General features: G+C 44.2%; 47 protein-coding genes (1 of these 47 only partly in view). 12 read left to right on the top strand and 35 right to left on the bottom strand.

All coding sequences use genetic code 11. The features are described 5' to 3' along the window. The first annotated feature begins 328 nt into the window (after window positions 1–328). Together M0P91_RS09560 and M0P91_RS09555 are read left to right on the top strand one after the other, a co-directional pair. Window positions 329–613 (top strand): hypothetical protein, encoded by a 285-nt coding sequence (locus M0P91_RS09560; RefSeq protein ID WP_295066614.1) that lies wholly within the window; start codon window positions 329–331, stop codon window positions 611–613. A 13-nt stretch (window positions 614–626) separates the two neighbouring features. Continuing rightward, window positions 627–1,235, top strand: a complete 609-nt coding sequence (locus tag M0P91_RS09555; RefSeq protein WP_295066612.1) for a hypothetical protein — start codon at window positions 627–629, stop codon at window positions 1,233–1,235. 146 nt (window positions 1,236–1,381) lie between these two features. On the opposite strand, the gene mtnA is transcribed toward M0P91_RS09555, so the two are convergent. From mtnA to M0P91_RS09535, 4 genes are all read right to left on the bottom strand, one after another. Beyond that, window positions 1,382–2,458 (bottom strand): S-methyl-5-thioribose-1-phosphate isomerase, encoded by a 1,077-nt coding sequence (gene mtnA, locus M0P91_RS09550; RefSeq protein ID WP_295066610.1) that lies wholly within the window; start codon window positions 2,456–2,458, stop codon window positions 1,382–1,384. After that, the gene (gene mtnK, locus M0P91_RS09545; protein ID WP_295066608.1) at window positions 2,455–3,672 is read right to left on the bottom strand and encodes an S-methyl-5-thioribose kinase; all 1,218 of its coding nucleotides are present in this window, start codon (window positions 3,670–3,672) and stop codon (window positions 2,455–2,457) included. Before mtnK ends, mtnA begins: the two co-directional genes overlap by 4 nt. A 10-nt stretch (window positions 3,673–3,682) precedes the next feature. Beyond that, window positions 3,683–5,638 (bottom strand): bifunctional aldolase/short-chain dehydrogenase, encoded by a 1,956-nt coding sequence (locus M0P91_RS09540; protein ID WP_295066606.1) that lies wholly within the window; start codon window positions 5,636–5,638, stop codon window positions 3,683–3,685. A gap of 81 nt (window positions 5,639–5,719) precedes the next feature. Then, window positions 5,720–6,121 carry a hypothetical protein gene (locus M0P91_RS09535; protein WP_295066604.1) on the bottom strand — a complete coding sequence of 134 codons (402 nt, stop codon included), beginning with the start codon at window positions 6,119–6,121 and terminating at the stop codon, window positions 5,720–5,722. Between the two features lie 115 nt (window positions 6,122–6,236). On the opposite strand from M0P91_RS09535, the gene M0P91_RS09530 reads away from it, so the two are divergent. Genes M0P91_RS09530 through M0P91_RS09520 form a run of 3 tightly spaced genes read left to right on the top strand, consistent with a single transcriptional unit; the run spans window position 6,237 to window position 8,904 of the window. After that, window positions 6,237–7,259 (top strand): glycosyltransferase family 9 protein, encoded by a 1,023-nt coding sequence (locus tag M0P91_RS09530; protein WP_295066602.1) that lies wholly within the window; start codon window positions 6,237–6,239, stop codon window positions 7,257–7,259. A 35-nt stretch (window positions 7,260–7,294) separates the two neighbouring features. Then, window positions 7,295–8,053: a nucleotidyltransferase family protein gene (locus M0P91_RS09525; RefSeq protein ID WP_295066600.1), complete on the top strand. Its 759-nt coding sequence runs from the start codon at window positions 7,295–7,297 to the stop codon at window positions 8,051–8,053. Beyond that, window positions 8,050–8,904 carry a glycosyltransferase gene (locus M0P91_RS09520; RefSeq protein WP_295066598.1) on the top strand — a complete coding sequence of 285 codons (855 nt, stop codon included), beginning with the start codon at window positions 8,050–8,052 and terminating at the stop codon, window positions 8,902–8,904. Before M0P91_RS09525 ends, M0P91_RS09520 begins: the two co-directional genes overlap by 4 nt. On the opposite strand, the gene M0P91_RS09515 is transcribed toward M0P91_RS09520, so the two are convergent. The 21 genes from M0P91_RS09515 to M0P91_RS09420 all read right to left on the bottom strand — a co-directional run bounded on the left by M0P91_RS09515 (window position 8,901) and on the right by M0P91_RS09420 (window position 28,030). Next, a complete protein-coding gene (locus M0P91_RS09515) occupies window positions 8,901–9,803 on the bottom strand; it encodes a hypothetical protein (RefSeq protein WP_295066596.1) in 903 nt (300 codons plus the stop codon). The two genes, M0P91_RS09520 and M0P91_RS09515, sit on opposite strands and share 4 nt — an antisense overlap. Before the next feature lie 3 nt (window positions 9,804–9,806). Continuing rightward, the gene (gene rfbH / locus M0P91_RS09510; protein ID WP_295066594.1) at window positions 9,807–11,138 is read right to left on the bottom strand and encodes a lipopolysaccharide biosynthesis protein RfbH; all 1,332 of its coding nucleotides are present in this window, start codon (window positions 11,136–11,138) and stop codon (window positions 9,807–9,809) included. After that, a complete protein-coding gene (locus M0P91_RS09505) occupies window positions 11,135–12,070 on the bottom strand; it encodes an NAD(P)-dependent oxidoreductase (RefSeq protein ID WP_295066592.1) in 936 nt (311 codons plus the stop codon). The genes rfbH and M0P91_RS09505 overlap by 4 nt, the downstream gene beginning before the upstream one ends. Next, window positions 12,067–13,080, bottom strand: coding sequence for a PDDEXK nuclease domain-containing protein (locus M0P91_RS09500; RefSeq protein ID WP_295066590.1), 1,014 nt, complete (start codon window positions 13,078–13,080; stop codon window positions 12,067–12,069). The genes M0P91_RS09505 and M0P91_RS09500 overlap by 4 nt, the downstream gene beginning before the upstream one ends. Next, window positions 13,077–13,199, bottom strand: coding sequence for an NAD-dependent epimerase/dehydratase family protein (locus M0P91_RS09495; protein WP_295066588.1), 123 nt, complete (start codon window positions 13,197–13,199; stop codon window positions 13,077–13,079). The genes M0P91_RS09500 and M0P91_RS09495 overlap by 4 nt, the downstream gene beginning before the upstream one ends. After that, on the bottom strand, window positions 13,196–13,576 hold the full coding sequence (locus M0P91_RS15170) for a GtrA family protein (RefSeq protein WP_366934076.1): 381 nt from the start codon (window positions 13,574–13,576) through the stop codon (window positions 13,196–13,198). Before M0P91_RS15170 ends, M0P91_RS09495 begins: the two co-directional genes overlap by 4 nt. Beyond that, window positions 13,566–14,540, bottom strand: a complete 975-nt coding sequence (locus M0P91_RS09490) for a glycosyltransferase family 2 protein (RefSeq protein WP_295066586.1) — start codon at window positions 14,538–14,540, stop codon at window positions 13,566–13,568. The genes M0P91_RS15170 and M0P91_RS09490 overlap by 11 nt, the downstream gene beginning before the upstream one ends. Window positions 14,541–14,550: 10 nt before the next feature. Continuing rightward, window positions 14,551–15,636, bottom strand: coding sequence for an FAD-dependent oxidoreductase (locus M0P91_RS09485; RefSeq protein WP_295066584.1), 1,086 nt, complete (start codon window positions 15,634–15,636; stop codon window positions 14,551–14,553). Beyond that, a complete protein-coding gene (locus tag M0P91_RS09480; protein WP_295066582.1) occupies window positions 15,633–16,340 on the bottom strand; it encodes an SDR family oxidoreductase in 708 nt (235 codons plus the stop codon). Before M0P91_RS09480 ends, M0P91_RS09485 begins: the two co-directional genes overlap by 4 nt. A 22-nt stretch (window positions 16,341–16,362) precedes the next feature. Continuing rightward, window positions 16,363–17,688 (bottom strand): hypothetical protein, encoded by a 1,326-nt coding sequence (locus tag M0P91_RS09475; RefSeq protein WP_295066580.1) that lies wholly within the window; start codon window positions 17,686–17,688, stop codon window positions 16,363–16,365. A 53-nt stretch (window positions 17,689–17,741) separates the two neighbouring features. After that, window positions 17,742–18,527 (bottom strand): aldolase/citrate lyase family protein, encoded by a 786-nt coding sequence (locus M0P91_RS09470; RefSeq protein ID WP_295066578.1) that lies wholly within the window; start codon window positions 18,525–18,527, stop codon window positions 17,742–17,744. Next, complete coding sequence (locus M0P91_RS09465) at window positions 18,524–19,609, bottom strand: AroB-related putative sugar phosphate phospholyase (cyclizing) (protein WP_295066576.1); 1,086 nt, start codon at window positions 19,607–19,609, stop codon at window positions 18,524–18,526. The genes M0P91_RS09470 and M0P91_RS09465 overlap by 4 nt, the downstream gene beginning before the upstream one ends. Beyond that, window positions 19,606–20,274 (bottom strand): SDR family oxidoreductase, encoded by a 669-nt coding sequence (locus M0P91_RS09460; protein WP_295066574.1) that lies wholly within the window; start codon window positions 20,272–20,274, stop codon window positions 19,606–19,608. Before M0P91_RS09460 ends, M0P91_RS09465 begins: the two co-directional genes overlap by 4 nt. Continuing rightward, entirely contained in the window at window positions 20,267–22,069 is a 1,803-nt protein-coding gene (locus M0P91_RS09455) for a thiamine pyrophosphate-binding protein (RefSeq protein ID WP_295066572.1), read from the bottom strand. Before M0P91_RS09455 ends, M0P91_RS09460 begins: the two co-directional genes overlap by 8 nt. Beyond that, window positions 22,066–23,178, bottom strand: a complete 1,113-nt coding sequence (gene rfbG / locus M0P91_RS09450) for a CDP-glucose 4,6-dehydratase (protein WP_295066571.1) — start codon at window positions 23,176–23,178, stop codon at window positions 22,066–22,068. Before rfbG ends, M0P91_RS09455 begins: the two co-directional genes overlap by 4 nt. Next, window positions 23,163–23,936 (bottom strand): glucose-1-phosphate cytidylyltransferase, encoded by a 774-nt coding sequence (gene rfbF / locus M0P91_RS09445; RefSeq protein ID WP_295066570.1) that lies wholly within the window; start codon window positions 23,934–23,936, stop codon window positions 23,163–23,165. Before rfbF ends, rfbG begins: the two co-directional genes overlap by 16 nt. 87 nt (window positions 23,937–24,023) lie before the next feature. Then, window positions 24,024–24,842 (bottom strand): glycosyltransferase, encoded by an 819-nt coding sequence (locus M0P91_RS09440; RefSeq protein WP_295066568.1) that lies wholly within the window; start codon window positions 24,840–24,842, stop codon window positions 24,024–24,026. After that, on the bottom strand, window positions 24,827–25,945 hold the full coding sequence (locus tag M0P91_RS09435; protein ID WP_295066566.1) for a glycosyltransferase family 4 protein: 1,119 nt from the start codon (window positions 25,943–25,945) through the stop codon (window positions 24,827–24,829). The genes M0P91_RS09440 and M0P91_RS09435 overlap by 16 nt, the downstream gene beginning before the upstream one ends. Window positions 25,946–25,947: 2 nt before the next feature. Next, on the bottom strand, window positions 25,948–26,505 hold the full coding sequence (locus M0P91_RS09430; RefSeq protein ID WP_295066565.1) for a Uma2 family endonuclease: 558 nt from the start codon (window positions 26,503–26,505) through the stop codon (window positions 25,948–25,950). Window positions 26,506–26,533: 28 nt separating this feature from the next. Continuing rightward, a complete protein-coding gene (locus M0P91_RS09425) occupies window positions 26,534–27,292 on the bottom strand; it encodes a glycosyltransferase family 2 protein (protein WP_295066563.1) in 759 nt (252 codons plus the stop codon). Then, window positions 27,293–28,030 carry a polysaccharide deacetylase family protein gene (locus M0P91_RS09420; protein WP_295066561.1) on the bottom strand — a complete coding sequence of 246 codons (738 nt, stop codon included), beginning with the start codon at window positions 28,028–28,030 and terminating at the stop codon, window positions 27,293–27,295. A gap of 102 nt (window positions 28,031–28,132) precedes the next feature. Here M0P91_RS09420 and M0P91_RS09415 point away from each other — a divergent pair, with 102 nt between their 5' ends. From M0P91_RS09415 to M0P91_RS09400, 4 genes are read left to right on the top strand one after another with little or no spacing between them, the layout of a single operon-like run. After that, window positions 28,133–28,372 carry a hypothetical protein gene (locus tag M0P91_RS09415; RefSeq protein ID WP_295066559.1) on the top strand — a complete coding sequence of 80 codons (240 nt, stop codon included), beginning with the start codon at window positions 28,133–28,135 and terminating at the stop codon, window positions 28,370–28,372. Continuing rightward, complete coding sequence (locus tag M0P91_RS09410; RefSeq protein WP_295066557.1) at window positions 28,365–28,793, top strand: PIN domain-containing protein; 429 nt, start codon at window positions 28,365–28,367, stop codon at window positions 28,791–28,793. The genes M0P91_RS09415 and M0P91_RS09410 overlap by 8 nt, the downstream gene beginning before the upstream one ends. Then, on the top strand, window positions 28,790–29,275 hold the full coding sequence (locus tag M0P91_RS09405) for a hypothetical protein (protein WP_295066556.1): 486 nt from the start codon (window positions 28,790–28,792) through the stop codon (window positions 29,273–29,275). The genes M0P91_RS09410 and M0P91_RS09405 overlap by 4 nt, the downstream gene beginning before the upstream one ends. Window positions 29,276–29,298: 23 nt before the next feature. Continuing rightward, window positions 29,299–29,556, top strand: coding sequence for a hypothetical protein (locus M0P91_RS09400; protein ID WP_295066554.1), 258 nt, complete (start codon window positions 29,299–29,301; stop codon window positions 29,554–29,556). On the opposite strand, the gene M0P91_RS09395 is transcribed toward M0P91_RS09400, so the two are convergent. Then, on the bottom strand, window positions 29,516–30,487 hold the full coding sequence (locus M0P91_RS09395; RefSeq protein WP_295066552.1) for a glycosyltransferase family 9 protein: 972 nt from the start codon (window positions 30,485–30,487) through the stop codon (window positions 29,516–29,518). The two genes, M0P91_RS09400 and M0P91_RS09395, sit on opposite strands and share 41 nt — an antisense overlap. A 66-nt stretch (window positions 30,488–30,553) precedes the next feature. Between M0P91_RS09395 and M0P91_RS09390 the strand changes: the two genes are divergently transcribed. Together M0P91_RS09390 and waaF are read left to right on the top strand one after the other, a co-directional pair. After that, window positions 30,554–31,729, top strand: coding sequence for a glycosyl hydrolase (locus M0P91_RS09390; RefSeq protein ID WP_295066550.1), 1,176 nt, complete (start codon window positions 30,554–30,556; stop codon window positions 31,727–31,729). Continuing rightward, window positions 31,726–32,691, top strand: coding sequence for a lipopolysaccharide heptosyltransferase II (gene waaF / locus M0P91_RS09385; protein WP_295066549.1), 966 nt, complete (start codon window positions 31,726–31,728; stop codon window positions 32,689–32,691). The genes M0P91_RS09390 and waaF overlap by 4 nt, the downstream gene beginning before the upstream one ends. 14 nt (window positions 32,692–32,705) lie before the next feature. Here the strand turns inward: waaF and M0P91_RS09380 are convergent, their stop codons facing one another. From M0P91_RS09380 to rfaD, 3 genes are read right to left on the bottom strand one after another with little or no spacing between them, the layout of a single operon-like run. Continuing rightward, window positions 32,706–33,299 carry a YfaZ family outer membrane protein gene (locus M0P91_RS09380; RefSeq protein ID WP_295066548.1) on the bottom strand — a complete coding sequence of 198 codons (594 nt, stop codon included), beginning with the start codon at window positions 33,297–33,299 and terminating at the stop codon, window positions 32,706–32,708. Then, the gene (rfaE1, locus tag M0P91_RS09375; protein WP_295066546.1) at window positions 33,293–34,732 is read right to left on the bottom strand and encodes a D-glycero-beta-D-manno-heptose-7-phosphate kinase; all 1,440 of its coding nucleotides are present in this window, start codon (window positions 34,730–34,732) and stop codon (window positions 33,293–33,295) included. Before rfaE1 ends, M0P91_RS09380 begins: the two co-directional genes overlap by 7 nt. Beyond that, window positions 34,729–35,739, bottom strand: a complete 1,011-nt coding sequence (rfaD, locus tag M0P91_RS09370) for an ADP-glyceromanno-heptose 6-epimerase (RefSeq protein ID WP_295066544.1) — start codon at window positions 35,737–35,739, stop codon at window positions 34,729–34,731. Before rfaD ends, rfaE1 begins: the two co-directional genes overlap by 4 nt. Before the next feature lie 123 nt (window positions 35,740–35,862). Between rfaD and M0P91_RS09365 the strand changes: the two genes are divergently transcribed. After that, entirely contained in the window at window positions 35,863–36,159 is a 297-nt protein-coding gene (locus M0P91_RS09365) for a c-type cytochrome (protein WP_295066543.1), read from the top strand. Window positions 36,160–36,284: 125 nt separating this feature from the next. On the opposite strand, the gene ccoS is transcribed toward M0P91_RS09365, so the two are convergent. From ccoS to trpS, 6 genes are all read right to left on the bottom strand, one after another. Then, the gene (gene ccoS / locus M0P91_RS09360) at window positions 36,285–36,506 is read right to left on the bottom strand and encodes a cbb3-type cytochrome oxidase assembly protein CcoS (protein WP_295066541.1); all 222 of its coding nucleotides are present in this window, start codon (window positions 36,504–36,506) and stop codon (window positions 36,285–36,287) included. Between the two features lie 34 nt (window positions 36,507–36,540). After that, the gene (locus M0P91_RS09355; protein ID WP_295066539.1) at window positions 36,541–38,934 is read right to left on the bottom strand and encodes a heavy metal translocating P-type ATPase; all 2,394 of its coding nucleotides are present in this window, start codon (window positions 38,932–38,934) and stop codon (window positions 36,541–36,543) included. Continuing rightward, window positions 38,927–39,406, bottom strand: a complete 480-nt coding sequence (locus M0P91_RS09350; protein WP_295066538.1) for an asparaginase domain-containing protein — start codon at window positions 39,404–39,406, stop codon at window positions 38,927–38,929. The genes M0P91_RS09355 and M0P91_RS09350 overlap by 8 nt, the downstream gene beginning before the upstream one ends. Further along, window positions 39,400–39,909, bottom strand: a complete 510-nt coding sequence (gmhB, locus tag M0P91_RS09345) for a D-glycero-beta-D-manno-heptose 1,7-bisphosphate 7-phosphatase (protein ID WP_295066536.1) — start codon at window positions 39,907–39,909, stop codon at window positions 39,400–39,402. Before gmhB ends, M0P91_RS09350 begins: the two co-directional genes overlap by 7 nt. Before the next feature lie 108 nt (window positions 39,910–40,017). Then, window positions 40,018–40,605: a D-sedoheptulose 7-phosphate isomerase gene (gene gmhA / locus M0P91_RS09340; RefSeq protein ID WP_295066534.1), complete on the bottom strand. Its 588-nt coding sequence runs from the start codon at window positions 40,603–40,605 to the stop codon at window positions 40,018–40,020. Between the two features lie 10 nt (window positions 40,606–40,615). Beyond that, window positions 40,616–41,535 carry the 3' portion of a tryptophan--tRNA ligase gene (gene trpS / locus M0P91_RS09335; protein ID WP_295066533.1) on the bottom strand. The gene runs 46 nt beyond the window's last position, so only the last 920 of its 966 coding nucleotides appear in the window; the start codon falls outside the window, past its right edge; its stop codon occupies window positions 40,616–40,618.

The following is a 41,535-nucleotide window of genomic DNA, read 5'->3' as shown; positions in this document are numbered from 1 at the left end:
TATTCATAATCAAACAACCCTCGCAGCTTTTTGCTCATCCCAAACCTCTCCGTTCTCTGACATATATATCTTTATTTTATCGAATTGGTGCTTATCTGCTTTTGAGGTGGGTTTTTAGAGGTGCCCTAAAGAAAGTAAACACCATTCAGCCAAAGCCTCAGACACTACTTTAACTCAAAATATTGAACAACCTGTTTTTCAAGCTCCTAAACCATTACCGACACCATTAACATCTATACTCTCAACTACGTACACCCAAGAATCTGCAACGTGTCCTTTTACTCTTATTGCAGATAATGAAAATTACTATGTAAAACTTTGCGACAGTATGAGAGGTGACAAAACTATTGCCAAATTTTTCATCAGGGCTGGTGAGGAATTATCAGCCAAAGTTCCTCCAGGAGAGTACAAAATAAAATTCGGCTCTGGTGATGAATGGTATGGTGAAGAAGAATTATTCGGCGCATTGAGTCAATATGGAGAATCGGAAAATTTAAGTTTTACTGATAGTGGCTATTCATCATTAGGACATACAGTATCTTTTTATAAAAGGGCTGATGGCAATTTACATACAAATGACATCGGACGCGATTCCGTAGTAGAAAATAAATAAAAAGGCGAAAATAATGAAAAAAATAATCTTGGCGACAATTGCTGTATCTTCACTGTATGCTAGGTCTTATATATATGACTATAGTTGTGATAGCTTATATAGTGATTATAAAGAAAGCTATTATGATATATCTCATAGTAACTATTTTAGGTATGATACTTATTGTAAAGAACTAGGAAAGAAACTTGATAGGAGCATATTTAGTTCACCAGAAGAAGAAGCTAGAGCAAATGAAGAGTATTTAAAACATCAACAACTCACTTTAGGAATCGCATGTGAGCAAATTATAAAAAAAATTCCTGTTTATTACAAAAAAGATTATTGTGCGATTTTTGAATCAAAACAAGTAGCACAACAAGCAATACAAGCCACTGCACCAAATTTAGAACCAAAAAAGCAAATTGACCCAGCAATACAATATAAAAATACCCCTCAATTAAAATTAAGCAAGCTGCATATTTATGGTATTACGAATATTGAATACTTTAGAGACAAAAAAAATATAATAATGGTTGAGTCTTCAACGGGTAATTTCGCGCTTCCGTTAACTGAAATTGTAAATGCTGAACGAATTAACTTTACAACTGAATTATCTCAAAAGATTAATGATGTTTTACGTTAGGCTATAATTTACTGTGCCCAAATCGTGCCCAAAAATGACTATTTTTACCTAATTTTTGAAAACTGATAGAGTCACAAAAGCCCTAAAAATGGTCGTTTGTAGTTTTTTACCTTAATATAAATTGAATCCAGTATCCGGAGCCACCCTTAAATCAAATCTTCAAACAGCTCTTCTATTTTTAACAGATCCGCGTCTACAATTCCTCTTTCCGTAATAAGTCCGGTGATATAGCGGTTCGGGGTGACATCAAATCCGTAATTCAGCGCACGTGACCCCTGCGGAACTACTAGTACCTTTTCGACATTGCCATTTTCATGCAAACCGACCATATAACGGACCTCATCCTCGCTACGGGTCTCTATGGGGATATCTTTTACCCCGTCAATCACCTCAAAATCAAATGTCGACGTAGGAAAAGCGACATAAAACGGGACACTATGTGCATGAGCCGCCAACGCCTTGAGATACGTTCCGATTTTATTGGCGACATCTCCCTGCCGGCTTACCCGATCAGCCCCTACAAATACAATATCAACCATTCCGTGCTGCATCAAATGCCCGCCCGTATTGTCGGCAATGATCGTATGCTCTACTCCGTCTTGTCCCAGTTCCCACGCTGTCAGGTTTGCCCCTTGATTTCTCGGACGTGTTTCATCCACCCAGACGTGCAGATCTATCCCTCTTCGTTTCGCCTCATAGATCGGTGCCAATGCCGTTCCCATATCAATCACAGCAAGCCATCCGGCATTGCAATGGGTGAGAATATTCACCTTTCGGTTCTCCCGCTTGGCGATCGCTTCAATGAGATCGGCTCCCAAACGCGCAATTTCGAGGCTTTTTTCAGCTTCGTCATTATTGAGTGCGATCGCTTCTTCTTTGGCTTTGACTACCAGATCGCCGCTTGCATTGCGTAACCGCTCCACCATCAGTTCAACCGCCCATTGAAGATTGACCGCCGTAGGACGGGCATCTTTGAGCGCTTGTACTTTTGCATTGAACTCACTGTCTAGTATTTTGGTCTGACGCACCGCCAGATAAACGCCAAATGCCGCGACGGATCCTATAACACCCGCTCCGCGTACCGTCATATCGGCAATGGCCAACGTAGCATCTTCACACGTTTTCAACACTTTGGTCGTCTCGACGTGCGGCAGCAGGGTTTGATCGATCACTTCAAGATCACCCTCTTCATTAAGCCACAGTGCTTTATAGATACCGTTCATTCGCTCTCCTGTTTAATCATTCCGATCAATTCTTTTACATTTCCGATTTTTTCATACTCTTTGACAAAACGCTTTGCGATAGCCAGTGATTTTTTCTCTACCCGTGCACGTGCATCGGGATCGTCGATCCCCGTAATATCCTCAACCCCGGCAATCCCAAATAGGCGGCGGGCCATCTTCGCACCGGCAAATCCAACTGACTGGCGGAATATCATCTCCATAAACTGCTTTTGAAAAGAAGCCAATACCGCTTCATCGGCATACCCATGCGCTATCAAGGCGCTCTCATCCGTACGGTTCCAGTGGTCAAGAAACTTGGCTTCAAATTTAACAAAAATTGCTTCCACCGTCTCCAACAGCCATTGCTGATAATCACTGTCCCTAGTCCGCTCAAAATGGGAAACATACGATTGGAGCAAATTGGCGATGAGCGCTCCGATATCAAATCCGAACGGGCCGAAAAAAGCGAATTCGGGATCGATCACATACGTCTCATCCTTATTTAGCATTATCGATCCGGTATGAAGGTCACCGTGAAGCAATGCATCGCTTTGATTCATAAAAAGATATTTGAGTTTCAGCATCTGCACTTTGAATTCGGTGTCGTTTTGGAGTTCTTTTTGCACTGAAACCATTTTCGGATTGATGTTGTTGGAATCATGCTCCATATACGGGAAAGTAAAAATAAAATCTTCGCTAATTTTGCACAATTGCGTATTGGTGTTAAACCGGTCCATCAAGGCGCGTTTGGATTCGCTGCTCAGATAAAGCGATGAACTTTTCAAGAGGGAGGCCGCCAAAAAATCAGTAATCTGCTCGGCAAATTTTGGGTATCTGATCCCCTCCATCAGCCCGCGACGCATAATGATATGATTTTCTAAAAAGCGCAACGCCACCACGCTCATTTCTTCGTTGGCATGATAAATCGTCGGGATAAAAGAAGGGGCAATTTCGCGAAAATAGCTCAGGGCCCGTATCTCATAATTCATCCGCTCGCGCGAAAGGGGCCACCCTTCGCCGGCAATGCGAAGATACGGTACGGCTTGTTTGAGGATGATTTTGCTTTTGGAAGACTCGACAATATAGACGTAGTTTAGATTGCCGTCGCCTACCTCTTGGATACTCAATTCTCCCTCCCCCAAAATGGCCATCAACTCCGGGGTATCTTGGATATAGCCTCTCACTTTATCGTTATCTAAAATGGTGTACTCCATCTCCTGATCCCTAAATGATACGGTCGCTGCCGCCGTCAATCGCCACCTGTGCACCCGTTACGGCACCAAACAGTTCGCTCGCCATCGCAACGGCCAAATCGGCGACGTCACGCGACGTGATCTCTGCTTGAAGGAGATTGCGCGTTTTATATTCCTGTACACTCATTCCATAATGGTGAGCACGTTTTTCGAGCAGTTCCTGGGTCCATAGCCCCGTATCAAATACCGCGTCGGGATGAAGCATATTGACACGGATTTTCGGTGCCAGTTCCAGTGCGGCGATACGGGCCAGCTGCGCCACTCCGCTTTTTGCCACCGAATAAGCACTTGCCCCTTTTCCCGGTGCCGGAACGTTTTTGGAAACGATAAAAACGATCGCCGGATTAATCCCCTCTTTGAGAAACGGAATTACTTTCGTGGTCATCACCTGCTGTGCGGTCAGATTGATTGCCATGCTTTTTAACCACGTCTGAGAATCAATCTCTTCAATATTGGCATTCTCCGGGAAATATCCCGCATTATTGACCAAAACGTCAATCCCTCCGAAAGTAAAGACCCCCTCAGCAATGGCCCGATCGATCTGATCGGCATCGGTCAGGTCACATTTAATCCCTAAAATGGCACTGCTTTTAAACATCGTTGCGATATCCGGATTGATATCGAGTGCGATAACTGCGGCTCCGGCATCGGCAAACGCCAAAGCGCACGCTTTTCCGATGCCGCTGGCCGCTCCGGTGACCAGCGCCACTCTCCCTTGAAACGGCGGCTTAGAACTGCTTTTTTTCAATTTTGCCTGTTCCAGCTCCCAATACTCCATCTTGAATATCTCATTTTCAGGGAGGGCAATATACTGTTTAATCGATTCTGCGGTCAGAATCGACTCCATCGTATGCTCTTTGATATCGCTGATAATCCCGACCTCTTTAGCACTACTGCCGAAAGAGAGGCTCCCGACATCTCTCCAGACACCCCACATAGGAGCAGGATTCAGCATCGTCAATGTACCGTCGTTGTGGCGATTAAAATAAGCTTTATACTCTGCCGCATACGACTCGATATCTTCAGGGGTAGAGATCACCGCACCGTTCTTTTTGGTACGTATAACATGATCGGGAGTCAACGGTCCCGTCGTAGAAATACGTTCTACCTCTTTGTGCCCCATAAATGCGCGGCTGAGTTCCCCGCGATCCAATCGGGCTACCATCGGATTTCCGCTGACTTTTGAGAGTTTTGAGCGTATCTGAGCCATCTGAAGGGGGGTAACGGCACTGCTTGGCTTTGGCTGCAACGGCTGCTTGCGGGTTGCGTTAAACTCCTCCGCAATCGTGACCAGTTTAATCATCTTTTCATAGCTTTTTTTGGCCGAATCATCAAAACTGAAGACACCGTGATGCATCAGAATAAGACCGTCAATTTGAGAGAGATCCCTCCCTTCGATCGCACGGGCAATCTCTTGTGAGAGGATAAAGCCCGGCATGACGTACGGGACGATAATGATACTCTCCCCGTACAGTTCTTTGATAAGGGCTTCACTGCCCGGCGTATTGGTCAGGGCAACTACCGCATCGGCATGGGTATGATCGACGTATTTAAACGGCAAAATCGCATGCAAAATCGCTTCGATCGAAGGGGTCGGAGCTCCCGGATCAATCATCGCGGAACGCTGATAGCTTACCATATCGGTATCGCTGAGCGTCTCAAGCGCCGCCAGTTTTAAAAGCACCTCCATCTTTACCGGGGCAAATCCGGGGGCTTCGATGGTGGCCAGATCCCAGCCGCTCCCTTTGACGTAGAGTATCTCTTCGGCTTCGCCGAATATATTGATCACCGTTGATTTGACCGAGGTATTCCCGCCGCCGTGGAGTACAAGGTCACTGCTTTTTCCCAAAAGACGGGACGAATAGACTCTCAACTCTAAATCACTCTCAAAAGCTTTTGCTTCCGCGTCATTCCATAAACTTATCATGCACAAACCCCGATAATAATAATGGATCAATTCTATCCATTTCCCTCTTCGAAAACACTCAAGGAGTCAAAAATAAAGGGGCTACTGCCCGATCTTATTGGTCTCCTCATCGTAGTGATCGCATTTGAGCAGTTTCATCCCTTTCACCGTCCGGACAATCGTCTCAATCGCAACCGGATTATAAAGACGCCGAATTGTATGGCGCTTTACGCAATCTTCGCATCGGCTGATAACGCAATGGATCGCATCGCTGACCACCAGGATCGGCTGGCCGGGATCAATGCCGAGGAGATGATGGAATAAAACTTCGCCGTTTTCAATCCCGTGATCGATGATTACGACATCGTATTCCCCTTTGTTAAAGGCGATAAAAACCTCTCCCACACTCGAAGCCGAATCCACACTGCATTCCGATTCCTCTTCCAGCAACATTTTCCGTGTTTGAAGCTGAAAACCGATTCGATCAATAATTAATATTTTCATGCCAAAAGTATTGCGTAACAATCGTTAAAGTTCTTTAAACCAGTCTATAATTTGTTTCTACTATAATTGTGACGATTAATTCAAGCATTATCAGAGCAGTGAAAAAAGGGTGTGGATGGCTATTCTAACGGATGTAAAGCGTGCGCTAATCTTGCGGTGCGGCGCATTGGGAGATCTGGTGTACGCAACCGGCGTTATTGACGCATTGCGACAAGAATACGGAGAGGATATCGTAATCGATTTCATCACGACTCCCGGTACTGCTAAACTTTTCGAATATGACACCCGCATCCATCAGGTATTCCACCTCCGGCACAAAAAATTCCCCATTTGGCTCAGTCCTCAAAAACGTGCCATCATCCGCCATTCGCAGCAACATCCGTATGACCTGTTGATTTCACTCGAATTCGGAAAACAGTTTAAAAGCCTGATCAACGCCATTCACGCAACCCAAAAAACCGGGATGGGGATTACAGAAACCGCCGAACCGGTTTCTGCAATCAACCGCGCCGAAGCGACCAAGCTCTATTACCGTGATGTGATTGATCCCGCCCGTTTGTCCGCAGCGCAGCCTCACCTCATCGGCGTTTCAAAAAGCGATTTGAATCGCAAAATCCAACTTCCCGACAATGCGATCGTCATCGCCCCCAGCAACTCCCATAACCAAAAAAAGGGGCTCAACTACCGGGCATGGCCCTCCGGACACTGGCGTTCACTCATGGCGGCACTCGCTCAGCAGACTCCGCTCATCCTTGTCGGAGCACGCGGAGAAGAGTCGTTTTTCGATGCATTGAAGCCCTATCCCGCTACCCTCATCGATATGGTGGGACAGCTCTCGATTCCCGAACTGATTACCACCGTCCAAAAGAGCAAAGCCCTGATCTGTACCGATTCGGCGACCGGACATATCGGTGCGGCAGTCGGCACCCCGACCTTTGTCCTGATGGGGCCGAATAATCCCCTCACCGACAGTCCGTATCAGAGCAAAACCAATGCCGTCTATCCCATCTCGCTGCATCTTCCCTGCTCACCGTGCTACAAAACGGAAACGATGAAACGGTGCACCGACAATATCTGTATGGGGAACATCACCCCCGAAGCCGTTTTGGCATCGTTAAAATCAGCGAAGATTGTATAAAATTCTTCAAATATGCTTTTTAGGAAAAATGATTAATGAGATTGTCAGAGTTTGAGCATCGCTCCATTTTAAGTGCCTTTCGTCAAATTTTCAAGACTGGCAATATCTATCTCTTTGGAAGCCGTGTTGACGATCAGAAGAAGGGGGGCGATATTGATCTCTATATCGAGACCGAAAACTCTGATCATTTATCTGAAAAAAAGATTCAGTTTTTACTTCTCCTCGAATCGCTAATCGGTGAACAAAAAATTGACGTTGTCTTTCATCGAGATAGCACACGTCCCATAGAGCAAGAAGCTAAAAATAAAGGAATACAGTTGAATACGGATACTTTGATCATCGAAAAATATCTAAACGAGTGTGAAAAACATATTTTACGAATAGAGCAAGCCTATAAGAGCATCAAAGAATTTTCACCCATCAGCGCCACTGCTTATCCAAATTTGAGCGAATCACAAGTTCAAGCAATAGATCAATATCTCTTTCGATTTGCGAAGCTTCAAGATACGATGGGGGACAAATTGTTTCGACTTATTTTGTCTCAATACGAAGAAAATACCCAAAATCTTTCCTTTATCGACACTCTAAATAAACTCGAAAAATTTGGATTATTGCCCAGTACAAAAGAATGGTTGATGTTGCGAAAAATTCGTAATGAAATATCCCACCAATATGACGACGAACCAGAAGAAATGAGTCAAGCCATCAATAGTATTCTGAATCAAAAAACGATTATTATTGAAATATACAATCATTTAAAAAACCATTATATGAACCAAAAGGCTTCCTTATGACATCAACCAAGGCCAAGGTATCGTCTTATCCTAAAACCACTATCATTATCTCCGTTTATAAAGATACCGAAGCACTTGGATTTATATTAGACAGTCTGAAAAACCAAACCTTGCTTCCCGATGAGATCATCGTCTCCGAAGACGGTAATTCGCAGGAGATGGACGATTTTATCGCAACGCAGAAAAACCGCTTTCCCCATCTGCTCCATCTGACGCAAGCCGATGAGGGGTGGCGCAAGAATAGGGCAATGAACAATGCGATCAAAGCCGCGCGTCACGAATACCTCGTTTTCATCGACGGAGACTGTGTCCCCTACACCACCTTTATCCAGGCCCATGTCGAAAATGCCCGAAAAAAGATCGTCCTGTGCGGCAAGCGGTTTGAACTGGGTCCGACCTTCACCGACAAAGTGAAACGCCATGAGCTCAAACTGGCCGATATCGAAAAAAACTTTCTCCGGTATCTCCCCTCCATGGTCAAAGACGACGCAAGGCATCCCGAAGATGGCCTCTACTTCAAATCGCACAAGCTGATCAGCCGTTTGATCCACAGACGCTACGTCCGGCACATTATCGGGTGCAACTGGTCATGCTACAAAGAGGATTTTTTGACTATCAACGGATTTGACGAGACCTACCGTCTTCCTGCCGAGGGGGAAGATGTCGATCCGAGCTGGCGTTTTCGGGGAATGGGGATCGAGCTCAAATCGTGCCGGAACAATGCGAACATCATCCATTTGTACCATCCTAAACGGTTCAGTGCGATCGAAGGGGATGTCAACAAAGCGATTATGGAAAAACACCGTGCTGAAAATGCTTTTGTCTGTAAAAATGGAATTGTCAAAATCTAATTTTCGATCTCCCAGTACTCTTTGCACTTTTGGACAAACCGCTCTACCGATTCGTCCGATTCTCTCTCCTGTTTTTCCAATCGCTCCAGAAGCAAAGGACGCGTCTCAATCGCATACGCACGATCCCCAAACCCGTAGGCAATCCCGTAACGGTTCTCTTCATTCGGCTGCCACTCCTCCTTGCTCACCCCCGTTTCGGGGATAACGATGGGGATACAGCCGCACATCGCGGCATAAACGGTATACATGGTATAGGTATCGTAAAAGAGGCAATATTCAACCGCATTAAAGACCTTTGCCATCTCTTCATGCGATAATCCGTCGATCAGGATGGAATCGGCCGTATCGTGGAGCATCGTTCGCTTATACCCTTTTCGAAGCAGATAGCAGCTCCCCTCCCTTTCCCCCGTATTGGTCACCCGATATACGGCGGAGCGTTGGGAAACGATATGCAAAAGGTTCTCCGGAAACGGGTTATAGCAATGATCATCAAATGCCCGATCGTAAAAGAAGAACAGATCGTCAGCACCGAACTCGATTTTCCCGCCGTTGTTGAAACCCGGTTTATGCAAAAGCCACCGAACCGTATGCCGCGCGTTCAGAGGGTTGCCGAGGACAACTTCGGGATAGACGACGGTTCCCCCCTTCAGATCGTCAGCGGAGGTATCCGGCGTATCGAGAAGGGGATTTTTTTGATATCCGTATTTGAGTGTTTTACGGAAATAGCGGATAAAGCGGTAGAGTGTTTTGAACAGATTTTTCCTATCAAAAACGGGCTTATGGATCGGCCAAAGAGAGGCTGCATACCCCAGTTTGTTCAGCCTGTCGCACAGCTGGTGAAGAACGACCGTCCCGCCGGCGTTATCATCGTATCCCGGTGCGACAATAATGAATTTCATACTTCAGACGGTTTGAACGTAGGTTTTAATCACGTCGATCATATAGGCGATCGCTTCGTCACCCATCCCCGGATAGAGGCCGATCCACAAACTGTCGTTCATGATTTTGTCGGTATGAGCCAGATCACCGACAACACGGTAATCGACCCCTTCAATCATCGTATCAAACATCGGATGGCGGAGCATATTCCCGGCGAAAAGGTTGCGGGTCTGGATATTGGCGTTTTCCAAATGCTCCGCCAGATCATTGCGGGTAAAAGAGAGCCCCTCTTTCAACGTAATCATAAACCCGAACCAGCTCGGAGCGCTGTTGGGAGTTGCGGTATTTAAAATCAATCCCTCTACCCCGGTTAGCCCTTCATAGAGCTTGGCAAAGTTCTCTTTCCGTTTTTCGACAAACGCCGGAAATTTCTCCAGCTGTGCCACGCCGATCGCCGCTTGCATGTCGGAGACTTTGAGGTTAAATCCGAAATGGCTGTAGACGTACTTGTGATCGTACCCTTTCGGCAAACTTCCGAAACTTTGGGAAAACCGGGCCCCGCAGGTGTTATCCACGCCGCTTTCACACCAGCAGTCACGCCCCCAGTCGCGCATGGAGAGCATTATCTTTTTCAGCAGCGGATTGTCCGTATAGGTCGCTCCCCCTTCTCCCATTGTCATATGGTGCGGCGGGTAAAAGCTGCTCGTTCCGATATCTCCCCATGTCCCGGTGGGTTTTCCCTCATAGGTGGAGCCAAGCGCATCGCAGTTGTCTTCGATCAGCCAGAGGTTGTGCCGGGTACAAAACGCTTTGACCGCCCCCAGATCGAACGGATTGCCGAGGGTATGGGCGATCATCACCGCTTTGGTTTTGGGGCTCAGTGCCGCCTCCAGCTGTGTCGTATCGATGTTAAAATGGGTCAATTCCATATCCACAAACACCGGAACCGCACCGTATTGTACGATGGGGGCGACCGTCGTCGGAAATCCGGCGGCAACGGTAATGACTTCATCCCCTCTTTTGATTTGGCGCTCTTTGAGCAAAGGGGAAGTCAACGCGTAAAACGCAAGAAGGTTGGCCGAACTGCCGCTGTTGACCAAAAATGCCCATCGGACTCCGAGATATTCGGCTAATTTTTTCTCAAATATTTTGGAATAGCTTCCGTAGGTGAGCCAAAAATCGAGGCTGCTGTCGACAAGATTGACCATCTCTTTCTCATCGAAAACACGTCCGGCATAATTGACACGGCTTTTTCCGGCTACGAACTCTTTTTCCTGTTGCGGTTTGTGAACCAGTTCGTAATACTCTTTGGTCTTGGCCAAAATCTCTTGTTTCAGTGCTTCTTGTTGCGTCATTCTTTCTCCTCCGATTGTTTCCAAAATGTAGTGCATAATTGTAAATACGGGTCTGCTTCTATTTTCTCCCGATCAATATGATGCAAAATGGAGCGAAAATAATTTCGCATCCGTATAATCGCCTCTCGATGCGAAGTAAATTCAAAATCTTCGATTTCATCCATCAAGCGGCTGTTATCCGATGTATATTCGTTATTGAGCCCCTCATTGATGATTTTGATCTCCGACGTAAAGTCGCCCGTTTCATTGATCAAACGGGCCAGGGAGAGCAGATCGATTTTTCTCCCCGTCGTCACGTTATAGACCTTGTGTGCCGTTTCATGATGGAGAAAATACTCGACGATTTTTACCAAATCCTCCACATAAATATAATCGAAAAAGACATTTTTATGAATCGTTATGGGCAAATGTAAGAGATTTTTCACAATAGCATTAGAGATAAATTTAAACCGATAATTCTCATATTCACCGTAGCAGCCAAAAATTCTCAAATTCAGATTATTATCGCTTTGCTCGATACATTTGGAACAGACTGACTTGTAAAAACCGTACTCATCCAGCGGCATAGCGCTGTTCGCATCTTCCTCTTTGGCATCTTGAATCGGTTTATGTTTGCCGTATTCCGCACCGCTGCCGAAATGGATGATTTTTGAAACCTTATCCGAGTGTTTCACAATATTGAAAAACATACGGAGATTTTCGTGGACGATGTTTTCATTTGTGCTGTCCCGCCCGCCGCCGCGATTGGCGCAGTTGATGATGAGATCGGGTTTTGTCTCCTCGATATAGGCATCGACGGCGACTTCGTCGGAAATATCGAGGGTTTTGCTCTCCGGAGTCAAAAGGGTATAGAGGCTATTGTTTGCTAGGTGCTTTTGCAAATGTCTGCCGATAAAACCGTTGGCACCGATGATGAGGATTTTCATTTTCATTCTTCCTCTATTATTTTATTTAAAGCTTTTTCAAGTTGTGTTTTGTTTGGCAAATACAGTTGATATTTTGCAAGAAGTATTTTGTTTGTGATACTTTCAGTCGCATATTCTACCAAAATATGATTTTTGTATGCACCTAAGATAATTCCTACAGGTTCATTGTCACCTTCCGTAGCTTCTTCTTTTTTGAAATAATTAAGATAGAGATTCATTTGTCCGATATCTTGATGGTCTATTTCACCTCGTTTAAGGTCTATCAATACAAAGCATTTGAGGATTCGATGATAAAAAAGTAAATCAACTTTAAAATGCTTTCCACCAATACTCATACGATATTGTCTGCCAATAAATGCGAATCCTTTTCCAAGTTCAAGTAAAAATTGTTGTAGATTCGAAATAAGCTTCTCTTCCAAATCACTTTCAAGATAATGATGTTGTTCAGGGATATTTAGAAACTCTAGCACAAAAGAGTCTTTTATCAAATCCTCAGGCTGTTCTACTTCATGACCATTACTAGCCAATCTCAACACACCCTCTTTATCGGTACTAAGTGCCAAACGATGGAACAACATACTTTTCATTTGTCGTTTCAACTCCCGAACACTCCATTTTTCTTTTTCTGTTTGCTTCACATAAAAGCTTATTTCTAGTTCTGAATCAGATTTGAGTATCTCGTAATAATGACTCCAAGTCAATTTGTGGGACACTGTCCCACTTTTTGGAAATGTCAAATAAAGCTTTCTCATATAAAGTAAATTCGACCTTCCAAAACCTTTGCCGTAAGTCGTTGTCAAATCACGAGAAAGCCTCTCAAAAAGTTGTGTTCCATACTCAGCTTTTTCATTTCCATTTTGCTCAAACTCTACAATATACCGACCTATCTCCCAATAAGTCTGAACTAAAATAGTATTAATACTGTAAGCTGCTTTTTCCCTACCAAGAGCAAGTAAACTACCTATTTGAACAATAAGTTCATTATAGTTTTTTTGACTTGATATCTCTATATTCACATCAATACCTTTAGCTCTTTACTACTAAGAGTCAACAGTGTGTAGGTGCTGTTTTTGGTGAAATACTCGCATAGATGTTTGCCAATAAACCCATTTGCACCGATGATAAGGATATTCATATTTTTGCCTTTGATATTGCGCTAAAAACAATATTTTTGTTTAAAAAGTATCCAATAAAAGTATAGATCATCATTGATATTATGATACTTATTATGACTCCAATGTTTAGCCATTCAACCATTAAATATAAAAAAATATGACTGATACTATACGCGATAATAAATACTATAATGAAATTTTTAAATTCTTTTTTCCAATGCCCATTACTTTGGAAAGTGTATCTTTTATTCATAAAAAAACTATTGATTAATGCAATAACATAACCCATAAAATATGCTATTCCATACTTAAACTCAAAAAATTTAAAAAACAATAAAATAACAAGAAATGAGATTCCAGTATTTATAAGACCAACCCCTATATACTTATAAATCATCTATAATATTTTCCTTTTGCAGTACCGAGCTATTGGTTTCTTCTTTTATATAATACAAAGGTCGATTTTTTGTTTCCACGAGTACTCGCCCGATGTACTCAGATATAACAGCCAAGAATACAAAGAGGATTGAGAACATTAAACTCATCAGGACCATCATGGATGCCCAACCTTCCGCAATTTTTTCAGCATCTATAATCTTATAAATGAAAATTCCTGTAGCCGTCAGGAAAAGGATAAAACTCAATATAATACTAAACAGAGAGACAATACGAAGTGGTTTATTTGAGAAACTGATAATCGCGTCCAGTGACGCATTTACTAATTTTGAATAATTATATTTTGTTTCTCCTGCAAACCGTCTATTTCTGTCAAACGGCAATTTTGTCACTTTAAATCCAACATAGGCATATAACATCTTCATATATCTATTTTGTTCTTTTAGCTGATTTAAAGAGTTCACAACTTTTCGACTAAATACTCTATAATCTCCAGCATCTTCAGGTATATCAAAGCCACTCATATTTGATGCTATTTTATAAAAATATTTAGATGATACTTTTTTTATAAAACCTTCTCCTTCTCTACTTGTACGCGCAGCATAAACCACATCATATCCTTGAAGAGCTTTATCGACTAAGCTTGGGATTAAACTAGGTGGATCTTGCAAGTCTGAATCCATCAAAATAACATAATCTCCAATAGAACCTTCCAGTCCTGCAGTCATTGCAATTTCACGTCCATAATTTCTAGATAAAGATATCAATCGAATATTTTCAGTCTTCTGTTGCATTGTTTTTATAAGCTCTACTGAGTGATCAAGAGAACCGTCATCAACCAATACCAGTTCATAATTCAAATAATGCGCTTGCAAAACTTGAATAGTTTCATTAATGTATGCCTCTATACATGCTTCTTCATTGTATACTGGTGCTACTATAGAGACAATAATATCCTTCTTCATACTTATTCCTTTAATATTTTTTTATATAATTTTCTAAATCATATATATTATCAATTTTAGAGCCTAGAATCGTCACTATTAATGGTTCTTGCACATGTTCTTTGATAACTATAGGTCTACCATCATTTGCTTCATTACGCGATACAATCGCTTTAATGGTGAATTTAGACCCAAGATATTCCGATTTGTCTATACTAGGTAAATACCGCCGAGCATCATTTACCATATATTTCCATTTACTTTTATGCTCTTTATCGGCTATAGCATACGTATTTAAACTCTTCTCTTTTTCATACCAATGCGCATGAGGGGTATACCTTACATGTGTCAATGAATGGCAATCAAAAGCCGGATAAGGCATTGTAGAAAAATATTGACCATCCATAACTGTTATACCGAGTTTTTTAAGCTCTTCCGGCGGACTAATTAATGCTATTTCAGTCAACTCTAACTTAAAATCCAATATTTCATACTGACTTTTAGACAATAATTCATTGATCCCCGCATAGGTTGCATTAAAAACTTTTTTAGCCATATATTGAAAGTTTTTTGTTTCTAATCTTGCAAGCTTACCTTCAACAGACAATCGATGAACTTTAGCATTAAAAACTATTTCGACGTTATTAAACTTGCATAGTTCTTCTAAAAGAGTTTTTTGCATTTTATTAGCATCAAAAGCAACTTCATCAACTAAATAAAGATTTTCGATTAAATCAGCCGAAAATAAACTACTGATTTTTGCACTTGGCTTTTCTAATGGTATCTCTATATTTTCACAAAATTTTTCAAATTGCACACTGTTGACATAAGAATTCTTTTTAGCAATTGCATAGATTTTTTTAAAATTAGTATTTATACAATCACTGTATTCTTCACAGAATTTTTTATAATGGTTATGTGAGCTTAGTGCTGTAGGATAGCTTCTTGGATAATGATATCCATTATGTACTCTTGCCTGATTGATAAGTGATGCACGTTTAAATGCCTCACTTTCACTCTCCAAAATAATAATATTTTTTCCTTTTTTAGCAAAAAAAAGGGCAACTCTTAGACCAAAAAAACCTGCTCCAATAACTGCTATATCATAATACTTCATCTCAAGTATTGTCCGCCATTAATATCTATTATACTTCCAGTAATAAATTGCGCACTTTCACTTGTTAGCATTAAAGCAATTTTTGCTATATCTTCGGGTTTTCCTGCACATTTAAGAGGTACCTTTTCAATATTTTGCTCATACAATCCAGGAATCAAATTATTAGTCATACCCGTATTATCTGTTATTCCGGGTGCGATACCGACAACTCTAATATCAGGGGCAAACTTGAGGGCAAGTGACTTTACAAGGGAGTGGATAGCACCTTTACTGGCAGCATAAGGATCATCAAAGCTGCCTTTTTGTCCTGAAATAGATCCTATTAGAATAATACTCCCACCTTTTTTGATTCGATTTTTAAGATTTTTAATAATCAATATTGGAGTTATGACATTAATATTAAAGAGATCTTGTAACCCTTCATATGCTTGCTCAAATATCGATTTCCCTGGCAATACTGCTGCAAAATTAACAAATGCATCAATCTCAAAATCAAAGTTTTTAAAAATATGATCAATCTGCGCAGAATCGCTATAATCACATTCTAGAATATTCTGATATTTTTCACTATTTACAAGCTTTGTTTTATCACGTACAATAGGAATAACATCATGCCCTTCTAATTGAAGCAAATTGCAGAATGCCAATCCCATTCCTGATGTAACACCCGATACTAAAAAAATCTTTTTTTTATTTTCCTGCATAATGTATCTTTCTATGACTATATTAGTTCACTGAATTATTATTTAGATTGGTATTATTTAAAAATGATTTAATTAAAATATAAAGGATGGCTAATGTCATAATTAAAGGATTGAGAACTACTTCAAAAGAAATAGAATGGACATGAAAATAATTTTTTGGAACAAGCACAAAAACTGAAGTGAAAAGAATAATGTTTAAAAATTTATTGGAATAATTTATATTAGGATATTTAAATGGAATCAGTAAGAAAAAGAAAAAGAAAAATAAGTAGTAAGAAACGAATATAGAAGAAGAAAGTACATAAACTGTTGCCACAATAAAAATAAATTCGAATATATTAAGTGATTTTTGTTTTATGTATAAATAAGTGGAAAGAGTAAGCAAGATTATATTGATAACTAAAGAAATATAATTAGCATACACGAATGCAGTATTTAAATCAAAAGAACCTAATTTAGAAAGAGCCAGTATTACTATTTTTAAGGCTCCGTATAATGAATTATTAAATAGAAGCCCACCATTGCCTATTACATATAATTCATAATAAATTCCTACTGCGGTAATGAAATTATCAAAAGTATAATCATTATATAATTGATGAGCAAGGATCAAATTTAGATAAAAAATACTCACTGAAAGGAAGAAAAATAAAATTAGACCTTTCGATCCTTCTTTATAACCATAAACAAGAAATAGAATACTTAAAATTAAAGCATTTGGTCGAAAATTACAAATAATAGCTAATAATAGGATTGGAAGTAGGATATTTTTTCTTTGAATAATGTTCAAAAAGAAAAATATTGTAAGAATACTTACTATAAATGAAAATATATGCCCTCTGGTTAGTATAAAAAGAACTGGATATGAAAACATCATTATTATAAAGAATAATATTGATTTTTTTTGATTTTCTAGGAGTCTTGATAATAGAAAAATACTTAATATAACAAAGCAATAAAAAAGTATTAAGAGAAAATTAGGACCAAAGTATTTTAAAATTTTAGCACATGCAATTGAAAAATTTACAGCTAATGGTGGTAGATGCATATTTGTTAATATACCACTTTTTATAGATTCTAACCCTCCGTATGGATTATTATAAAAGTATTCTTGATATAACGTCGGCCATTCAGAAATATTTTGTATATTTTCATGCTGTATAAACGATAGTGAAAACTTTATCAAATCTGCATGTAAGTCTCTCGAATCAAAGAGAAAACTTGATATTGAGTATTCATTAAATCCATACGAGACTGCTAATGAGTTAAAGAAACCATTTAAAAGGGTGAAAAATATAATAGCAAATAAAAATAATTCTACTCTATTCACTTTAATAACTACATTCATGGAAACCTTTTTGCAATTCTGTTATTTATAATTATATCATAATCAAGTAATAATTATTTTTTTAAACGTTTTTCCAACATCTCGATACGCTGATCATCCTCCGCTTTAATACCCGAGTAATAACGGCGTTTGCTTTTCAACCACAGAAGTTCGAATTCAATCGCTTTTAAGATCCCTTTTTCAGGATGATGCCGAATCGCTTCTGCCGCAAAAACGACTTTCCGTGTTTCGTATTTGTCAATTAGACCCTCATCTCTCAGTGATGCAATCAAAGGGATAGAGCCGGTAGAGATTGCTCCTCCCAGACCTGTCTTGAGATTTTTTTCCCGAGCTTTTTTAAAAATATTCCGGCACATTTCGGAAATTTCTTCACCGTCGACTTTGCTGCGGTCATATCCCATGGAACCGACAAGGTCAACCCGTCCTACCGTAATACCGGTGAGCAATGGAATACTATTCAGGGCAAAAATTGCATCAAGGTTATCATACGCAGTCTGCGTTTCGATATTAATCGCAAAATCGATATCTTCACGGTTATCTTTGGCGACAAACGTTTCGATGGAATTTAAAAACTTTGAGACGGCAAAAGGGGTTTCCGCCATCGGCGCGATAATCCCTTTTACTCCGATCGAAAGGCCGTTATAAATATCGGTAATGGCCTCAACTCCCCCTATTTTCAGAATGATCGGCAAATCAATTCTGGACGTGATATCTTTGAGCCGCATCATCTCTTCGATACGGCTCCCTTCGGCTTCGAATTCCGCCTTGATTTCAAAAACACCGTATTCATCCCGAAGTGTTTTTAAGACTTCGACCATTTCCCGTTCGATAATATTCATAGTGTTCTCCCTATTAAAAGTTTCATGGTTATATCCAATGCCTGATCAAACTCTTCTTCCCTCACATCGTCCGCTTTCTGCATTGAAAAGGTTACATCCGGAAGTATCACCGTCAATGCCTTACCAATACGCTTTTTATCATTTTTCATCGCCATCAACAAACGTTCCGAGTCAAAATGGCTATTTTCCAAAGAAAGCGGTATATTCGGGAGAAACAGATTTTGATTTAAACGGTCAAAAAAATCGCTCTCCATTATACCGCGCCCTAACGAGATCGCATTGGCAAAAATCATTCCCACCGTCACCGCGATACCGTGCGGTACATAATACTCGGTTACCGTTTCCAGCGCATGACCGAAACAATGTCCGTAATTGAGGAGATTCCGTCGTCCCTGATCAAATTCATCCCCTTCCATATAAGAGAGCTTGACACCCATATTCTCTTCGATCAGCGGCAACAATCGGGTACGGTCTTGTTTCGCCCGTTCAACGATTTCAACAATCTGATCAAAATCTTTCGTCTCCTCTTCTTTCATCAGCTGAAACTTAATCGTTTCACCGATACCGCTGTAAAAATCAAGCGGGGTTAAAGTCTGAAGGAATACCGGATTAACATATATTTTAGACGGTGGATAAAACGTCCCCAGCAAATTTTTATACGATTTGAAATTGATCGATGTTTTACTGCCGATGCAACTGTCCGTCTGTGCCAAAAATGTTGTCGGGATAAAAATCCAATTCACTCCGCGATACAACGTAGATGCGATAAAACCGGTCACATCCTGAGTGATCCCCCCTCCGATCGAAATAAGGGTCAAGTTTTTCTTGGCGGCCTGTGCAATCATCTGCTCAATCAGTATTCCGGCATACTCGAGCGTTTTATTCTCTTCCACAGCATCCAATAAAATAATCTCTTCCTGTGAAAAAACCGCATGAAGTACTTCATGATAAAAGGCCGCAACATTGCGATCAATAATAATGGATCGGTGTTCAATCTCGCCTAACGATGCTAAAAAATCAAAACTCTCCTCAAATGAGACCGTATAATTTTTAATATTGGATTGTATCTGAAGTTCTCTCATGCCAAAAATCCTCCGTCGATAATGATGGTTTGTCCGGTGATATAGCTATTGTTCCGGGAAATTAAAAAAGCAACCGTCCGTGCGATCTCATCGGGTTCGGCAAAACGCCCCAAAGGGATTGTAGCTTTGATCTTGGTCTGTTCCTCTTGGGGGACATTTTTTTGGGTTAGTTCAGTATTCACATACCCGGGACACACCGAATTGACAAGAATATTATACCCCCCAAGTTCCCGTGCCAACGCTTTTGTTACTCCGTTAAGGGCAAACTTCGTAGCCGAATACAAGCTCCTGTTCTCTTTGGAGCGTATACCCCAGATTGAACTGATATTGACTATTTTCCCGTATCCCCCGTTTTTCATCGCCGGAACCACCTCTCGGATCAAGGCGAGAGGGCCGATAAGATTGGTCCCCAACATAACATCCATGTCACTGTCACTTATGCTATCAACTGCACCGAGGATATTGATTCCGGCATTATTAATCAGAATATCAATGTTGGGATGCTTTTGACAATAGGTACGAATAGACTCTCGGCAGGAGAGATCAAGATCATAATGAGACGGAGTCAATAGATCATACGTAGTACTGCTTTCCTTCAAGAGATCGGCAATTGCCTTTCCGATACCCTTTGACGCACCTGTGATCAGTACCGTCAACTTACTCATCAATCATCTTTACAAGCATATTGGCTTTAAATGTTTCTCGATCTAAAAATGGAAACATATCCTCCAATGGTTTAGAGATCATTCGCCCATCCGGTTTCGCTTCAGAAGAGAGTTTTGGTTCCATTTTTTCCGTTGGGCTGAGCATTACTTCACACACGACCGGACCTTGCATACGAAGGATATTCGCAACATCATCAGCAAGATTATTTTGATTCTCGATTCTGTACGCCGGAAGTCCATATGCCTGAGCTATTTTAATCGTATCCGGACAGCTTACTCCACTTTCATGAGTTGATCCGACATAATGTCCTTTGAAAAAACCGCCCTGCGTATTGCGAATCGATATGTATCCGTCATTGTTAAGGATAAAGAGTTTGATCGGAAGTTGATTATGGACGATCGTCTGAAGCTCTTGAATATTCATCTGGAGACTGCCGTCTCCTGTTACACAAATAACATCGCGTTGATTATTGGCGTAACACGCACCGATTGCAGCTGGGAGATCATACCCCATAGAGGCACAACCGGAATTGACCACAACTTTTTGATTTTTACGTAGACGCAAGCTCTGGTACGATGCGACACATGCCGTACCGTTTCCAAAAACAAAAATATCATTATCTCTCGAAACGTTTGAGAAAACATCATAAAAATTATACGCATCTACCACTTCAGTAACACTCTGACGCTCAGTTGTAATTGTAGGAAAATCATGGCGATAGCGATTACATTGGTCAAACCATTCGTCGTATGATGGTAATTTAGCAAAAGTAGTCGCTTCTAATAATTCGCTACAAAAAACTTTCGCATCCGCTTCAACCGGTATATCAATCTCTACTGTATGCTTTTTCAACTCATTTGGATCGATGTCAACCACAATTTTCTTTGCTTCACGGGCAAAAAACTCCCAGTTATAACTAACAACACGAATATTGAGCCTTGCACCGATTGCAACAATCAAATCACTGTTTTGCACCACAAAATTTCCGGCACGATGTCCTAATGATCCAGAACGTCCAAAATAAAAGGGATCATCGTCTTTGGCAATATCATAGCGAGCAAATGTCCCGATAACAGGAATGTTTAATCGAGCAGCTAACTGTCTAAATTCGTCTACTCCATCCGACAACGTAATCCCATTGCCTGCAATAATGACCGGACGCTTTGCATTTTTCAGGGCATCGATCACTGCTGAAATTTGGCAATCATATACAGGTTCATCAAGAGGGGTAAACCCTTTTAAATCATCCTCTTCGACCATTGCGCCTTGAATATCCAGCGGTACATCAATCCACACGGGGCCGGGACGGCCATGTTTGGCAAGGTAGACAGCTTCTTCGAGATAACGACGAATATCATTTTTATCGGTTACCATCACCGCGTATTTGGTAATCGGTTTGACAATATCAACGATATTGATCTCCTGATCACCGATCTGACGGAGATTGAGTTCCGGTTGAGAAGCAATCGTCGTTTCAAATTTAACCTGACCGGAGATAATCAGCATCGGGATCGAATCTGTCCATGCACCCATCACTCCCGTAATGGCATTTGTCCCCCCGGGACCGGTTGTCACAATGGCGATACCGATTTTATTGGATATACGAGCGTATCCCTCTGCCGCAATCGCACACGCTTGCTCATGATGGTTGCACACGTACGTTAAAGCCGGATTTTTACCGATCCCGTCGATAATGTGCATGTTTCCGCCGCCTGAAACCAAAAAAACAGTTTTTGCCGTATCGTTATGAACAGCCAAAAACTTAGCCATGTAATCTGCGACTCTGATTTTCACCCTAAACTCCATTCTAAATTTCTTTTTTTCGCATCGGCAACATACTGATTCAAATCATCAATCGTGTCAACGGTATTATTCTCATAAAAATTCTTGTACCACAGCACTGTTTTTTCAAACGTCGTATCGCTCTCCCAGACATCTTTCCATTTGAGACGGATATGGGCTTTGGAACAATCGAGTTTTAACAAATTGGCTTCGTGCGGCTGGTTCGGGTCACGGGTAATCTCGTAATCGATTTTTTTCCAGTGCTTTTTAACATTACGGACAACCTCTTCGACCGTAATACTCCCCTCATCACTGGGGCCGAAATTCCACGCTTCCGCAAATTCGACCCTCTCTTCTAGAAGTTTTTGCCCGATTGCGAGATATCCGCTAAGGGGCTCTAGAACATGCTGCCACGGGCGGGTTGCGTACGGATTGCGGATACTCACTTTTTTATCCTGTGAAACTGATAGCATAATATCCGTCATCAGCCGGTCTTTTGCCCAGTCGCCGCCGCCGATCACATTCCCCGCACGGCACGAGGCCAAAAGGGTATGATGGGTTTTTTTATACTCCGCAGGGTTGAAATAAGAACTTCGGTAGGAATTGGCCAACAAATCGGCGCACCCTTTGGATGAGCTGTAGGGGTCATACCCCCCCATCGGGTCGTTTTCGCGGTATCCCCATACCCACTCTTTGTTCTCGTACGCTTTGTCGCTGGTGATGTTGACGATGGCCTTGACCCCGTGAGCCCGGCACGCTTCAAACACTTTTAGCGTTCCGATCACATTGGTCTCGTACGTTTCGATCGGATTTTCATACGAAAGGCGTACCAGCGGCTGGGCGGCCAGATGAAACACGATATCGGGTTTATGGGCCGCAAAGGTCTGATTCAGCTTCTCTAAATCCCGAATATCTCCGATAACAGAAACCATATCAAGGTTCAGAAGAGAAATATGGTTTGGTTCCGTAGGGGCCCGAAGCGAATAGCCGATCACATTTGCACCCATCCTCTTCAGCCAGAGTGCGAGCCAGGAGCCTTTAAAGCCCGTATGCCCGGTCAAGAGAACCGTTTTGTCGCGGTAAACCCCTCCGAAAAGATTCTCCATCACCAAACCTTCCATACCGCATTGTTGTCATGCCACATCTTGTTCAGTTTCTGGTTATCTCGAAGAGTATCCATACATTGCCAGAATCCGTAATGTTTATAGGCAACCAGTTCCCCGTCTTTGGCCAGATTCTGAAGCGGTGTCTGTTCAAAGATACACGATTCATCGGCACTTAGATACTCAAACACTTTCGGTTCGCAGACAAAGAACCCTCCGTTGATCCATCCCCCTTCGGTCTTCGGTTTCTCTACGAAGTTGGCAACGCTCATATTCTCCTGAATATCGAGATTCCCGAAACGGGCCTCGGGCTGAATCGCCGTCATTGTCAGTGCCTTGCCGTGTTGTTTATGAAAGGCCACCGTCTCGGCAATATTCACGTCGGCCACTCCGTCTCCGTAGGTGAGCAAAAAGGGCTCGTTTCCGATATAGTTCTCTGCCCTTTTGATCCGACCCCCCGTCATCGTATCCAAGCCCGTTTCGGCGAGGGTCACTTTCCACGGCTCACTGCTGTTGTTGTGCACTTCCATTTCGTTGGTCTGAAGGTTGATCGTAATATCACTCTGGTGGAGAAAATAGTTGGCAAAATACTCTTTGATGTAATAGCTCTTGTATCCCAGAAGGATCACAAAATCGTTAAAACCGTGGGCAGAGTACATCTTCATGATATGCCAAAGGATCGGTTTGCCCCCGATCTCTACCATCGGTTTGGGTTTCAAATCGGTCTCTTCGGAGATACGGGTCCCGTATCCGCCGGCCAGGAGTACTACTTTCATGGGTCAATCCTTTTTTATCTTAAAAGTTATAATATATTCATCCTAATTTTCCACTAACACGCAACCGATTTCCCCTCAAAATCCCCTTTAGCGATGATCGTTTAGCCCTTTTTCACAGACAAACCGGTTTTCTTTTTGATTCTCAACCATTTTTTCCCAATAAAAGGAGCCTATATCGCGCTCATTGTAAGGATGCCACAAATGAAACTGGTTAGCTACATTTTTGCACGATTTGATCTCCAATCCGCAAGCGCGGAATCGCCAATCCAGATCCGTGTCGTCGCTCAGCGACGTTTCGCCGTACCCTTCGTCAAATCCGTTGATTGCGATCATATCCTCCCGAAAACACGAAAAGTTGCACCCCAATATAGAGGTGTTGCGTTTGCGCAGCTTAGAGAGGAGCGGATAGAGCCATCCTCTCGGGGAGAGGTAGATACCGTACTCGTATTTTGAATTTTTTTCAAATGCCAAACCAATGTATTTGTAAAGCCGCTTCTCTATATCGAGTACGTCGAGTTCATGATTTTTAATTTTTCGGGTCAGCACTTCAGAGAGATTTACCCGTCTCCCCGAGAGGACGACTCGCCGCTGTGCCAATGTGGCATGCGCTTCGATAAACGTCGTATAGGGGATGCAATCTCCGTCGATGAAGATCAGGTACTCTCCGCTGCCGGCAATAATCCCGTTGTTTTGGGAACGGGCTTTTCGGACACCGATATCTTCTTGCGTCGTATGTCTGACATCGAGCCCCTCAATGGAATCTACAAACGCTTTCATTTCACTGTTTTCACCGTCCTCGGCGACAATCACTTCGAAATTTTTATAGGTCTGCCGTTTAAGCGCATCGATAATCAAAGAGAGGGATTCACTATCTTTATAAACCGCTATAATCACACTGACGCGCATACATTCTCCAGAGCCTCTTTTAACGCTTTAAACTGCTTCTCGCTTTCAAATACGGCCAGTGCTTTCTTTTTTCCTTCGGCGGCATAGTACTCTCTAAGCCCTTCCGTACGATACAGTGTTGCCAATTTATCGGCCAAATCGTCCGAATTGAAGGTTTTAAACAGCACCCCGTTCACGCCCTCATCAATGATCTCCAACGGCCCTCCGCTGTCACTCGCACAAACGCATACACCGCACATCATCGCCTCGATCAGCACCAATCCAAAGGTCTCATTTTCTGTTGCCAATACGACCACATCGCACAGTTGCATTATCACCTGTGCCTCACGGGTAAAGCCGGTAAAAAGTACCCTATCCGTCAATCCCCGCATTGCAACATCTTTTTTGAGAAGCTGAAGGTACTCCTCACTCATCGGATGGCCGACAATCAGCGCACAAGCATCAATCCCCTGATGAATCAGTTTTTCCGTCGCATCGATCACAAGATATTGCCCTTTTTGCGGTTCGATCCGTCCGACGATCCCTACCGTAAAGGAGTCGGCCAGCCCCCACTCTTCACGACGCTTTTTTCTCTCTTCCGTACCGATAATAGCCGGCTGTTCGGCTCCGATATAGAGCACCTCAGTTGCAGGACGGATTTCGGCGGGGATAAATTTTTCGATCTGCCTTTTGACCTGATGGGTCACCGCCAGCATCAAATCGACGTTCTTGTACAAAAAACGGTGATAGAGATCATCTTTAAACCGGGTCATCGTCATGTGACGCGACTGCACCACTTTGGGCTTGCGCTTCGAGAGGAGTTTCGCCATAACGGCTACGGGAATGTCTTTCGTCCAATGCAGATGGAGAATATCGATCGCCTCTTCATCGATGATACGGGCCAAAGTACGTGCACTCAGCCACGAAAAAAGGACCTTGCGCCGTTTCAACGTAAAATAGCGATAGGGTGTATTTTCATAATAGCTTTTGAGCTTCCCTTTTTCGTTGATGACGCTGATGCATTCATCCCCCTCATCCGCCAGATAGCGAGATGCCCGCATCATATAGAGTTCCAAACCGCCCAAATCGGGGGAGAGACAGAGTTCGCAGATTTTAGTTGCCATATTTACTCTTCAATCCCTTCAAATACACACTCGATATTCAAATTCATAACGCACCCGAAAATATTAATAGGTACGCTTCCCTCACTAAAATTTCCTATCAAACGGTACGTGCCATTCTCATTTAAATAAACTTCAACTTTTTTAGCTGAGGGATCAATAATGAGGTAATACTGGACCCCTGTACGCTGATAGAGGTTGAATTTCTCTTTTCGATCTCGAGATGCCGTCGAAAAAGAGAGCACTTCCACCACGAGGGTCGGTGTCGTCGTAAGCTTTTTTGAGCCGATATTTTCACCACACACGATGAGCACATCGGGCTGAACGATGGTCGTCTCATCGACATACCAATCCACCGGAAGAAGCGTTTTACAGCGCATCGGACAATCACGAAGCTTTTCTTTGAAAAAGGTGTAAACGTTGCCGCTGATCTCTTGATGCTTAACATAAGGAGCCGGTGCCATAGCATAGGGCTGTCCTTCGATCAGCTCCCATGATCCGTCCCATTCACGCCACTCTTTTTCAGTGTAATGCGGTATCACTTCATCGGCTCTGGCACCCATGCATTCCCCTTTGATTTTTGATTCTAAATTATACCCTCTTTTGGGTTTCCCGGTTCATTTCATAAAGTTTAATGTATTTATAAAAATTGGTCGCCATATGGGAAAATGCGATGATCAACCCCGCATATCCGTCTAAAAATCCCCGTTTGAGGATATAAGTACGGAAAAAAGAGTAAAGGCCGTTGAAAAACGCTTTGGCGGGTGAAGAGGATTTTTTTCCGACGTTATCGGTTGCGAAAAGGGTCGAATAGCGGTCCAGTTTGACAATAAAATCGGAAATACTCATATAGCTGTAATGCTTCATATTCCCCTCGATCGGTCCCTTTTTCATCCCCTCGTCGATGATGTTCTCGTGGACAGCATTGTCGTTAAACCGGGTGATCGTTTTATTGTAGAGGCGGCGGATTTTTTGGTTGTTCCAGCCGCAATGACGGATCGGGATCTCTTTGTAAAAGGCCAAGAAATTGACGATATAGATCGTATGGGGATCCAACACTTTGGTCTGAAGGGTACGCAAAAGAGTTTCATCGACCACTTCATCGCTGTCGATAATCAATACCCACTCGTTTTTGGCATAACTTGCCGCTCGGTTCTTTGTTGTCCCGAACCCGTCGAAATACCCCGGTATCAAACGGACGTTCGAAAACTCTCCGGCTATCACCGCCGTTGCGTCGGTCGAATCGTTGTCGTACACGACCACATCATCAAACTCTCGCAAACTCTCCAGACTTCTACCGATCGTCCGCGCTCCGTTTTTAACAATCATCACCGCCGATACGTTCATCATTTAACTTTTTATCCATTTAACTATCATTTTAAACCAAAATCCCAACCGTTTTATCGGAGAAAACAGGGTGCCCGGAGTTTTCAACCCATCCCCTTTAATCCGGTAAATCAGACCGCCGATCCCCTCCCATGATGGGTTGATCGCATTGCCGATCCGAAAAACGTACGGATAATGTTCGCGAGCCAGCGCCACTACTGCATCGTTGTATTTCCCGTACGGCAAAACGAACGATTCGACCCGGTAGCCGAGTTTCTCTTCAAGGACAATTTTCGAACCGAATATCTCCTCTTTCAAATCGACCCCCGCTTCTGCCAGATTCCGGTGATGCATGGAGTGCGAAGCGACGGTAACATGACCGCTTTGGATCATCTCCCGCAACTCGGTATAGGTACAAAAAGGGGCAAACGTTTTATAGTTCTCCCCTTCATAAATCTGATGATGGGTAAGAGAGAGGCGCAGCGACGCTTCCAGATCGGTACTCTCCCGTATAAAAAAAGTCGGAACCGCTAAAAGGGCTTTCAGATTGAATTTTTTCAGAAGCGGAAAAACGTAATAATAAAAATCGAAATAGGCATCGTCAAACGTCAGGCAGAGAGAGGGAGCGGCCGACTTTTCTCCGGGAAAGAGCGTCGTATACCGCTGTGCTATCAGGCGCAAATGCTCCTCCATCATCGTATCGGAATTGGAAAGCGGCAAATCATCACTATTGATATGATGGTACATTACAACCGGTATCATAATTCCCTTTCTAGAATCTTTAGTACTCATTATACAAAATTTACCCCTTTTTAGAAATTACAGCTATAATACATAACAATATTTACATATAAAGGAATACAGATGTCAGCTACATTGCGTAAAAATTTTGTTTTTGACAGCACTGTCATTGCCCATCTCGAAGAAATTGCTCGTATCAAAGGACTTTCATTGACAAAAACCATCAGTGAAATGATCGAAGAACGGTATGAGGAAATTGCAAAGCAAAAGAGGATTGAGGCTTTTGAAAGTATCGTAGGTAGTGCTTCTGGGGTATTTGGGAATCTAACGATACAAGAAATTAAAGCTCAAATGGATGTTTAAACGAATCTTTTTAGATGCTAATATCTTAATTGACTCAATCGATGATCAAAGACCTATGCATCACAGAAGTACTGCTCTCATCCGTTTTTGTTTGGAGAAAGAAATTCCTGTATTTACAAGTTGCGATATTGTAACAACGGTTTATTATCTTAGTGCTAAAAAAGACAAAAAGCGGGCGCTCAATGAAATTACAAAAATCAATCGTTTTTGTAAAATAATTGATTTTTCCAACACCGAGGTGGAACAAACCTGTGATTTAATGGCTCAAAACAGCGATTTTAAAGATTTGGAAGACACAATCCAATACATTCTTGCCAAAAAAGCTTTATGCGATTGCATTGTTTCCAATGATAAAAACTTTTTGAGTCCGGACATTCTTCTCCTTAGCAGTGAACACTTTTGTAAAAGGTTGGGATTATGAAAATTTCATTGACCACCCCACTTCCATATACGTATCTCACCAGCTCCTTTGAATCGATTCAAAAAATCTTTGCCGGCGATAATCACTCTATCCACAAAGCCCGCAATGAACTAAAAATTATTGAGATAGAGGGGATCAAAACGGTCGTCAAATCGTTCAAAGTACCGCATCTGCTTAACCGTATCGTTTATACTTTTTTCCGAAAAAGCAAAGCGTACAAATCGTACCATAATGCGCTTCGCTTGAAAAAGTTAACCATCTCTACCCCTGAACCTATTGCTTTAATCGAATTTTATGAATCGGGTTTACTCAAAGAGAGCTTTTTTATCGCCGAGTATTTCGACTACGACTTTACGATCCGTACCCCGCTCCTCGAACCGCTTGAGGAGCGTGAAGCGATCTTTAAAGCATTACCGCTTACACGTATGAACTCCATCAAAAAGGGGTATGGCATCTCGATTATTCCCCCGGCAATATCCTGATCAAACGTGTAAACAACGGCTATGTGTTCAGCATCGTCGATATCAATCGGATGGAATTTAGAGAGATCACTCCGCTAGAGGGATGTGAAAATTTCAATAAACTGTGGGCGAGCGATGAGGAGCTTGAAATCATGGGATGCGAATACGCGCGGCTTAGCGGTTTGGACGAAGCGATCGCCATAGCCGAAATGCAGCGCCACAACACAGCCAACAAACAAACCAAAAATTTCAAAAAAAAGTTTAAAGCCCTTTTGAAAGGCGATTTTTCAGTTCCTGCTTGACCTGCTCAAACATCTGTGAGCGCCCTGCCCGGTCATGCGGAATCATAAAAGGGTGCTGTTTGCTCTCATCTCCAATGCTTTTCCACCGCGCTGCCGAGGCAAAAAGGGTATCGGCGAAAAAGGTAAACGTCTCACACCCAACCGCGCTTGCCAGATGATACGTCCCCGTCGACGTACTGACAAAGAGGCCAAACCGGCTTAACAATGCCGCAAAAAGGGCGATACTCCCTTGAGAAGGGTACAAAATTACCCGGCTCTCATCCAACAAAGCTTTAGCTTCATTATAAAGGTTTTCTTCATCGGGACCGAACGTCATTACCACATCAATATTCTCATTTTGTTCTGCGATACGGACCAGCTCGATGTATTCACTCAGTGTCCAGTTGGCATCCGATGAACCTCCGAAGCCGGGATGAAAGGCAATAACCGGTTTCCCAACGGAATAGGTTTCGCAAAACGCTTTGTAAGCCGTATCGTCAAAATGCAAAAGCGGCTTCGGAAAATCGAGGCTGATATCGGGAAAAAGAGCTTTGGAAAGTTCTAGATTGTATTCAAACTCCCCCATTTTTACCTCACTGCGGCGTTGGATAATGCGGCGATTGTAAAAGATTTGGGCGATTTTCGTCGCAGGGGCGATACGGATGGGGATACGGGCAATGAATTGGGCAATGGCTACACGGGTGTTGGAAAACAGGGTGATCGAAGCATCGATACGGGCTTGCTTGATTTTAAAAGCAAGCTCTAAAATATCTTCAGAGCTGTCAACGATCACCTCATCGATAAAATCGCACGATTCCGCTAATGTTCGATTCAAGGGGGCCACGAGAGCAATGATGCGGTTAGCAGGGTTATGGTGTTTTAGGACATAAAGAGTCGGAAGTGCGGTAATAAAATCCCCCACTTTATCGTTGCGTACCACTAAAATATTCATTGAAGTCCCTTGTTATTATCTCCCCATTTTACCCGATTGAAGGTAAGAACAAGGTACAATTTCCCTATGAAACAACCGTTTGCCTGGGATTATTATTCCGATCAACCCGCTATTATCCGTGACAAAGCGCTTAAACGTACCATGCGTCGCAGTGCTCTCCCCTCCCTTATTAAAACTTTTTTGATTGCCTTGATGACGTTGCCGATAGCTCTCATAGCAATGCCGTTTCTAGGGCGGCGTACCATTACGGGGGAACATTTTTTCGGCATGGGGGTCAATCTGGACAAAGAACCCAACACTACCCCCTACCTGATCGAGGAACTGGGTGTCCAAAAACTCCTGATCCGCATTCCGCTGTGGGAGATGGATCGTTTAAATGACTACGTCACCTTTATTCGAAGCTTTACCAACCTACACATCACCGTTGCACTGCTGCAAGATCGAGAGCATATTACGTCATTGAGTATGACAAAAGACCATTTTATTCAGATTTTCGAAGCACTCGATGGGGTATGCCATACCTATATCATCGGTTCTACCATCAACCGTGCGAAATGGGGATTTTTCAGTGTCAACGAATATCTTGATTTTTACGCTGTCGCGTACACTCTGAAACAAACACGGTTTCCCCACCTCAAACTCATCGGTTCCAACGTCATCGATTTTGAGTACCACTTTAGCGCCCATACCCTCTTCAATCTCGCAAAAATACACTTCGATGCGATAGGAAGCCTCCTCTATGTTGACCGTCGAGGGGCCCCCGAAAACAGCCAGATGGGTTTTAATCTCATGGGAAAAATCAATCTCTTGAACGCATTGATAACACTCAGTCCGAAAACCTCCAACGAGCTCATTATCACCGAAACCAACTGGCCGATCAAACATACGGCCCCCTATGCCCCTACCAGTGAACATGAGTGTGTCAGTGAAGAGGATTATGCCTCTTTTATGGTCCGTTATCATCTCCTAGCGTTTGCGTCTCAGCAGGTAAGCTGTCTCTATTGGCATCAGCTCATCGCCCCGGGATACGGTCTGATCGATAATCGAGAAAAGATCCTCCGAAAGCGGAAGGCGTATGAGGAGTATAAAATCATGCTCTCCCATATGAGCGATGCGACATTGGTCGATTACCGGCACACGTCGGATACCCATCTGCTTAGGTGCTCCACACCAAGAGGAGCGTTACACATCACCTGGAACCTGACCTCTGCACCTATCTACCACTATAAGGATAGAGCGTGAAAATTTTGATTCTCCTCCCCAACTGGCTCGGCGACGCCGTTATGGCGACCCCTGCCATCGAAGCACTGTGCACCGTTTATCCGAATGCAGAACTCACCCTAGTTGGATCCTTCGTGAGTGTCGAAGCACTGAACCATCACCCCCAATGCAGACGCCATTATGTCGATGAGACGAAAAAAGGGGGAAATCGGTTTGTCAATACCTACCGCTTTGCCAAAGAACTCGGAGCGCATGATCTGGCAATCACATTCCGCAATCAGCTCCACTCTTCGCTGCTGCTCTTTTGGAGCGGCACCCCGATAACAGCGGGACGGCACAGTTGGCACGCATCATTTTTGCTAAAACACGCCATCAAACCAATCCACCCCTCCCATCTGGTAGAACAGTATCGTGACATCGCCCAGAGCCTCACCCCTACCCCTCTCGTTATCGACAATCTAAAGCTTCATCTTCCGCCTCATCGATACGATCGCCCGACCCTCGGAATTAACCCGGGGGCGACCTACGGAAGCGCCAAACGGTGGTACCCCGAAAAATTTGCCGAAGTGGCCCGTTTTTTCGCCGATCGCTACGATATCGTCATCTTCGGCGGACCGAATGAAGTAGAGATGGCCAACGATATCCAGTCGCGTCTGGAGGGGATCGCTCTTTCCAACATGGCCGGAAAAACATCGGTACGGGAGTTGTGTTCCATGCTTGGGGGGCTGGATCTCTTCATCACGAACGACAGCGGCCCGATGCACGTTGCGGCGGCCTATCAGGTTCCGACCGTCGCCATTTTCGGCCCGACCCGCCACCTCGAAACGTCGCAGTGGCACAATGAAAAAAGCGTTATTGTCCGTCACGATATGGAGTGTGCCCCGTGCATGAAGCGCGAATGCCCCTTGAAACATCACGAGTGTATGAAGAGTATTAGAGCGGATGAAGTGATCGAAGCAGCAGAAAAAATCTGCCTCAAATGAGGCAGGGTTGTAGGTTAAAAATCGAGTCTTAGCCCGAAATACCACGCATCGTTATAAACGACATTGCGATTTTTCAGATCAGTATCGATCTTACGGTATCCCACTTCGATCCGTCCGTTTTCAATCGGCTCAGCATCAACATGAAGCCGTGTCTCCATATACGCATTCCCGTTTTGAAACGTGACAACCGAAGGGGCGTAATAAAACGCTCCCCCCAAATAGAACGGAAACGGGGTATTCAGCGGTAAACGCAGTTCTCCCTCCATCCCCAGAGGCATCGCCGCATAGGTATTGCCGTCAAATTTAGTATATTCCCCCTTGACCCCAAGCCCCAGCTTTAACCCATCGACCCCGCGTACCGGCCGTTGAACCATAAATGAGATCTCCATCAACGGGCTTGGATCGGCAATCGTTTTACTGTTATTATTATCGCCGCTCAAGAAACGGGCCCCGACGAACGTCGTCCCCAACTCCGTGCTGTTCCCCATACGTCCCATATCGAGACGAATCTGCCCCTCAACGTCTCTGCTATTGACATTGGCCTCAAGTTGATGCGCAGAAGCAATCGTGCTGCTTAGTATCGTGGCTAAAATTACTTTTTTTAACATTGTGTCCCTTTTGAATCATTAATCCGTGCAATCGTCGAGGTAGTACTTTTCCCCTCCACAAACTGCACCAATCGGAGCTCCTTAGCAAATTCCGCTCCAACCACCGTTTTTCCTTCGTAATCCCCCCCCTTGACCAGGGTGTCGGGAGCGATACTCTGAATCAAATCATGCGGTGTTTCGTCACTAAAGAGGACCACATAATCGACCGCCTCCAACGCGGCAAGGATATAGGCACGATCGGCTTCAGGATTGACGGGTCGGGTCGGTCCCTTGAGTTCTCGTACCGAAGCGTCCGAATTGAGCCCGACGATCAGCACGTCTCCGTAGCTTTTTGCCTCTTGGAGGTATTTGACGTGTCCGACATGGAGGATATCAAAACATCCGTTGGTAAAAACGACCCGCTTCCCCTCCCCCTTTAGCCGTTCAGAGATCGCTACGATCTCGGCTTGGGATTTGATATGGGCATCCGAACTGCTTTGATGAAGACTCGATGCGTAAGCATCAATTTCATCAAGAGTTACCGTCGCCGATCCGATTTTACCGACAACCACGGCAGCGGCATGGTTGGCAAACGGAGCCGCCTCATCCATGGAAAAACCGCTGCTAAGGGCAAATGAGAGCGAAGCGATCACCGTATCCCCGGCACCGGTCACATCAAAAACCTCTTTCGCAACGGTCGGAAAACGGCGCATCGTCTCATCGTAGAGAGCAATCCCGTCTTCGGAAAGGGTAATCATCGAGCACTCCAGATCGCATCTCTCTTTTAAAAGCAGCAGCGCTTCATGCAGGGAGGCTTCGTCTTTAATCGCAATTCCCGTCGCTTCGGAAGCCTCTTTTTTATTCGGCGTCAGGAGATAGGCACCGCGATATTTGGAGTAATCTTTCCCCTTAGGGTCAACAAGCACTTTTTTCCCGGCAGCCTTGGAGACGGTGATGATCCCTTGCGCAACCGCATCGGTCAACACCCCTTTGCCGTAATCGGAGAGGATAACCATGTCACAGGTACCGATAATACTACCGACGTACTTCACAATCGCCTCCGCACTTGCATCCCCAATAGCATCTTTGGACTCTTTATCGTAACGGAGTATTTGCTGATTTGAAGCGATAATCCGGCTTTTTTTGGATGTTTTACGCCCTTTCTGTGCGATCAGTCCTTCTCGTTTAATGCCGATGGCCTCAAGCATTCCACCCAATTCCCGACCGTTTTCATCGTCTCCGATCACCCCCGCAACGCTGACACGCGCACCCAGAGTGATAAGATTATTGATCACATTCCCCGCACCGCCGAGGACGCTTGTTTCGCGCGCAATATCGACCACCTGCACGGGAGCTTCGGGAGATATCCGTTCACACCCCCCCCACAGATAATGGTCGATCATCAAATCGCCGATCACAAGGATGTGAGGATGGCTGTTGTGGAGCCGCTTCATGAAAGTTCCTGTTCAAAAAGACGTTTAATTTCCGGAACATACGCGGCAATTCCCGCTTCAAATTCAAAACAGGGTGAATAATCTAATGCTGCTTTTGTCGATTCGATATCGGCTTCCGTATGGAATTGATAGCGTCCGATGAACGGATTCGGGATGTATTCGCACGCAAAAGCGGTCCCCAGCTCTTTTTGGAGAATATCGACCATCGACTGAAACGATCGGGCTTTTCCCGTCCCGACGTTAAAGACTCCCGATTCTTTCGGATGCATCGCCAACACATTGGCTTGAACAATATCCTCTATGTAGATGAAATCTCGAAGAATTTTATCGGAGTTCTCAAAAAGTTTCGGATGTTTGCCCGCAAGGAGCTGATGGCCAAACTGTACCACCATCGACGCCGTTTTGTTTTTGAAAAACTCTCTCGGACCGTACACGTTAAAATAACGTAAACCGACAATCGAAATAGAATCATGTTTTTGAGCGTACTGACGCGCCAGATGATCCATCATCAATTTCGAAAATCCATACACGTTTTGCGGCGCTTCGCATCCTACCCTCTGCGGTGAGGGGGCGTCTCCATAGGTTGCCCCGGACGACGCATAAATCATATTGGCCCCGTGTGCAACAGCGATATCGAGGAGATCTTTAAAAGCATTGACATTCGTTTGGATCATCAAATCCTGTTCCAATGCCGTCGTGTCCGAAATGGCCGCTTCATGAAAAATGTAGTCAAATTTATAGTGTGCGGACAGTTTAGCCAAAAGGGTTTGATCGTTGATATCCCCGCTGATCACCTCACCGTTAAAGCCGATCAGATTTTTAAAATGACCGAAACTTTTGAGGTTACCGTTGGAGAGGGTAAGGTTCGAACGGAACAGATCCAAAACCACAACACGGGCATCCGGATAATGTTTCTGAAAATAGAATGCAAGGTTCGAGCCGATAAATCCTCCCCCTCCGGTGATAAGGATGGTTTTATGATTTAAATCAACGTCGCTGTAGCGCATAGATTCTCCTTCGCTTTTAGAGTCCATTATTGTAACAGAGCAATGATTAAGCGAAACACTGTTAGTATCCTTTAAGATTGATAGGACTATAATTCTTATCAAATTTTTTAATGGAGAAAATGAATGAAAAAAATCGCTCTTGCAATGCTATTCGCAGGTGTATCTATGATGGCAGCGGATGGTAAAGCTCTTACTGCTAAATGTGCTGCGTGTCACGGTGCTAGCTTCGAAAAAGCGGCTCTTGGTAAATCTGCAATCGTTAAAGGTCAATCGGCTTCAGCTATCGAAGCTTCTTTGAACGGTTACAAAGCAGGTACACTTAACAAAGCCGGTATGGGCGCATTGATGAAAGGGCAAGTTGCTGCAATGTCAGATGCTGATATTAAAGCTGCTGCTGCTTACATTGCAGGAATCAAGTAAGTTTTAAACGCCAAAGGGATACACATCCCTTTGGCTACGCTAACGCTGTGTTTCGCTCAGCGCGAAGCTCACGTACAGTAAACCGTACTTTGATTAATCTCTCACCTTTTTTTAACTTCTTTTTTTTATTCCGGTCGATACTCTTTTTTCTGTTCCGAAGCTTCCCGTTTACGTTGCAGCCGTGCCGCATCATTGAGTTCCGCTTCATCATCGTACATCACCTGATTCATCATCTTCTTCTCATCGTCAAATTGACCGTTCTTGATTCCCCACAAAAATGCCGCCAATGCAATACCGCCCAAAAAGAGCGATGCCCCCAACATCATAGCAACAACCCAACTCTCCATTTATAATCCTTTATACCACCATGATTTTAACTTTTTATTTATACATCCACCGGCTGCGCATCGAGTTACCGACAACCAGAAGTGAGCTAAACGACATCGAAATAGCCGCGATCAGGGGGATAATCGCCCCCATCATCGCAAGTGGTATCGTAATCGTATTGTACAGGAGCGAAATCCCCAAATTTTGTTTGATCAATCGGTACGTTCGGTGACTGATCGCATGCGCTTCCGCAAGCGACGTCAACGAATCGTTGAGCAATACCACGTCCGAGACCTCGATCGCGATATCGCTCCCGCTCCCCATCGCAATGGCGATATCGGCGTTTGCAAGGGCTAAAAGGTCATTGACCCCATCTCCCCCCATCACGACAATGTGCCCCTCTTCATGAAAACGGCTCACATAAGCTGCTTTATCCTGCGGGGTGAGATGGGCGTAGAGTTCATCGATTCCCACCTCCTGCGCTACGCGCGTTGCAGCCGATTGGTGATCTCCGGTCAGCATAACGACCCGTAAGCCGCTTGCTTTAAGGGTGTGAATCGCCTCGGCGGAACCCGATTTCGGTAAATCCCTCAGTTCAAATACGGCAACCAGTTTTCCCTCTACCGCGTAATAGAAAACACTTTTATCCGTAGAAGAATCGACATCAATCCCCATATCTTCCATCAGCAGAGCATTCCCCCCTGCGATCATCACCCCGTTGGCACGTCCGACAATCCCCCTCGCCGGAATCTCGTTTGCCTCTTCAATAACACCGCATGAAAGATTTTCTTCCGAACTTTGGAGGTAATCACTGACGCCACGGCTCACAGGATGATGGGATGATTGGACCAAAGAGAGGAGAAGCGAACGTTCAAACGGTGCTTCATAAGTGGCACGGACCACTTCGGGACGCCCCTGCGTAATCGTACCCGTTTTATCCAACACCACCATCGTCGCTTTGGCCATCGTTTCGATCTGTGCCGCCGATTTGAACAGAATCCCCCGCTTGGCTCCCAGAGTGAGCCCTACCAATGTCGCAACCGGAGTGGCCAAGGCAAGGGCGCACGGGCAGGCAATGATAATCACCGATATCCCCACCATCAACGAACGGTCAAAACTGTGCGGCCAGAAATACCACGACCAAAAGGTCGCAACAGCCAGAAAAAGGATCGTTGATGAGAAATGTTGCGAAAGGCGGTTGGCAAGCTGTTCGATCCGGGGCTTATTGCTCATCGAATTTTCAAGCAGGTTCACCAGCGTCGATAACGTCGAGTGGGTAAAATCTTTGGTCGCGTGGTAGTGCAGCAGAGCATCGATACTCGTCGTACCGCTGATAATCGAATCACCGGAGCGCTTGAAGATCGGCTCTGACTCTCCCGTCAGATTGGACTCATCAAAACTTCCCTCTCCGGATATCACCTCACCGTCAATGGCCGCTTTTTCACCGGTCCGGATTAAAATAAGATCTCCGACTTTGACATCATTGACATTGATCTGGCGGATATTTTCCCCCTCAATCACACTCACTTCGCCCGGAATGTGCTTGCCGATAATATCAAGGGTGTCGGCCGCATTTTTTCGACTCAGCACCTCTAAAAATTTTCCGAATAGGACAAAAGTGATAATCATCGCAACCGAATCGAAATAGGCTTCCCCTTTTTCGAACAGTGTAATATAGATGGAATAAAGATAGGCCAGACTCGATCCCGTCACGACCAGCAGATCCATCGTCACCGCTTTATTACGCAATCCGTAATAGGCCCCGCGATAAAAAACCCATCCGCTGTAAAAGAGGACCGGTGTCGCCAACACCCATTCCGCAACATTTAAAATCGTCTTGATCTCTTGGGTGATCCCCGTAAAATATCCCGCATACTGGGCAACCGCAATCCACATCATATTCATCGTGGCAAACGTCGCCACCGCCATGCGCAGATAATACTCTTTACGCTCTTTATTGGCGCGTACCTCTTGAAGTGAGGCATCGTAAGGGAACGCGTTATACCCGATAGCCCGGATCATATCGATGATGGCAGAGAGTTTTACCGTCTCAGGATCCCAGCTGATACGGGCTTTATTGTTCGTATAATTGATATGGGCTTCGATTACCCCCTCCATTCGATGGAGGGCTTTTTCATTCAACCAGACGCATGCCGCACAATGGATCCCCTCAATCACCAGCGATACTTGCGAAAGCCCCTGTTTGGTCGTGGTTACAAAGCGTTGATGAAAAGCCTGGGTGTCGAAATTGCTGCTCGCTTCATACGCTTCGCTCGGCGGAGAGAGGGTCGTATCCCCTATTTTGGAATAAAAACTCTCCAACCCCTCATCTTTAAGAAGATGAAAAATTCCCTGACAGCCGTTACAGCAAAAACGGTATTCACCGTCATGGATCATGATTTCATCCCTAAATTCAAGATGACAGTGATCGCATTTGACTTTAGACATACTCAAACTTCCCCAATTTCCGATTTTTTTTCACCCGATCATACGGACCCATCACCCCTTGCATAACGATGGATACACCCCCTGAAACACTCTGGGCATACCCCATGGCCATGGCCAGATTGGCGGTCGCCTCGATCGGATCGATCGAAAACGGAACCATCGCTCCGGTAAAAACCACCGTTTTATCCAAACCGGCCGCCGCAACGGCCGCCGCACTTAATCCCATCGTATCGGTACCGTGGACGACAACGATACGCTCTTGCGCCGATTGCCGGATCGTATCGCACAACAACGCGCGATCGGCTTCATCCATCTCCAAAGAGTCTTTATGGATAATCCCCCGGATATCGATAGAAATTGCCAATACACGGCAAATCGCTTCAATCGCCCCATTATCGGCAGGGACAAAAAGCTCCCCCGAAATCGGATCATACCGTTTATTAAAGGTGCCGCCGGTATTGAGAATCACCATTCCAGCAACTCCTTTAGGCTGCGAACGATCCGATCGCCATTCGAGTGTGTTGCCGTTTCGGACAAAAGGAGATTATGTCCCACTCCTGCACGGATAGCCGCTTCAATATCCCGTTCATTGTCTCCGATCATGACGGAAAGATTCATATCCAGATCGTACTGCTTTTGTGCCGTTAAAAACATCCCCGGTTCCGGTTTTCGGCATTCGCACGCACCGTCGATACTCTCATGATGAGGGCAGTGATAGATATGAGAAATCCTGATCCCCAACGCTTTGAAATAGCCCACCATCCATTCGCTAAGACGTTTAAAATCCTCTTCCGAATAATACCCGCGCGCAATCCCCGACTGATTCGTGACAATAATAATCAGGTATCCTTGATTTTGGTAAAGGCGGCAAACGTCGACGATCCCCTCCATCAATTCAAAATCTTCTATCTTATGAAGATAATTTTTCTCAACATTGACGACTCCGTCACGATCCAAAAATAATGCTTTTTGCATTATTATTTTAAAACGCCAGCAGGGCAAAGCCCCGCTCGGCTACGCTAGCCGCTGTGGCACTGAAGCTTGCCTCTGTCGAGGCAGATAAATACGAACACAATGTGCTCATCATGCCACTCCGCCGCCGAAAAGCTCTTTTTCGATGATATCGCAGAGGATATGACCGATCAAAATATGCGACTCTTGAATACGCGGCGTCGCATTGGAGGGGATGATGATCGCATAATCGGCCATCTCTCCCATTTTTCCGCCGTCGCGCCCGACAAGTGCAACGGTCGTGACTCCCCGATCTTTCGCCGATTCAAACGCATTGATCACATTTTGCGAATTCCCCGACGTCGAAATACCGATAAAGAGATCCCCTTCCTGAGCCATCCCCTCCAGCTGACGGGAAAAGACTTTCTCATAGCCGTAATCGTTACCGATAGCGGTAAGATTGGAGGTATCGGTCGTCAATGCAAGCGACGGAAGTGAGGGGCGGTCAAATCCGTAGCGCCCAACCAATTCCGCCGCAATGTGTTGTGCATCGGCTGCTGAGCCGCCGTTACCGGCCAAAAGGGTCTTCTTACCGTTGCGGTACACCTCGACGCACGCTTTTGCAACCTTCATAATCACGTTGATCAGCGCTTCATTTTCCAAAATTGCCTGTTTGGTTGCTGCCGAATCGGCAATCTGTGCTCGAATATAACGTTCCATGATTTCCCTTTTAGTACCGTATTCCCGTTACAGAACGGACTTTATCAATAATCGGCTGTGCCGCTGCACTTGCTTTGGCCGCACCGAGACTTAAGATCTCTCTCACTTCATCCTGATGTGTCTCAAAATAGGCTCTTTGTTCCCGATACGGACGAAAATATTCCCAGATCACGTCATGGGTATAGAGTTTGAAATGGCCGTGCCCCTCTCCCCCTTTCGTATAGCGCTCCTGCAATGCCTGCGTCTGTTCATAATCCAAAAAGAGCTTGGCGATATTATAAACATTGCACCCCTCATACTCTTTGGGCTCTTCCATCGGTACCGCTTCGGTCACGATCTTTTTAATGATTTTCGATTGAATCTTCTCTTCCGAAAAAATAGGGATCGTATTGCCGTAGCTTTTGCTCATCTTTTGCCCGTCGATTCCGGGAACCGTCGCGACGTTCTCATCGACGCGAAACTCCGGAATCGTGAAAATCTCGCCGTATTGATTGTTAAATTTGATCGCAATATCGCGGGCGATCTCGACGTGCTGAATCTGATCTTTTCCGACCGGAATCACCTCGGAACCAAACAGCAAAATATCGGCCGCCATCAAAACCGGATAGGAGAAAAGACTATGATTAGAGGCAATCCCTTTTGCCACTTTGTCTTTGTAACTGTGGGCCCTCTCCAACAGCCCCATCGGAGTAAAACCGGAGAGGACCCAGTAGAGTTCCAGCACCTCTTTCACATCCGACTGCACCCAGAAAGCACTTTTCTCCGGATCCATCCCCAGCGCCAGAAAATCGGTCGCGGCTTGCATCGTAAGACGGCTTAAACGCTCCCCGTCGCTGAGGCTACTCATTGCATGATAATTTGCGATGAAGGCAAATACCTCATGCTCATCCTGCGACTCGATCATCGCCTTAATCGAACCGAAATAGTTCC

It is taken from the genome of Sulfuricurvum sp. (assembly GCF_023229695.1).
Taxonomy (GTDB): Bacteria; Campylobacterota; Campylobacteria; order Campylobacterales; family Sulfurimonadaceae; genus Sulfuricurvum.
Note: the sequence above shows the minus strand (reverse complement) of the source record. Positions and strands in the feature narration are given on the sequence as shown.

What these genes read in the sequence shown, in the direction of transcription:
- M0P91_RS09390 (WP_295066550.1), top strand. Translation starts at nt 30,554, where the DNA reads ATGAAACAACCGTTTGCCTGGGATTATTATTCCGATCAACCCGCTATT.
- M0P91_RS09460 (WP_295066574.1), bottom strand. Translation starts at nt 20,274, where the DNA reads ATGAGTAAGTTGACGGTACTGATCACAGGTGCGTCAAAGGGTATCGGA.
- M0P91_RS09470 (WP_295066578.1), bottom strand. Translation starts at nt 18,527, where the DNA reads ATGAATATTATCGAACGGGAAATGGTCGAAGTCTTAAAAACACTTCGG.
- M0P91_RS09490 (WP_295066586.1), bottom strand. Translation starts at nt 14,540, where the DNA reads ATGAAGAAGGATATTATTGTCTCTATAGTAGCACCAGTATACAATGAA.
- rfaD (WP_295066544.1), bottom strand. Translation starts at nt 35,739, where the DNA reads ATGCGCTACAGCGACGTTGATTTAAATCATAAAACCATCCTTATCACC.
- M0P91_RS09440 (WP_295066568.1), bottom strand. Translation starts at nt 24,842, where the DNA reads ATGCGCGTCAGTGTGATTATAGCGGTTTATAAAGATAGTGAATCCCTC.
- M0P91_RS09435 (WP_295066566.1), bottom strand. Translation starts at nt 25,945, where the DNA reads ATGGCAACTAAAATCTGCGAACTCTGTCTCTCCCCCGATTTGGGCGGT.
- M0P91_RS09515 (WP_295066596.1), bottom strand. Translation starts at nt 9,803, where the DNA reads ATGAAATTCATTATTGTCGCACCGGGATACGATGATAACGCCGGCGGG.
- M0P91_RS09520 (WP_295066598.1), top strand. Translation starts at nt 8,050, where the DNA reads ATGACATCAACCAAGGCCAAGGTATCGTCTTATCCTAAAACCACTATC.
- M0P91_RS09540 (WP_295066606.1), bottom strand. Translation starts at nt 5,638, where the DNA reads ATGATAAGTTTATGGAATGACGCGGAAGCAAAAGCTTTTGAGAGTGAT.
- M0P91_RS09530 (WP_295066602.1), top strand. Translation starts at nt 6,237, where the DNA reads ATGGCTATTCTAACGGATGTAAAGCGTGCGCTAATCTTGCGGTGCGGC.
- M0P91_RS09485 (WP_295066584.1), bottom strand. Translation starts at nt 15,636, where the DNA reads ATGAAGTATTATGATATAGCAGTTATTGGAGCAGGTTTTTTTGGTCTA.
- M0P91_RS09480 (WP_295066582.1), bottom strand. Translation starts at nt 16,340, where the DNA reads ATGCAGGAAAATAAAAAAAAGATTTTTTTAGTATCGGGTGTTACATCA.
- M0P91_RS09495 (WP_295066588.1), bottom strand. Translation starts at nt 13,199, where the DNA reads ATGAATATCCTTATCATCGGTGCAAATGGGTTTATTGGCAAACATCTA.
- rfaE1 (WP_295066546.1), bottom strand. Translation starts at nt 34,732, where the DNA reads ATGAAGCGGCTCCACAACAGCCATCCTCACATCCTTGTGATCGGCGAT.
- M0P91_RS09525 (WP_295066600.1), top strand. Translation starts at nt 7,295, where the DNA reads ATGAGATTGTCAGAGTTTGAGCATCGCTCCATTTTAAGTGCCTTTCGT.
- M0P91_RS09395 (WP_295066552.1), bottom strand. Translation starts at nt 30,487, where the DNA reads ATGAATATTTTAGTGGTACGCAACGATAAAGTGGGGGATTTTATTACC.
- M0P91_RS09560 (WP_295066614.1), top strand. Translation starts at nt 329, where the DNA reads ATGAGAGGTGACAAAACTATTGCCAAATTTTTCATCAGGGCTGGTGAG.
- M0P91_RS09410 (WP_295066557.1), top strand. Translation starts at nt 28,365, where the DNA reads ATGTTTAAACGAATCTTTTTAGATGCTAATATCTTAATTGACTCAATC.
- M0P91_RS09380 (WP_295066548.1), bottom strand. Translation starts at nt 33,299, where the DNA reads ATGTTAAAAAAAGTAATTTTAGCCACGATACTAAGCAGCACGATTGCT.
- M0P91_RS09555 (WP_295066612.1), top strand. Translation starts at nt 627, where the DNA reads ATGAAAAAAATAATCTTGGCGACAATTGCTGTATCTTCACTGTATGCT.
- M0P91_RS09425 (WP_295066563.1), bottom strand. Translation starts at nt 27,292, where the DNA reads ATGATGAACGTATCGGCGGTGATGATTGTTAAAAACGGAGCGCGGACG.
- gmhB (WP_295066536.1), bottom strand. Translation starts at nt 39,909, where the DNA reads ATGCAAAAAGCATTATTTTTGGATCGTGACGGAGTCGTCAATGTTGAG.
- gmhA (WP_295066534.1), bottom strand. Translation starts at nt 40,605, where the DNA reads ATGGAACGTTATATTCGAGCACAGATTGCCGATTCGGCAGCAACCAAA.
- M0P91_RS09365 (WP_295066543.1), top strand. Translation starts at nt 35,863, where the DNA reads ATGAAAAAAATCGCTCTTGCAATGCTATTCGCAGGTGTATCTATGATG.
- M0P91_RS15170 (WP_366934076.1), bottom strand. Translation starts at nt 13,576, where the DNA reads ATGATTTATAAGTATATAGGGGTTGGTCTTATAAATACTGGAATCTCA.
- M0P91_RS09505 (WP_295066592.1), bottom strand. Translation starts at nt 12,070, where the DNA reads ATGAAAATGAAAATCCTCATCATCGGTGCCAACGGTTTTATCGGCAGA.
- M0P91_RS09355 (WP_295066539.1), bottom strand. Translation starts at nt 38,934, where the DNA reads ATGTCTAAAGTCAAATGCGATCACTGTCATCTTGAATTTAGGGATGAA.
- mtnK (WP_295066608.1), bottom strand. Translation starts at nt 3,672, where the DNA reads ATGGAGTACACCATTTTAGATAACGATAAAGTGAGAGGCTATATCCAA.
- rfbG (WP_295066571.1), bottom strand. Translation starts at nt 23,178, where the DNA reads ATGGAAGGTTTGGTGATGGAGAATCTTTTCGGAGGGGTTTACCGCGAC.
- M0P91_RS09430 (WP_295066565.1), bottom strand. Translation starts at nt 26,505, where the DNA reads ATGGGTGCCAGAGCCGATGAAGTGATACCGCATTACACTGAAAAAGAG.
- rfbH (WP_295066594.1), bottom strand. Translation starts at nt 11,138, where the DNA reads ATGACGCAACAAGAAGCACTGAAACAAGAGATTTTGGCCAAGACCAAA.
- M0P91_RS09405 (WP_295066556.1), top strand. Translation starts at nt 28,790, where the DNA reads ATGAAAATTTCATTGACCACCCCACTTCCATATACGTATCTCACCAGC.
- rfbF (WP_295066570.1), bottom strand. Translation starts at nt 23,936, where the DNA reads ATGAAAGTAGTACTCCTGGCCGGCGGATACGGGACCCGTATCTCCGAA.
- ccoS (WP_295066541.1), bottom strand. Translation starts at nt 36,506, where the DNA reads ATGGAGAGTTGGGTTGTTGCTATGATGTTGGGGGCATCGCTCTTTTTG.
- mtnA (WP_295066610.1), bottom strand. Translation starts at nt 2,458, where the DNA reads ATGAACGGTATCTATAAAGCACTGTGGCTTAATGAAGAGGGTGATCTT.
- M0P91_RS09475 (WP_295066580.1), bottom strand. Translation starts at nt 17,688, where the DNA reads ATGAATGTAGTTATTAAAGTGAATAGAGTAGAATTATTTTTATTTGCT.
- M0P91_RS09535 (WP_295066604.1), bottom strand. Translation starts at nt 6,121, where the DNA reads ATGAAAATATTAATTATTGATCGAATCGGTTTTCAGCTTCAAACACGG.
- M0P91_RS09465 (WP_295066576.1), bottom strand. Translation starts at nt 19,609, where the DNA reads ATGAGAGAACTTCAGATACAATCCAATATTAAAAATTATACGGTCTCA.
- M0P91_RS09420 (WP_295066561.1), bottom strand. Translation starts at nt 28,030, where the DNA reads ATGATACCGGTTGTAATGTACCATCATATCAATAGTGATGATTTGCCG.
- M0P91_RS09350 (WP_295066538.1), bottom strand. Translation starts at nt 39,406, where the DNA reads ATGGTGATTCTCAATACCGGCGGCACCTTTAATAAACGGTATGATCCG.
- M0P91_RS09415 (WP_295066559.1), top strand. Translation starts at nt 28,133, where the DNA reads ATGTCAGCTACATTGCGTAAAAATTTTGTTTTTGACAGCACTGTCATT.